Below are 57,083 nucleotides of genomic sequence, written 5' to 3'. Positions count from 1 at the left end.
GCCTGGCACTCACTGTTCATCCGGAACATGCTGCTGCGTCCGACCACCACGGATCTTGCCTCCTTCGCGCCGGACATGACCATCATCGACCTGCCGAGCTTCAAGGCCGATCCCGCCCGTCACGGCTGCCGCTCTGAAACGGTCATCGCCTGCGACCTGACCCGCAAGATCGTCCTGATCGGCGGCACGTCCTATGCCGGCGAAATGAAGAAGTCGGTCTTTACCTTCCTCAACTACCTGCTCCCGGCACAGGGCGTCATGTCCATGCACTGCTCGGCAAACGTTGGCGCTGAAGGCGATACCGCCGTGTTCTTCGGCCTGTCCGGCACCGGCAAGACGACCCTCTCCGCCGACCCGTCCCGCACCCTGATCGGTGACGACGAGCACGGCTGGGGCAAAAGCGGCGTTTTCAACTTCGAAGGCGGCTGCTACGCCAAGACCATCAAGCTGTCGGCAGAGGCCGAGCCGGAAATCTTCTCCACGACCCAGCGCTTCGGCACGGTTCTGGAGAACGTGGTGCTCGATGAAAACCGCGTCCCGGATTTCAACGACGGCTCGAAGACCGAAAACACCCGCGCTGCCTACCCGATCCACTTCATTTCGAATGCAAGCCCGACCGGCACTGCACCGAAGCCGAAGACGATCATCATGCTGACCGCCGATGCCTTCGGCGTCATGCCCCCGATCGCCAAGCTGACCCCGGCGCAGGCCATGTACCACTTCCTCTCCGGCTACACCGCCAAGGTTGCCGGCACGGAAAAGGGCGTGACCGAGCCGCAGGCCACCTTCTCCACCTGCTTCGGCGCTCCGTTCATTCCGCGTCACCCGTCAGAATACGGCAATCTGCTGCGTGACCTGATCGCCGAGCACAATGTCGATTGCTGGCTGGTGAACACCGGCTGGACCGGCGGCGCTTACGGCACCGGCTCGCGCATGCCGATCAAGGCAACCCGCGCCCTGCTTCACGCAGCGCTCGACGGCTCGCTGAAGGACGCCGAATTCCGCACCGACGCCAGCTTCGGCTTCGCGGTTCCAGTGGAAGTACCGGGCGTGGACACGACGATCCTGAACCCGCGCGAAACCTGGGCCGACAAGGCAGGCTACGACACCCAGGCCGCCAAGCTGGTACAGATGTTCGTGAACAACTTCGCGACCTTCGAGGAGCATGTGGATGGCAGCGTTCTGGCTGCTGCCCCGGTTCTGCGTGCCGCTGCCGAGTAACACCCGGCTTTAAGCAGACAAGATCATCAAGCGCCCCGGGAGACCGGGGCGCTTTTTTCTTGTCTTGCCGTCTTTGGCGCAAGCCGCCTGCGCTGAGACAGGTTTCACTTTCTCGCGCCTGCCACCTCTTTTCGTGGCATGCCGCTCCCTATATCTTCAAGGCAACATGAGGGAGACGTGACATGGCGGACGACAGGCTGGACATCCTGAGCATTTCGGAACGCTGGACGCGCGAAGGCCGCAAGGTGGCACTCGCGACCGTGATCGAGACCTGGGGATCCGCTCCGCGTCCCATCGGATCGCATCTGGTGATCGACGCAGAAGGCCGCTTCGAAGGCTCCGTTTCCGGCGGCTGTGTCGAAGGGGCCGTCGTCTCGGAAGCCATCGATGTGATCGAGACCGGAAAGCCGGTCACACTTGAATTCGGCGTGGCCGACGAGACAGCCTGGCGTGTCGGTCTCTCCTGCGGCGGGCGGATCGGCGTCTATGTGGAACCGGTCACGGCAAACGCTGCCTGACCCGACCCCATTCTTCTTCGGAGACCGTTTCCCATGGACCTATCAATTCTCAGCGCCCTCAATGAAGAGCGCCTTTCCCGCCGTGCCACCATTCTCGTCACCGACACCACGACCGGGCAACAGCGGCTGGTGCGCAAGGGGGATGACACCGCCACTGACCCGCTCGCCGACGAATTCAGCCGGCGGTTCCGGTCGGGAAAATCCGGCATGATCGAAGGACCGGACGGCGCGTCCCTGTTCCTGACGGTCAGCGTGCCGCCTCCGCGGCTGGTGATCATCGGCGCGGTTCACATTTCCCAGGCCCTCGTTCCCATGGCCGAGGCCACTGGTTTTGACGTGACGGTCATCGATCCGCGCACCGCCTTTGCGACAGAAGACAGGTTTCCGGCTGGAAAACTGCGCGCCGAATGGCCCGAGGATGTCCTGAAGGATCATCCACTCGATTCCTACACGGCTGTCGCTGCGGTTACCCATGATCCGAAGATCGATGACATGCCCCTGATCAGCGCGCTCACCTCCGGCTGCTTCTATGTTGGCGCGCTCGGAAGCCGGAAGACCCATGGCAAGCGCCTGGAGCGGTTCCGTGCCGAGGGCGTTAGCGATGCCCAGATCGCCCGGATCGATGCGCCCATCGGCCTCGACATAGGCGCCTCCTCTCCAGCCGAAATCGCCGTTTCCATTCTCGCCGGCATCATCAAGGCCCTGCGGAAGGAACCAGAGCCCGCAGCCGGAGTTGCATGATGGAGTTTGGTCCGGTTCCGACTGCCGATGCTGAAGGCTGCATTCTGGCGCATGCAACGCGGGCTGGAACGGCTGTCTTCAAGAAGGGCCGGAGACTGAGCAAGGAAGATATCGCCCAGCTTCAGAAGGGCGGCATCGAGAACCTGACGGTCGGACGTCTGTCCTCCGGCGACATCGGCGAAGACGCTGCCGCGGAGTTGATTGCCGAGGCAGCAAGGGGCGGCAATCTGGAGACAGATGCACCCTTTACAGGCCGGGTCAATCTCTATGCCTCAGCCTCAGGTGTCTTCACAGTCGACCGGCATGCCGTCGATGCCATGAACCGCATCGATCCGGGCATTACCATCGCAACCCTTGCCGCCTATGAGCAGGTGGAAGCGGGACGGATGGTGGCTACGGCGAAGATCATTCCCTTTGCCGTAGGCGGGAAACAGGCCCAGACGGCAGCCGAGGCGATCAGAAATGCCTTGGACGTCGCGCCTTTCCGGCCCCGAATGGTGGGTCTGGTCGCAACCTGTCTTCCGCATCTCAAGCCCTCGACCATGGACAAGACCCGCCGTGTGTTGAGTGCCAGGCTCGGCCCAAGCGGCAGCACGCTCATTGCCGAAGAACGAGTGGCGCACACAGAAACGGCCGTTTCAAAAGCCCTGACCCGCCTGCATCAGCTTGGCGCCGATTTCTTCATTCTCTTTGGAGCCTCGGCCGTTGTTGACGAGGACGATGTCCTGCCCGCGGGCATCCGTCTTGCAGGTGGCACGGTCGAGCATTTCGGCATGCCGGTGGATCCGGGCAACCTGCTTCTGACAGGCAGCTTCCAGGGTCATCCCGTGATCGGGGCCCCTGGTTGCGCCCGCAGCCCCAAGGAAAACGGCTTTGACTGGGTTCTGAGCCGGCTGCTTGCAGATATACCGGTTACCCGCCAGGACATTACCGGCATGGGCGTCGGAGGACTTCTCATGGAAATCAGCTCGCGGCCACAGCTTCGCACCCAGAGCCCGGCGCAGACCCGCAAGGATGCCCCCCACCAAGCCGATCCGAAGGTTGCCGCGATCATTCTGGCGGCCGGAAAGTCCAGCCGGATGGGCGGGCCGAACAAGCTCCTGGCGCATCTTCACGGCAAGAGCCTGATCCGGACTGCCGCAGACGCTGCAATTGCAAGCAGTGCCGGGAAGACCATCGTCGTCACCGGACATATGGCCGACCCCATCAAGGCCGAACTTGCCGGGACCGGCGTCCATATCGCGCATAATCCTGACTTTGCCGAAGGAATGGCGGGCTCGATCCTCGCAGGTCTGGAGCAAGCCGGGGAAGACTGCGACGCAGTCCTGATCATGCTTGGCGACATGCCGGCCATCGGCAAAGATGTGCTGAATGGAATGATCAGCCAGTTTGCCGCCTCCCCTGAAACGCCAATTATCGTCGCCACCGCGGATGGCAAGCGTGGCAATCCTGTACTGTGGGGCAAACAGTTCTTTTCCGACCTTCGCCGGCTGGAAGGCGACATTGGTGCCCGTCACATCATCGCCGCCAATCCGCAACTCGTCGGAGAATACGAAATCGGCAGTGCCGCACGTCTTGATCTGGACACGCCCGAAGCACTTGCAGCGGCAGGTGGTGCGTTTCCGGATGTAAAGGAATCGTAAACAAACGGTTCCAGCACAAGTAGTTTCTCTGTTCTCTTTCCGATCATCAGTAAAGATGACAGGAAACTCCGGTATGCAGGAAATGCATCGCTCCCATGCTCACCGAACTATTGCAAATTTATGACGGCGCGCATATTTGTCTCCTCGCGCACGTATGAACGCCCATTCTGGGGCGGACCTCCCGCTTGTTCTACGCGCAAATGACATCCGGCAATCGACTGAAACTGTTCGGATCCCATTCGGGATGCTCGAGCGTATTCGTTGTACGCCTTCGAAAGATAATAAGGATAAGTTCCATGGATACTCTGAGCCTCCCGCGTCCCGGTTGCTGCAAATGGGCAGAAGGCGATGCCGGTCAATACACGTTCCCCTGCTCCCGCCGCGTTGAAGCAGGCACGTCCTATTGCGATGAACACCGCTCCATCGTCTACATCCCGCCGGAAGAGCGCCGCCGGTCCCGTTCCTCGGGCGGCATGAGCGGCTCCTTCAAGCGCCTTGCGGCCTGAAGTCGGCAGGACATTGACGAAAAAAGCCCCCGGTCAGAAATGACCGGGGGCTTTTTATTTGGGATGGGTCCCGGTTGACGTCAGGCGGCCCGGACCTCGCCCAGGAAACTCTCGACCATCCGGCGCATATCCGTTGCCCGGTCCGTAAGCCGGGTCGCTGCATCAACCACAGTGGCGGCTGCCGTGTCGGTTTCAGCCGCAGCATCCGAAACCCGCGCAATGCTGGATGTCACATTGCTGGTGCCCTTGAAGGCCTGATCGACGTTCAGCGAGATCTCATTGGTGGCCATCGACTGCTCCTCGACAGTCGCCGCAATTGCGGAGGCCACCTGGTTCATCTCGTCAATGATACGGGAGATGGACTGAATGCCGCCCACGGCTTCGCGCGTCTCGTTTTGAATGGCAGCGATCTTGGCCGAAATTTCCTCCGTGGCCCGGCCTGTCTGGCTTGCCAGTTCCTTGACCTCAGCCGCAACCACGGCAAACCCGCGGCCAGCATCGCCCGCCCTTGCCGCTTCAATGGTGGCGTTGAGCGCCAGAAGGTTGGTCTGCTCTGCAATGCTGGAAATCAGCGCAATCACTTGGCCAATGTCCTCGGCAACCGCCGCCAATCCGCCAATCTGGTCATTCGTCCGCTTTGCCTCATCAGCAGCCTGCCGGGCAATTCCTGCAGAATGAGACACACTTGAACTGACTTCCTGCAGAGATGCGGACAATTCCTCCGTTGCGCTGGCAACGGTCTGAACATTCGACGTAGCCTGGGTCGAAGCGCTCGCCACCATAGTTGCCTGATGGCTAGTGTCCTGTGCATTGCCGGTCATTCGGGCTGCCGTCTGCTGCAGGCCAGAGGCTGCCTCTCCCACATCAGCCAGGATCTGCATCACCTCCCGGTCGAAGTGTTCGACTGCCAGTCCCACGCGTCCATTCCGCGCCTCGCGGGCAGCCCTGTCCTGCTCCTGCACGACCTCGAGCCGCTGGCGTTCCAAAACGCCGTCCCGGAAGCCTGCAATAGATCGGGCAACCGCACCGATTTCATCCTTGCGAACCACCTCTGCGAAAGCCGCTTCCGTGTTGCCAGCCGCGAGTTCACCTGCATCGCGCACCAGTCGCATCAAGGGACGGGTAATCGCCTTGGACAGGACCACAGCCAACACGAGTGCAAGCGTGAAGGCGATGGCGGCCACAGTGCCAACCTGCCAGATCGTTGCCCCCATCTGGCTCCGCATGGTTACGGACAGGTCTTCTGCCTGCTGGCCACTGCTATCCTTGAGCTGTCCCGCAGCAGCGCTGATCTTTTCTGCGGACTGCAGCAACGGGCCATCGCGAAGCGCGTTCAGGCTGGCGAGGATTTCCCGCAACCGGGCCGCCCCCTCAAAGAACCGTCCGGTCTGCGCGAGAGCTTCTTCACGCAGCTTGCCCAGATCCCCTTCCTTGGCCTTGGAGGATAGGCGCTTGAAGCGCGCCTCCATGGCATTCTGCTGCTTCTGCATCTCATCTATGTCTGCCGGATCATTCGATCTCAGATACTGGGACAAGGCGATGCGCGCAGAGAGAAACTTTTCGTTCGCCTGTGAGGCGATCGCAGCGACATCCGCGTTCTTGGCACGTGTGGCAGTCGTACTGAGAGCCGACAACTTGCCCGAAGCAACCGGCCCCACCAGAGACATCGTGTTCGAGACGAGATCGGTCCGTTCCGCATAGAGCTCAACAACGCTCTTCAGCGCTATATCAAAATCCGCCAATCCACTTTCGATTTCCCTTAGCGCTGCAACCTGTATCTGGCCGGTTTCAGCATCGAGAAGAGCGCTGATTGCAGCGATCTGGTCTTGCGTCGACTTAAGATCAGCAGCACTTTCTGTTCGCATATAGCGGTTCAGCGAAATCATGGTGCGTGACATGGCTGCATCCAGGCTCGATGCATTCAGGGCTGCCTGATTGCTGGCCTCCAGACGCTCGACGCGCGATCCAACCAAATCGAAATTGATTGCCGACCAGCTGCCCACCGCAGCGATCAGCAGTGCGACCAATGCAAATCCCATCAGGATCTTGCTACGGATACTCATGATGCCTCCCAACCCCAAATACAACCCTTGGAGGCGATCAGCATCCGCTCTGCTTCTTAATATAAGCTTTTCATTTGTTCGGATGGCGAACTTAAAAATATTTTCACGACCAACTTCTTCTTAATCAGAGTAATGAAAATATTTTCAACAACATCATCATCCAATTTTTTGTACGTAATCTTCCAATATTATTTCAACATACAGGATCGAAAGTTACGTTGAGAAACAATTCTTGAAATATCAGCAATTCTGTCCGGAAAGAGAAAAAGGCGCGGTCAAAGACCGCGCCTTTCGCATAAGATCTGCAACTTGGCTGGATCAGGCTGCCTTGAGCGCCTGTTCAACTTCAAGAAGCTGAGCGAGCGTTTCCTGAGCCTTGCGCTTGGCTTCCGGATCCTTTGCGTCAGACACATCTTCCTGTGCGTCCTTGATCTGCTGAGCCAGGACTTCCGGCTTCAGATCGGACACGGGAACTGCCTGTTCAGCAAGAACGGTCAGGCCGCCAACGGCAACGTCTGCGAAACCGCCACGCACAAAGAACTCAGTCACGGAACCATCGGCCTTGTGGACCTTCAGGATCCCCGGCTTGATGGTGGACATGAACGGGCTGTGGTTCTTCAGAACGCCGAATTCACCTTCGGTGCCCGGTACGACAACCTGGGTGACTTCTTCGGACAGGAGCAGGCGCTCAGGGGAGACCAACTCGAACTGAAATACTTCGGCCATCTGGCTTGTCCCTTGTGAAACTTGCGCGGACCGCGCGCCCCCTGGGCGGCAATCCGGAAAATCAGGTCCGGGCGCCTGGTCTATCAGGCGCCCGGAATATTGGATCAGGCAGCTTCTGCAGCCAGACGCTGAGCCTTTTCGATCGCTTCGTCGATGGAGCCAACCATGTAGAAAGCCGCTTCCGGCAGATGGTCGTACTCGCCGTCGACGAGGCCCTTGAAGCCCTTGATGGTGTCTTCGAGAGCAACGAGCTTGCCCGGAGAACCGGTGAAGACTTCTGCCACGAAGAACGGCTGGGACAGGAAGCGTTCGATCTTACGAGCGCGGGCCACGGTCAGCTTGTCTTCTTCAGACAGTTCGTCCATGCCCAGGATCGCGATGATGTCCTGGAGAGCCTTGTAACGCTGCAGGGTGCCCTGAACGGCACGTGCGGTGTTGTAGTGCTCATCGCCAATGATGCGGGCGCTCAGCATGCGGGACGTGGAGTCCAGCGGATCCACTGCCGGGTAGATGCCCTTTTCAGCGATCGAACGGTTGAGAACCGTCGTTGCGTCGAGGTGGGCGAAGGTCGAAGCCGGCGCCGGGTCGGTCAAGTCATCGGCAGGAACGTAAACGGCCTGCACCGAGGTGATCGAACCCTTGGTGGTGGTGGTGATGCGTTCCTGCATCGCGCCCATGTCGGTCGCCAGCGTCGGCTGGTAACCCACTGCGGACGGGATACGGCCCAGCAGAGCGGACACTTCGGAACCGGCCTGGGTAAAGCGGAAGATGTTGTCCACGAAGAACAGCACGTCCTGACCCTGGTCACGGAAGTGTTCTGCAACGGTCAGACCGGTCAGAGCAACACGTGCACGGGCTCCCGGGGGCTCGTTCATCTGGCCGTAAACAAGCGCAGCCTTGGAGCCTTCTCCGCCGCCTTCCTTGTTAACGCCGGACTCGATCATTTCCCAGTAAAGGTCGTTGCCTTCACGGGTACGCTCACCGACGCCTGCGAACACGGAGTAACCGCCGTGCGCCTTAGCGACGTTGTTGATCAGTTCCATGATGAGAACGGTCTTGCCGACGCCTGCGCCGCCGAACAGACCGATCTTGCCGCCCTTTGCGTACGGAGCCAGAAGGTCAACGACCTTGATGCCCGTCACGAGGATTTCAGCTTCGGTGGACTGCTCGATGAATTCCGGAGCTTCCTGGTGGATCGCACGCTTTGCATCGTGAGCGATCGGGCCAGCTTCGTCCACCGGCTCGCCGATCACGTTCATGATGCGGCCCAGGGTGCCATCGCCGACCGGAACCGAGATAGCGGTACCGGTGTCAGTTACTTCCTGACCGCGGACCAGACCCTCGGTGGAGTCCATTGCGATGGTACGTACAGTGTTTTCGCCCAGGTGCTGAGCAACTTCGAGCACAAGACGGGTGCCCTGGTTCTCAGTTTCAAGAGCGTTCAGGATCAGCGGCAGGTGGTCATCGAACTTGACGTCGACAACGGCGCCGATGACCTGGGTGATCCGTCCGACTTTTTTGTCAGCCATATCCCTAATCCTCGATCCGGCTAGATCAACCTGCTTGTCTGCGTGGGTCACAGAGAAACAGACCTGTTGATCGTTGGTACTTGTTCCAAGCATCCAGCCCGCGCCCCGTGGGACGCAGGATGCTCTTAGAGCGCTTCAGCGCCCGAGATAATTTCAATCAGTTCTGTCGTGATCTGCGCCTGACGCTGGCGGTTATAGCTGATCGTCAGTTTATCGATCATGTCACCGGCGTTGCGGGTCGCGTTGTCCATTGCGGACATACGAGCACCCTGCTCGGACGCAGAGTTTTCCAGGAGAGCCCGGAAAATCTGGACAGAAATGTTGCGCGGCAGCAGGTCCTCGAGGATCTCCGCTTCATCGGGCTCGTATTCGTATACGGCCGATGCTCCGGCATCCGCTGCAGCATCCTTCTTCGGCAGAACTGCCGGGATCAGCTGAAGCGCGGTCGGGATCTGAGCGATGACCGACTGGAATTCGGAGTAGAACAGCGTACAGACATCGAATTCGCCGGCCTCGTACATCGACAGGACAGTGCCTGCGATCTCGTGGGCATCGGAGAAACCAACGTTCTTCACGCTGCGAAGATCCACAACCTTGATCACAAGGCTGCCGAACTCGCGCTTGATAGCGTCGTAGCCCTTCTTGCCCACGCAGATGATCTTCACCTGCTTACCCTGGGCAATGAGGCTGCGCGCCTTGTCACGCGCGAGCTTCGCAATGTTGGTGTTGAAGCCGCCGCAGAGGCCGCGTTCGGCAGTCGCAACGACCAGGAGATGAACCTGATCGTTGCCCGTGCCGGACATCAGCTTGGGGGCGTCATCGCGGCCTTCAAAGGCTACCGCGAGATTAGCCAGCACTTCGCCCATGCGTTCAGCATAGGGCCGCGCGGCCTCCGCAGCTTCCTGAGCACGACGCAGCTTCGCCGCGGCCACCATCTGCATGGCCTTGGTGATCTTCTGCGTCGCCTTCACGGAAGCGATGCGGTTTCGTAAGTCCTTCAGGCTCGGCATGGCCGCCCCTGCTCCTTATCCCGACTGCGTTCTCAGGCGAAGTTCTTGGCGAATGCGTCCAGCACAGCCTTGAGCTTGGCTGTGAGATCAGCATCCAATGCCTTCTTTTCCCAGATCGCGTCCAGGAGTTCCTTGTGCTCACCGCGCAAGTTCAGCAGAAGACCTTCTTCGAAGTCGCGAACGCGGTTTACCGGGAACTTGTCGAGGTAGCCGTTCACGCCAGCGTAGATCACCGCAACCTGTTCTTCCGTCTTGAGCGGGGAGAACTGCGGCTGCTTCAGCAGCTCGGTCAGGCGCGCGCCACGGTTCAGCAAACGCTGGGTGGTGGCATCGAGGTCGGAACCGAACTGGGCGAAGGCGGCCATTTCACGATACTGGGCGAGTTCACCCTTAATCGGACCTGCAACCTGCTTCATCGCCTTGATCTGAGCGGACGAGCCCACGCGGGACACCGACAGACCGACGTTCACGGCCGGACGGATACCCTGGTAGAACAGGTCCGTTTCAAGGAAGATCTGACCGTCGGTGATCGAGATCACGTTGGTCGGAATGAACGCGGACACGTCGTTACCCTGGGTTTCGATGACCGGAAGTGCGGTCAGGGAGCCCTTGCCGTTGTCGTCGTTCAGCTTCGCTGCACGTTCCAGAAGACGGGAGTGCAGGTAGAAAACGTCGCCCGGGAAAGCTTCACGTCCCGGCGGACGGCGGAGCAGCAGGGACATCTGACGGTAAGCAACAGCCTGCTTGGTCAGATCGTCATAGCCGATCACGGCGTGCATGGAGTTGTCGCGGAAGAACTCACCCATGGCGCAGCCGGCAAACGGAGCCAGGAACTGCAGGGGAGCTGCGTCGGAAGCGGTCGCTGCAACGACGATGGAGTATTCCAGCGCGCCGGCATCTTCCAGGGTCTTCACGAACTGAGCAACGGTGGAGCGCTTCTGACCGATAGCAACGTAGATGCAGTACAGCTTTGCATCTTCATCGGAACCCGCATGGAGCGGCTTCTGGTTCAGGAACGTGTCCAGGATGATTGCGGTCTTGCCGGTCTGGCGGTCACCGATGACCAGCTCGCGCTGACCACGGCCAACCGGGATCAGGGCGTCAATGGCCTTGAGGCCGGTGGACATCGGCTCGTGCACGGACTTGCGCGGCAGAATGCCCGGAGCCTTGACGTCCACGCGACGCTTTTCGGTGAACTCGATCGGGCCCTTGCCGTCCAGCGGATTGCCGAGCGGATCGACAACGCGGCCGAGCAGACCCTTGCCAACCGGAACTTCAACGATGGCGCCGGTCCGCTTGACGGTGTCGCCTTCCTTGATTTCACGGTCGGAACCGAAAATAACGACACCAACGTTGTCGCTTTCCAGGTTCAGAGCCATACCCCGGATACCGCCCGGGAATTCAACCATTTCACCAGCCTGAACCTTGTCCAGACCGTACACACGAGCAATACCGTCACCGACGGACAGCACCTGACCGACTTCGGAAACTTCGGCTTCCTGGCCGAAGCTCTTGATCTGGTCCTTGAGGATAGCGGAAATTTCCGCGGCCCGAATATCCATCAGCCGACCTCTTTCATCGCGAACTTGAGTGAGTTGAGTTTGGTACGCAGCGAGGTGTCGATCATGCGGGAACCGATCTTGACCACGAGGCCGCCGATCAGAGCAGGATCCACCTTTGCCGAAATGTTTACGGACTTGCCAGAAGAGGCAGAAAGAGCCTGCTTCAGGGCAGCGACCTGATCGTCGGACAGCGGAGCTGCCGAAGTGACTTCAGCCGTTGCCTCGCCACGCTTGTCAGCGAGCAGGGCACGGAAGGCCTTGATCATGTCGGGAAGAACGAAGAGGCGGCGGTTGCGCGCAGCCAGCTTCACGAAATTTGCAGCAAGTCCAGCGATCTTTGCCTTGGCCAGCACAGCAGAAAGGGCAGCAAGCTGCTCCTCAGCACTGAAGGCCGGGCTCTTCACAAGACGGACGAGATCAGCGCTTTCATCGAGGAGAGCCTCGAAAGCTGCAAGATCGCGTTCCACGTCTGCGGTCACGCCCGTTTCCTCGGCAGAATCGAGGAGAGCGGAGGCATAACGCTTGGCCACGCCGGATACGAGAGATACGTTGTCAGTCACCAGGTCCGAGCTCTCTGACGCATTTCAAAGACCCGCAAAACTGTCGCCAGAAGCAAGCCATTGAAATATTGAGTGAATTCTGGATCAGAAGGTAAGACGGCAGAACCGTTCCCCCAAAGCCGCGCCTCAATTAGCACAGGGTTTCATGGTGTGCAACTTCACCGAAAGGCGGTAAAGCGCCATTTCTTGCTGTTTTTTGCGTGACTGTCATAAAAATTGCTGCGGGTCGATGTCGATCTGAACCCGTAAACCCTTGATAGGCTTGGGCGCATGGGCAAGCCAGTGGCGCAGATAGCCCTGAAGATCAGTTTGTCTCGGTGCCATCAACAACAGACGATATCTGTACCGTCCGCGCACCATGGCCAGGGCGGCTTCCGCCGGCCCCAGCACGGTAATCGTGCTTTCCGGCGGCGCTGAACGGGCAATGGCCCTTGCGAATCCCTCCGCCATCATCTTGTCCGGCCCGGAAATGACCAGCGCCGCCAGCCGTCCGAAGGGAGGCAGTCCGGCGGCACGGCGGTTCGCAATTTCCGCCTGATAGAACGCATCCCTGTCCTGGGACAAAAGGGCCTTCATCACGGGCTGATCGGGAGAATAGGTCTGCAGGAACCCCTTGCCTCCGCCTGTGACACGGCCGGCACGGCCCGTCACCTGCGCCAAAAGCTGGAATGTCTTCTCCGCGGCGCGAGGATCTCCATGGGCGAGCCCCAGATCCGCATCCACGACACCGACCAGACGCATCTTGGGGAAGTTGTGACCCTTGGCGACAAGCTGCGTACCGATCACAATGTCGGCACCGCCCTCCTCCACGATCTTCATTTCCCGCCGCAGACGGTCCGGCCCGCCCGGCAGATCCGATGACAGAATCAGGGTGCGCGCCTGCGGGAAGAGATTTTCGACCTCTTCCGCGATTCTTTCCACACCGGGTCCACAGGGCACCAGCGACCCGGTGGACGTGCAGGAGGGACAGTTCTGGGGAATGCTCTCGTTGTGGCCGCAATGGTGACAGACCAGCTTGTTCTGGAACCGGTGCTCTACGAGCCAGGAGCTGCAATGGGGACACTGGAACCGGTGACCGCAGGTCCGGCACAGGGTCAAAGGCGCATAGCCGCGCCGGTTCAGAAACAGCAGGGACTGAGCCCCATCGGCAAAGGCCTCACCAATCGCACCGATCAGTTCCGGGGCGATCCAACGGCCCCGTTCCGGGCCTTCCGTGCGCATATCGATCGCCTTGAGGTCCGGCATGGCCGCGCCACTGGCACGCTCGGGCAGCACAAAGCGGTTGTAGCGCCCCAAATCCGCATTGACGCGGCTTTCGACCGAGGGCGTCGCAGAGGCCAGAATCACCGGAAACCTGGACAAGTGTCCGCGCACGACCGCCATGTCGCGCGCACTATAGGGCACGCGGTCATCCTGCTTGAACGCACCATCATGCTCTTCGTCGACGATTATCAGACCGAGATTCTCGAAAGGCAGGAACAGCGCCGACCGCGCGCCGATGACCACGCGGACAGAACCGTCCGCCACTCCGCGCCATGTCCGCGCCCGGGCTTTCGGGGTTATCTCCGAATGCCACTCTGCAGGATAAACCCCGAACCGCTTTTCAAAACGGCGCAGGAACTGCTCTGTCAGGGCGATTTCCGGCAGCAGCACCAGGGTCTGGCGGCCCCGGCGCAGGGCCTCGGCAATCGCCTCGAAATAGACCTCCGTCTTGCCTGAGCCAGTTACACCGTCAATCAGGGAAACAGCCGTCCCCTTCGAAAAGCTCTCGACAAGTCCTTCCGCTGCCGCCTGCTGCGCGGGTGTGAGTGTCGGCGGCGCAAAGTCGATCTCCGGCAAGGGCGGCGGGGGAGCAGCAGGCAGATCCACCGTTTCCAGCACTTCCTGCTGCAATAGCCCATCAATCACCGAGACCGAAACACCGGCAGCATGAGACAGACCGCTGCGGGTCCATGCCCGGCCGTCTGCCAGCGTCTCAAGAACCTTCTGGCGTGCAGATGTCATGCGGTCCGGTTCGGCCCCCGCAATCAGCCTGACGCCCGGCACAGGAGGCTCCTCCTCCAGTGCCTCTTCGGATCTCAGAACCATGCGCAGCACCATCCCGGGAGCTGCCAGGGTCCAGTTGGCCACCCATTCGACGAATTTGCGCAACTCCGCATCCAGAGGCCGCGCATTCTCATACACGTGGGAAATTGCTTTCAGCTTCTTCGGATTGATCGCAGCATCCGGTTCGCCGTCCCAGACAGCGCCGAGCACTTCGCGGGGACCAAGCGGCACACGAACAATCATCCCCGGCTGCACATGCACACCAGGAGGCACCCGGTACGTATAGGGTCCCGGTACAGCCACCGGCACCATCACGCTGGCGATGGTCTCTGTTTCTTCTGGATCGTCGAACAGCACGGCGCCTGTCTTCCCTGGCAATGGCAATCCACTACCGAGTATTTCTGAGGTACGTACCCCAATATTCGGAGCCAAAGCCGAATCAGGGTTTCATCTTGACCTCATCCTACGGTAAAGAAGGCGCGGCCAAAGATTCAATCGGTTCGGTTCCAGCACCCGGGGGAACCGGATCAGCCTTTACGGGTGCACACCAGGGAGCACAAGCCCATGAAGTTTTTCGTCGACACCGCAGAGACTGCCGAAATCCAGGAACTGGCTGCCACCGGCCTTCTCGACGGCGTCACCACCAACCCGTCCCTGATCGCCAAGTCCGGCCGTGACTTCAAGGAAGTCATCGCAGAGATCTGCAAGATCACCGAAGGCGATGTGTCTGCCGAAGTCGCAGCGACCGACTACGAAGGCATGATGAAGGAAGCGCTCGAGCTGGTGAAGATCGCCGACAATGTCGTGATCAAGCTGCCGCTGACGCTCGATGGCCTGAAGGCTTGCAAGGCACTCACCGAAAAGGGCCACAAGACCAACGTTACGCTCTGCTTCTCTGCCAACCAGGCCCTCCTGGCTGCCAAGGCAGGCGCAACCTACGTGTCTCCGTTCATCGGCCGCCTCGATGACATCAACGTCGACGGCATGGAACTGATCCGCGAAATCCGCGTGATCTTCGACAACTACGGCTTCGACACCCAGATCCTGGCAGCCTCGATCCGCACGCCGAACCACGTCAAGGATTGCGCCCTCGTCGGTGCAGATGTTGCGACGATCCCGCCAGCAACCCTCAAGGCGCTGGTCAAGCACCCGCTGACCGACAAGGGCCTCGAGTCCTTCCTCGCCGACTGGGCAAAGACCGGCCAGAAGATCGTCTGATCCACCAGCCGATCAAAAGTCTGACTGAATGAAAACGGCCCGGGAAACCGGGCCGTTTTTGTTTTGGCTCAAAGGCCTGATGTCTCGCCCTGCTTTGGGTCGGCACTGGAGGAACGGTGTCCCAGTTGCCGGATACCGGACGCCAGCATCTTGGTCCATTCGGTGAAGGGAAACAGGCACAGTTTGACGACGTCGTTCTCAGGAACCCCTTGCGCACCCAAACGGCCGACAACCGGGCCTGGCACCCTGTAGGTTCCAAACAGAACATCAAAGAAGGGAAATATGTTCGCGAGGTTCTTGCCATAAGCAGCCGGAACGTCTGCGTGATGCCATCGATGGAAGCGCGGGGAAGCAATCAGGTACCGGAAGGGGCCATGCCCCCAATCCAGGTCCAGATGGACATAGACGCTATGGAGCGCGATCACCACAGCTCCCAGCCCCATTGCATCCGCAGGAAAGCCCAGCCAGCTCAAAAGAAGCACATAGGACGCAGCCATGATGAAGGCTTCCAGGAAATGGATCCTGTAGCCGGTCAGACCGTTCACATCCGGATCGGAGTGGTGGATGGCATGAACCGGCCAAAGCCAGCCCTTATGCATCAGCCTGTGGTTCCAGTAGTTGGCGAAGTCATGAAAGAAGATTGCAAGGAACGCCAGAAACCAGGCGGGCAAAGGTGTCCATTTGTCCGGGTTCAGCGTCGGCACGCCCAGGGTGTCATAAGCGGATTGAACCACACCGGTCAGGACAAAGACGATTGGCGCGAAAATCGTATTTAGAAAGAGAAACGAGATATTCGCACCGACACTTTTCATCAAACGGTGTGGCCAATTGAGGCTGTAGCCGGATCTGTGCCAGAGAATGAGAAACACAAGGGCGACGAACGAGAAGGAAGCCCACACGGTCGGCTCACCAATCGTGCCCATAAGCAGATTGGCAAGCGAATCCTTCAATCGCGCGAGGGTTTCAACCATCTGGATACATCCCGTTGCTCAAACACCCGCCTTTCCTACGGCATCTCGTTTAAGAGCAGGTAAAGCAGGGTTCTTGCTCAATCCCGCGTCTCCCGTCATAGTGGCGCAATGGCCCGCCGGCAGGGCCTCCGGTCCGCGGAAAGGCGTTCCATGCCGGTTCAATTGTGCCCCTGGGCATAACGACATCTGACTTCCCGCTCGATCCGGAGAGGCGGACGCTGGACGAAGACCGAGCCAGGAGGTCATCATGTCTGACGAACCGCGCGATGACGCGCCGTCCCTTCCGCTTGTGAGTGCAAGCGACCTTTCCCTCAATCTCGACCGCCAGCGGCTTGCGGCCAAAAAGCTCCGCAATGATATCCGTGCGCAACTGCCTGAAGCCCTTCTCCGGCTTTCCAGTCATCATCCGCGCGGCAAGCACCTTGCTCCGGAAGAGATCAAACTGTCCGATGCCCAGCTTGTTGTCGCAAGGGAGGCAGGGCTTTCAAGCTGGCCGGCACTGAAGAAGCATGTCGAGGACATGGAAACGGTCCGAAAAGACATCGAACTTGGAGCAGCCGCTCCGGACGCGTCCTTGCCGACCCTTCACATCCGATGCGGCAATGACATCGAACAAGCCTTGAAGCTGGCGGGCTTCACCGGAGACTTTCTTCAATATGCCGATCCGATATGTCAGGGGCCACTTGTCGACAGCCCGCACGCCCTTCAGCAGCGGGCAGAGTTCATTGCCTCCGAGTACCCCGGGGAAGCGGTCGAACCAACCCTGGCGAAGCTGCAAGCTGCAGAAGACAGGTTGAATGCAGCCCGAAGCTATGGCCGCATCGTGCTCTGGTTCGAGCATGATCCCTACGACCAGATCCTGCTCGTGAAGCTTTTGAATCAATTCAGAAAGGCCGGACTTACCGGCAAGCGAATCGAACTCGTCAGCCTCGAGCGCTTTCCGGGTATCAGCAAGTTCATCGGCATAGGTCAACTCTCCCCGACCGCCCTGCGGCTCATGTTCAGCCGTCGGCAAACCGTACCCGAAAGCGCCTTCGCGCTGGCAGAGAAGACCTGGTCCGCCCTGACAGGGGACGATCCCGGAAAGCTTGTCGAAACTGCCCAAAGCCCCTCACCCGCCCTGCCCTTCCTGAGACGTGCCTTGTCTCGCTATCTTTCCGAAATGCCAGGAACAGCAAATGGCCTATCCTTCACCGAGCAGGCCATTTTGACATGCCTGCGCGAGGGGCCTTTGCCCTGGGGAAAGGTCTTTGCGAGGTTCATGCAGACCATTGACCCTCTGCCCTTCCATGGCGACCTGATGTTTCTGGGCACAATGGTCCGGCTGCGGGATGCAGGGCGCCCGGCCGTTTCCTGCCCGGAAACGTCCTTTCACGGCGGCACCTGGGGTCAGGCCGTGTTTTCGCTGACGCCGGTGGGCCATGCCCTGCTGGCAGGAGAAATTGACTGGAAAGACTGCGCACCACGCCTTCGCCAGCAAGGCGGCATATCCTTCTTTGATGACGCCGACTGGCGTTTTGACAGGGAAAGGCAGGAAGCCCTCAAAACCGGTGTTCCAGTCAATCAACGTTAAGTCTTTTCTAGAAGCTCCGGGCATAGACTCCGGTTCATGTCCGGAGCTTCAAAGACACAGGCATCCGATGCGGATGCGCTTCTCGTTACAGCCCTGCCCGAACTCAACGCACGGGTCGGCGACTGGCTCGACCATCTGTCTGATGAGCGGCGCCTGTCCGACAAGACCCTTGTAGCCTATGAGCGGGACCTGCGTCAGTTTCTGCGCTTCCTGACCGACCACTTAGGCGGCGCGCCGGGACTTGCCGAAATCGCCGATCTCAAACCTGCTGATTTCCGCGCCTTCATGGCCCGGCGGCGGAAACAGGGCGTGGAAAGCCGTTCCCTGGCCCGGGGTCTTGCCGGTATCCGCTCGTTCCTGCGGTTTCTGGAAAGGCGCGGCGAGGTCAATGCGGCCGCCTCATCCGCTGTACGTCCGCCGCGTCAGCCACGTTCACTGCCCAAGCCGGTATCGGCGCGCGATGCGCTGGAAGTGACCGGCGGCGAGCACGGCATGGAAAGCGCACCCTGGGTGGAGGCCCGCAATGCTGCCGTTCTGACCCTCCTCTATGGCTGCGGCCTCCGCTTGGCAGAGGCCCTGTCCCTGACCGCAAGCACCGCCCCACGCAGAGGCACGAAGACCCTGCGCATCACCGGCAAGGGCGGAAAGCAGCGCGAGGTTCCCGTGCTTCCGGCCGTAGGAGAGGCAATCGAGGCCTATCTGAAACTCTGTCCTCACGCGATCTCCGGCAATGGCCCGCTCTTTGTCGGTGTGCGCGGAGGCCCGCTCAATCCGAGACTGGTCCAGTTGGCGATGGCCAGGATGCGGGGAGCGCTCGGCCTGCCCGACACGGCAACACCCCATGCGTTGCGGCATTCCTTTGCCACGCACCTGCTGGCGGGCGGCGGCGACCTCAGAACCATTCAGGAACTTCTCGGCCACGCGAGCCTTTCCAGCACGCAGATCTACACCCAAATCGACAGCGCCAGACTGCTTCAGGCCTATGATCAGGCCCATCCGCGCCGAAGAACTGGCTGAAATCTGCGAAATTTGCTGAGAACTTGGCATTTTCTGCGCTGCAGGGGGTGCATTATTTGAAAAACTTGGTAGGTTTGCGGCTCCTGCGCTTTCCCCACTTGGGAAACCTGGCTCCTAACCCTATGCAAGCTGCATCGGTTCATTCCGCAGGTAACTGTTTGCGGAGCCATATGGCCTATTGGCCAGCCATCATCGAACTGTAAAGGAGTTCCCTTGCAAGTCCTCGTACGAGATAACAATGTCGATCAAGCTCTCCGTGTCCTGAAGAAAAAGCTGCAGCGCGAAGGTGTTTTCCGGGAAATGAAAGCCCGCCGCGCTTATGAAAAGCCCTCTGAAAAGCGTGCCCGCGAGAAGGGTGAAGCTGTCCGCCGCGCCCGCAAGGCTGCGCGCAAGCTCGCTCAGCGCGAAGGCATCGTGCCGGGTGCACGCGCCCGCAAGCGCTGATTGCCAGCCCTTGCCATAGGGCTGCCGGGGCAGGCCGGGTTCCGTACGTGATCTTGTGCGGAACCGGCCTCCGGAACCGGCTTTAAGACTTTTCTAACCATTCCGGCAGACGCTTTCTCCTCAGGAGAAATTCAATGCGCATTGCCGTTCTTCTGTGCCTGGCAGCCGTTTTAGCCGCGCTTCTCCTCATGAAGCCTGCGGAAGCGCAAACGCGCGTCTATTGTCCGCTGCCGGAACATGGAACCTGGATCAATCCAAAGGCTGCGCCCAAGGAACTGACCCGCCTGGAAATCGTGACCAAATGCGTCGACAACACGGTTCAGGTCCGCGTCCGCGCCTTCACCAAATGCATCCCGAGAGACTGCAAATGGGGCTGGACCGAGGGACAAGCCTGGCCTGACGGCGGCATCCGCGTGGTTCTCGTCGGCTTTTTCGGCAGCAAACAATTCGACCTGAGAGCCGTAGGCGACCGCATGGACGCCTATGTGACCAACGCCTTCCACGATCCGGTTGAGCAGGACACCGTCAAAAGCTACATCCTGCGGCGCAAGTGATCCGGGGGCCATATCCGCTCCTGGCCATACCGTTCCGCACTGACAATTTCACTCATCCCTGCTAGGCTCAAATCTCCAGAGACTGGAGGTTTCGCGTGTCCACCTATTCCATTGGCGACCTGGCCCGGAAAACCGGGGTGAAGATCCCCACCATTCGCTACTATGAGAAGGAAAGCCTTCTTGCAGAGCCGGTGCGCACGGAAGGCAATCAGCGGCGCTATAGTCCGCAGGATCTTGAACGGCTCACCTTCATCAAGCATTCCCGCGATCTCGGTCTGTCCATGGCCGCCATCCGCGACCTGATCGACCTTGCAGCACATCCGCACGCCCCCTGCGACTGCGCCAACCGGATTGCCGAAGAACAGCTTTCCGCCGTACGCAGCCGGATTGCCCAATTGAGACGGCTGGAGACCGAACTGGAGCGCATCGCCTCCAGCTGCGACGGCGACCACATCGTGGCCGACTGCAACGTCATGAAAGCCTTCGCCGACCACCGCTTCTGCGACGGGGAGCATTGAGCTGAAAGGCTGCCAGCTGTTTGCTGCCGTGTTTGAATTCGTCATCGGCTGGTCAGCTATGGTAAACTCCTGCAAGAAAGCGAGGCGTTCGAATGTCTGCAGCAGAAAAACTCACTATAACGGTGCCGTCGGACCTGGCTGAAGCGTTGCGTCAGACAGTAGCCGACGGAAACTATGCCTCTGCAAGCGAAGTTATCCAGGAAGCGCTGTTGGAGTGGTCCCGGAACCGGGAAGCAGGTCAACGCAATCAGCAATTATTGCAGGCAGCAATCCAGGCTGGGCTTGAAAGCGGGAAAGGGTTTGCCGCTGAAGAAGTGTTTTCCGAGCTTCGCACACGCTATTGCGAAAAGAGCTGATTTTGAGGCGCCTGATCATTCTCCCTGCAGCACGGGATGATCTGGCAGACATCGCTGATTTTATTGCACAAGACAATCCAACCCGAGCGCTGTCCTTTCTGGAAGAAATTGAGCTCAGGCTCCGTTCTACGACAGAGCGCCCCGAAAGTTTTCCCGCTCGAAATAATCTTGCAACCGGGCTGCGATGCGCGCGCCACGGGAAATATCTGATCTTCTTTCTCCATACGGATGAAGAGGTCAGGATAGTCCGGATACTACATGGCTTGCGGGATTTGGCCGCGGAGCTCTGACTCGAAAGTTACCGTTTCTCAGAACAACAAAAAGCCGGGACGTTGCCACCCCGGCTGAGGTTGATGACAAAGTAGCCAAGTTTGTTGGTCATCCCGGTTTGGTGCCCCGCACCAAGACCGGGATCCAGTATCCCGTAGAGTGAGGCCTTGAAAAAGATAGTTATCTCAGGTGGTTACTGGATCCCTGCCTTCGCAGGGATGACACCCAACTCTACGCGTTTTGACGCAGCCAAGGGCAATTGGGTCTTTGTCAGCAGTCTGAGCCGGGGCGTCACCGCCCCGGCTTTCTCAATCTTGCATGCTGTAGCAGATCAGGCGTGGATCGGCTTGAAGAAGGTCGACAGGGCTGCTTCCTTCACGGCTTCCGACATGGTCGGATGCGCATGGCAGGTGCGGCCAAGGTCTTCGGAAGAGCCGCCGAATTCCATCAGAACGGCTGCTTCGTGGATCATCTCGCCAGCGCCGAAGCCAACGATGTGAACGCCGAGAACCCGGTCGGTTTCGGCATCCGCCAGAACCTTGACGAAACCGTCTGTGTGGTTCATCGCGCGGGCGCGGCCGTTGGCGGCAAAGGCGAACTTGCCGGCCTTGTAGGTGACGCCAGCAGCCTTCAACTCTTCCTCGGTCTTGCCGACGGAAGCGACTTCCGGCTGGGTGTAGACCACGCCCGGAATGACGTCGTAATTCACGTGACCTGCCTGGCCAGCCAGCATCTCGGCAAGGGCAACACCCTCGTCTTCTGCCTTGTGGGCCAGCATCGGGCCGACGATCACGTCGCCAATGGCGTAGATGCCCGGAACGTTGGTTGCGTAGTGACCGTTGGTCTCGATCCGGCCGCGGGAATCCAGGGCAACGCCCGCTTCCTGCAGACCCAGGCCTTTAGTGTAGGGACGGCGGCCGATGGCGACCAGAACCACATCCGCTTCGAGTACCTGCGCTTCACCGCCCTTGGCCGGTTCCACGGTGACTTCCAGGCCCTTGCCCTTCTTGGCAACACCTGTGACCTTGGAGGAGAGCTTGAACTCCATGCCCTGCTTCTTCAGCATGCGCTGGAAGTTCTTGGAGACGTCGCCGTCCATCGGGCCAAGGATCTTGTCCATGAACTCGACCACGGTGACTTCGGCGCCAAGACGGCCCCAGACAGAGCCCAGCTCCAGGCCGATGACGCCGCCGCCAACCACGACCAGCTTGCCCGGAACCTTGTCCAGTTCCAGCGCGCCCGTGGAGGAGACAACCTGCTTTTCGTCGATTTCGACGCCCGGCAGCGGCATGACTTCCGAACCGGTTGCAATGACGATGTTCTTCGTTTCCAGAACGGTCTTGGAACCGTCTTCAGCGGTCACTTCCACCTTGCCGGAAGAGAGGATCTTGCCGAGGCCATGGAAGGGCTCGATCTTGTTCTTCTTCAGCAGGAAAGCCACGCCATTCACATTGGCGTCGATCACATCCTGCTTGTGCTTCATCATCACCGGCAGGTCGAGCTTCGGCTTGGAAACCTTGATGCCGAGCGTTTCCAGGCCATGATTGGCCTCTTCGAACATTTCGGAAGCGTGCAGCAGGGCCTTGGAGGGAATGCAGCCAACATTGAGGCACGTGCCGCCATGGGTCGCACGCTTCTCGACCACGGCCACCTTCAGGCCGAGCTGAGCGGCCTTGATGGCGCAAACATAACCACCCGGGCCGGTGCCGATGACGACAAGATCATATTGGGACATTTCGGTCGCCTTTTGCTCTTTTGCTTTCAGTCCGGAACTGGACTTAAGGGAGAATGGAGCGCCCACCCGAGACATCGAGAATGGCGCCAGTTGTGTAGCTGGCTTCGTCCGACAGCAGCCATTTGATTGCCTTGGCCACTTCGCCGGCGGTGCCTGCGCGTTTCATGGGAAGAGAAGCCTCGATCATGGCCACCCGTTCCGGCTGGCCACCCGAAGCATGGATTTCCGTGTCGATGATGCCCGGCCGGATCCCGTTGACCCGGATGCCCTCATCCGCAACCTCGCGGGCAAGACCGACCGTGAATGTGTCGATTGCCCCCTTGGAGGCTGCATAGTCGACATATTGAGCCGCAGCACCGAGCTTTGCGGCCGCGCTGCTCAGGTTGACGATCGCCCCTCCCTTGCCACCATGACGGGTGGACATGCGGCGCACCGCCTCACGGGCGCACAGGAAGGAGCCTGTGAGGTTGATTTCGAACATGCGGGACAGACGCTCTACGGTCATTTCGTCGACCCGGCAGGGCATATCGACCACACCGGCATTGTTGACGAGACCCGCCAGCGTGCCGCGATCATCGCATGCCTTGAACAGAGCCAGGATATCCGCCTCTGAGCGCACATCGCCCTGAACGGCAAAGGCCTTGCCGCCGGCAGCCTCGATGTCAGCAACGACCTGATCGGCCGCTGCCTTGTTCGAAGCATAGTTGACCAGGATCGTGTGACCGAGTTCCGCAGCACTCTGACAGGCTGCAGCTCCGATCCCGCGGCTACCGCCCGTGACGATTACGATGCTCTCCGGCATGCTCAGTCTCTCCGTCAGCGGCTCGTGAGGGCCAGCTTCAGGCCGAAGCCTGCAAAGGCGGCCGCAACGGAGCGGCGCATCCAGTTCATGGCCCTTTCACTGCTGAGAACCCTGCCGCCGATGAGAGAGGCAAAGCAGCCATAAAGGACAAAGATCACGAAGGTCATCGCCATGAACACGCCGCCCATGGCAAGCATGGTCAAGGCAGCCTGCGGGTCAGCAGGTGAAACGAATTGCGGCAGGAAGGCCAGGAAGAAGATGGTCAGCTTGGGATTCAGGATGTTGATCAACCATCCCGTCACTGCCGTGCGCAAGGCGCTGGTCCGGCTGGCCTGTCCGGCCATCAGGTCCATGGGTCCGGACGCGCGAAGCGTCTGGACCGCAAGGTAGAGAAGATAAGCCGCACCGGCAAACTTGAGGCCCTGGAAAGCCAGGGCGCCCATGTGCAGAAGGGCAGATAATCCGAGAACAGAGGCGAGGACGGCCGGAAGAATTCCGAGAGTGCATCCGAAGGCAGCAGCAATGCTTTGCCACCGCCCGCGGGTCAATCCCACCGCCACCGTGTAGACGACACCGGTTCCTGGAACCAGAACGACAACCAACGCGGTGATCAGAAATTCAAGGCTCATGCCTCGCGCTCCTTTGTTCTCCCTTAGAGATCCAGAACCAGACGCTGCGGATCTTCCAGGCTTTCCTTGACGCGCACCAGGAACGTCACGGCTTCCTTGCCGTCAACGATACGGTGATCGTAGGACAGTGCCAGATACATCATCGGACGGATGACGACCTGACCGTTCACGGCCATCGGGCGATCCTGGATCTTGTGCATGCCCAGGATGCCGGACTGCGGTGCGTTCAGGATCGGCGAGGACATGAGCGAGCCATAGACACCACCGTTGGAGATGGTGAAGGTGCCGCCGGTCATGTCGGCCATGCCGAGCTTGCCGTCACGGGCCTTTTTGCCCAGGTTGCCGATTTCCTGCTCGATTTCCGCGATCGACATCTGGTCGGCATCGCGGACAACCGGAACCACGAGGCCCTTGTCCGTGCCGACGGCCACGCCGATGTGGCAGAAGTTCTTGAAGATCACGTCCGTGCCGTCGATCTCGGCGTTCACAGCCGGGATTTCCTTCAGAGCGTGGCAGACAGCCTTGGTGAAGAAGCCCATGAAGCCCAGCTTCACGCCGTGCTTCTTTTCGAACAGGTCCTTGTACTGCTTGCGCAATTCCATGACCGGGCCCATGTCCACTTCGTTGTAAGTGGTCAGCATGGCAGCCGTGTTCTGAGCATCCTTCAGGCGGCGCGCGATGGTCTGGCGCAGCTTGGTCATGCGGACGCGCTCTTCACGGACTTCGTCCTGAGCTGCGACCGGAGCACGCGGAGCGGCGACCGGAGCAGAAGCCGCCGCGGCAGCGCCGGAAGCAACGGCAGCGATCACGTCACCCTTCAGCACCTGGCCGCGCTTGCCGGAACCGGCAACCTGGTCAGCGCTGAGGTTGTTTTCAGCCAGCATCTTGGAGGCAGCCGGTGCCGGCGGCATCGAAGAGCCAGCGGCGGCCGGTGCGGCAGCCGGAGCCGGGGCAGCAGCTGCAGCCGGAGCGGCGGCAACGGCAGAACCGGAGGCATCGATCTGGCACAGCAGGGTGCCCGGGGTCACGGTGTCACCGGTTGCAGAAACGATCTTGACGACCGTGCCAGCAACGGGAGACGGGATTTCCTGAGCGGCCTTGTCGGTTTCCAGCTCGACGAGTACGTCGTCGGCCTTGACCACATCGCCAACCTTCACGCTCCACTCGCCGACTTCGGCTTCGGTCACGGATTCGCCAGCGCTCGGGGCCACGACATCTATGACGTTGCCTGCAGACTTGGCTGCCGGTGCAGCTTCAGCCTTCTTTTCTGCAGGAGCAGGAGCAGCAGCTGCGGCGCCAGCGCCGGCAGCGATCTGACCCAGCAGCGCACCAACCTCAACAGTCTCGCCTTCCTTGACGGAAATGCTTTCGAGCGTGCCAGAAGCCGGAGCCGGAACTTCGACGGTCACCTTGTCGGTTTCCAGTTCCACAAGCGGTTCGTCAGCGGTTACGGCATCGCCCGGCTTCTTGAACCATTGTGCGATCGTTGCTTCAGATACGGATTCACCCAGCGTGGGCACTCGGATTTCGGTTGCCATGGTCGCCTTCTCTTAAATTTTCCTGGCCATGTCCTGTCGGAATGGGGGCCTGTCCGGCCCCCGGCCCATTATTTCGCGAATGCTTCGTCGAGGAACGTCTGAAGCTGGTCCAGATGCCTGGACATCAAACCGGTTGCGGTCGATGCCATCGCGGGACGTCCGGCGTAAACCGGGCGCTTTACGCGAGCGTCGATCTGGCCGAGAACCCACTCGATGAACGGCTCGACAAAGAACCAGCCACCCATGTTCTTGGGCTCTTCCTGACACCAGAACATGTCGGCGTTCTTGAAGCGGTTGAGTTCCATCGCGAGCGCCTTCTTCGGGAACGGATAGAGCTGTTCCACGCGCAGAAGGTAGACGTCATCGATGCCGCGCTTTTCACGTTCTTCGAGCAGATCGTAATAGACCTTGCCCGAGCACATGACGACGCGGCGGATCTTGTCGTCGGACACCAGCTTGGTTTCGGACTGACCGTATTCGGCATCGTCCCACAGCAGACGGTGGAAAGAGGAATCGGCACCCAGCTCGCTCAGCTTCGACACTGCCCGCTTGTGGCGCAGCAGCGACTTCGGCGTCATCAGGATCAAGGGCTTGCGGATATCGCGTTTGATCTGACGGCGCAGAATGTGGAAGTAGTTCGCCGGGGTGGTGCAGTTCGCGACCTGCATGTTGTCTTCGGCGCAGAGCTGGAGGAAACGCTCCAGGCGGGCCGAGGAATGCTCCGGACCCTGACCTTCATAGCCATGCGGCAGAAGGCAGACGAGACCGGACATGCGGAGCCACTTGCGCTCACCGGAAGAGATGAACTGGTCGAAGACGACCTGAGCGCCGTTGGCAAAGTCACCGAACTGGGCTTCCCAGAGGGTCAGCGCGTTCGGTTCAGCCAGCGAGTAGCCGTATTCGAAGCCGAGAACAGCCTCTTCCGAGAGCATCGAGTTGATGACCTCGTAGCGCGCCTGGTCCTTGCTCAGGTTGTTGAGCGGGATGAACCGGCCTTCGTCTTCCTGATCGTAAAGAACAGAATGACGCTGGGAGAAGGTGCCGCGTTCGCAATCCTGACCGGACAGACGAATTGCATGGCCTTCCTTGAGCAGGGAGCCGAAAGCAAGCGCTTCAGCCGTTGCCCAGTCCAGACCTTCACCGGTTTCCACCATCTGCTCGCGGTTCTTAAGGAAACGCGAAATGGTGCGGTGAACGTTGAAGCTGTCCGGAACGGTGGTCAGACCTTTGCCGATCGCATGCAGTTCGTCTTCGGCCACGCCGGTTGCACCGCGGCGCGGATCTTCTTCATCGTCGGCACGCTTCATGCCGGACCACTTGCCGTCCAGCCAGTCGGCCTTGTTCGGCTTGAAGGCCTGGCCTGCGTCGAATTCCTTGTCGAGATGGGAGCGCCATTCGCCCTTCATCTTTTCAACTTCATCCGGAGACACGACGCCTTCCTCGGCCAGACGCTCAGCGTAGATCTGGAGCGTGGTCGAGTGCTTGCGGATCTTGCGGTACATGATCGGCTGGGTGAATGCCGGCTCGTCGCCTTCGTTGTGGCCGAAGCGGCGGTAGCAGATCATGTCGATCACGACCGGGCGGCCGAAGGTCTGACGGAACTCGATCGCGATCTTGGCTGCGAAGGTCACAGCTTCCGGATCATCGCCGTTCACGTGGAAGATCGGAGCCTCGATCACCTTGGCCATATCGGACGGATACGGCGAAGAACGCGAGAAACGCGGGTTCGTCGTGAAGCCGATCTGGTTGTTGATGATGACGTGGAGCGAGCCGCCGGTGCGGTGACCGCGCAGGGCGGACAGACCGAAGCATTCAGCCACGACGCCCTGGCCGGCAAAGGCCGCATCGCCGTGCAGCAGCAGCGGCAGAACCTTGGAGCGGTCAACTTCCGTGGTGTCGACCCAGTGGCCATCAACGGCGGACAGCTGATCCTGCTTGGCGCGGGACTTGCCGAGAACGACCGGGTTGACGATTTCAAGGTGCGATGGGTTCGCGGTCAGCGACAGGTGAACGTCGTTGCCATCGAACGAACGGTCAGACGAAGCACCGAGGTGATACTTCACGTCGCCGGAGCCTTCCACGTCGTCCGGCGCATAGGAGCCGCCCTTGAACTCGTGGAAAATGGCGCGGTGCGGCTTGCCCATGACCTGGGAAAGAACGTTCAGGCGGCCGCGGTGGGCCATGCCGAAGACGATTTCCTTGAGGCCCATCTGGCCGCCGCGCTTGATGATCTGCTCCAGCGCCGGGATCAGCGCTTCGCCGCCATCAAGGCCGAAGCGCTTGGTGCCGGTGTATTTCACATCAAGGAACTTCTCGAAGCCTTCGGCCTCGACCAGCTTGTTCAGGATTGCCTTCTTGCCTTCCTTGGTGAAGGCAACATGCTTGTCCGGACCTTCAATGCGCTCCTGGATCCAGGCCTTGGCAGCCGGATCGGAGATGTGCATGAACTCGACACCGAGGGTGGAGCAATAGGTCCGCTTCAGAATGTCCAGCATCTCGCGGATGGTGGCATATTCCAGGCCGAGCACGTGATCGATGAAGATCTTGCGGTCCCAGTCAGCTTCGGTGAAGCCGTAAGAGGACGGGTGCAATTCTTCGTGATCGCCCGGAGGAGACAGGCGCAGCGGATCGAGATCTGCATGCAGATGGCCGCGCATACGGTATGCACGGATCATCATCAGCGCGCGAACACTGTCGCGGGTCGCCTGCAGGACTTCGACATCGGACAGATTGCTGCCCTTGGCTTCAGCCTTCTTCTTCAGCTTGTCGCCGAGCTTCTGCTCGATGGGAGCCCAATTTCCGTCAAAGGCATTGACGAGATCGCCATCGGCGGCAAGCGGCCAGTCCTTACGCTTCCAGGTCGCACCGCGAGCTTCCTTCAGAACGACTTCTTTTTCGTCCTGGAAAGCTGCGAAGAAGTCCTGCCAGTCGGCGTCAACCGAACGGGGATCTTCCTTGTACTGAGCGTAGAGGTCTTCGATATAGGCTGCGTTGGCGCCGTAAAGCAACGACGTCAGTGCGAATACGTTGTTCGCTTCCTGCCGTGCCATGTCCATCCAGCGGAGCGTCGCTCCGCCCTTGTTCTTGCAGGCGGCCTCGAAAAAGGCCTGGCCTGGTGGTCAGATAAAGACTGGTGCCAAGCACCAGCCGCCTCGAAATTCGGTCGGGACGCAGAACGCCCCGACCGGTTGTGCATCATGCCTTCCCGAACGTAAACACTTTCCGTTCGGCTGGCGACATTTTTAACTCTTAGCCCTTCAGGACTTCGAGCAGGGTCTCGCCCAGCTTTGCCGGAGACGGAGACACCTTGATGCCTGCCGCTTCCATGGCTGCGATCTTGTCTTCCGCGCCGCCCTTGCCGCCGGAGATAACCGCGCCGGCGTGGCCCATGGTGCGGCCCTTCGGAGCCGTCCGGCCCGCGATGAAACCGGCCATCGGCTTCTTGCGGCCCTTCTTGGCTTCGTCGATCAGGAACTGGGCTGCTTCTTCTTCAGCCGCGCCACCGATCTCGCCGATCATGATGATCGACTGGGTCTCGTCGTCCGCCAGGAACATTTCCAGGACGTCGATGAACTCGGTGCCCTTGACCGGGTCGCCGCCGATACCGACAGCCGTGGTCTGGCCGAGGCCGGCGTTGGAGGTCTGGAACACTGCTTCGTAGGTAAGCGTGCCAGAGCGCGAGACAACCCCGACGGAGCCCTTCTTGAAGATGGAGCCCGGCATGATGCCGATCTTGCATTCTTCAGGGGTCAAGATACCCGGGCAGTTCGGGCCGAGCAGGCGGGACTTGGACTTTTCAAGCTTCGCCTTGACCTTCACCATGTCGGCAACCGGAATACCTTCCGTGATGCAGACGATGAACGGCACTTCTGCGTCGATCGCTTCGATGATCGCTGCGCCCGCGCCTGCCGGCGGAACGTAGATCACGGATGCATCGGCACCGGTTGCTTCCTTGGCTTCACCAACGGTGGCGAAGATCGGCAGAGAGGCAGAGGCATCCACGCCAGAAGTCCAGCTTTCGCCGCCCTTCTTCGGGTGCACACCGGCCACCATCTGGGTGCCGTAGTACTGCAGAGCCTGTTCCGTGTGGAACGTACCGGTCTTGCCGGTCAGGCCCTGAACGATGATCTTCGTGTCTTTATTGACAAGGATAGACATCAGGCGGCTCCCTTCACGGCAGCAACGATTTTCTGGGCGGCGTCGTCGAGGTCGTCAGCAGCGATCACGTTCAGACCGCTTTCGGCGATGATCTTCTTGCCGAGTTCGACGTTGGTACCTTCGAGGCGAACCACAAGCGGAACCTTGAGGCCGACTTCGGTCACGGCGGCGAGAACGCCTTCCGCGATGACGTCGCACTTCATGATGCCGCCGAAGATGTTGACGAGGATGCCCTCGACCTTCGGGTCAGCCGTGATGATCTTGAAGGCTGCAGCAACCTTCTCCTTGCCAGCACCACCACCGACGTCACAGAAGTTCGCCGGCTCCTTGCCGTAGAGCTTGATGATGTCCATGGTTGCCATGGCAAGGCCAGCGCCGTTGACCATGCAGCCGATGTTGCCATCGAGGGCGACGTAGGCGAGGTCCCACTTGGACGCTTCGATTTCCTTGGCGTCTTCTTCGGTCTCGTCGCGCAGGGCAACGATTTCCGGATGACGGAACAGGGCGTTGCCGTCGAAAGACACCTTGGCGTCGAGAACGCGCACGCGGCCGTCCTTCATGACGATCAGCGGGTTGATCTCCAGAAGGCTCATGTCTTTTTCCATGAATGCCTTGTAGAGGATCGGGAACAGCTTCATCGCGTCAGCGCGGGCTTCGCCTTCGAGCTTCAGCGCGTCGCAGAGATTGCCGGCATCCGCTTCGGTCACACCGGTTTCCGGATCGATCGGCAAGGTGACGATCTTTTCCGGGGTGTGTTCGGCAACAGCTTCGATGTCCATGCCGCCTTCGGTGGACACCACGAAAGCCGGACGGCCGACGGAGCGGTCAACCAGGATGGAGAGATAGAGTTCGCGCTCGATGTCGGCGCCGTCTTCGATGTAGAGACGGTTCACGACCTTGCCGGCATCGCCCGTCTGGGCGGTGACAAGGGTGTTGCCGAGCATTTCCTTGGCGTTCTTGATCACGTCTTCCAGAGAGAAGGCGAGACGGACACCGCCCTTGGCATCAGCCGGCAGTTCCTTGAACTTGCCCTTGCCGCGGCCACCAGCGTGGATCTGGGACTTCACGACCCAGAGCGGACCCGGAAGGCTCTTTGCAGCGGCTTCTGCTTCGTCAGCAGAGAAGATCGCGACGCCTTCAGCGACCGGCGCGCCATATTCTTTCAGTACCGCTTTGGCCTGATATTCATGGATGTTCATCGGTTTCCCCCGTTTTCGGAGGACCGCCACTGAGGATCAGCGGCGGTCATCTTTCAGGTCAGCAATCAGCTCAGGCGAGCGACGGCTGGATCTTCTTGCAGGCCTCAACCAGACCGTCGACGGATGCGACGGACTTGTCGAACATGGCCTTCTCGTCTGCGCTCATGTCGATTTCGATCACGCGCTCGACGCCATCGGCACCGATGACGACCGGAACACCGACATAGGTGTCCTTGAGGCCGTACTGACCGTCGAGAGCGGCTGCGCAAGGCAGAACGCGCTTCTTGTCGCGCAGGTAGCTCTCAGCCATTGCGATGGCGGAGGATGCCGGAGCGTAGAAGGCAGAGCCGGTCTTCAGCAGGCCGACGATTTCTGCGCCGCCGTCACGGGTGCGCTGGACGATTTCTTCCAGACGCTCGGCCGTGCACCAGCCCATCTTGACCAGGTCGGTCAGCGGAATGCCGGCAACGGTGGAGTAGCGGGTCAGCGGCACCATGGTGTCGCCGTGGCCGCCCAGAACGAAAGCCGTGACGTCTTCAACGGAAACGTTGAACTCGTCTGCCAGGAAGTAGCGGAAGCGGGCGCTGTCGAGCACGCCGGCCATGCCGACAACCTTGTTCTTCGGCAGACCGGAGAACTTCTGCAGAGCCCAGACCATCGCGTCGAGCGGGTTGGTGATGCAGATGACGAATGCATTCGGAGCGTACTTGGCGATGCCAGCACCGACCTGCTCCATGACCTTCAGGTTGATTTCAAGAAGGTCGTCGCGGCTCATGCCCGGCTTGCGCGGCACGCCTGCGGTCACGATGACAACATCGGAGCCTTCGATGGCGGCATAGTCGTTCGCGCCAGCGAACTTGGCATCGAAGCCATCCACCGGGGACGATTCGGCGATATCGAGCGCCTTACCCTGCGGGGTGCCTTCCGCGATGTCGAAGAGAACGATGTCTCCCAGTTCCTTCAGGCCTGCAAGATGAGCGAGCGTTCCGCCAATCTGACCAGAGCCGATCAAAGCAATCTTGTTCCGCGCCATATCCGAAAGTTTCCCTTTACGTAAGATGGAACTTGATGCCATCTGCCGATGACTGGCGATGGCACTACTCCCTTTGCCTGCCTCGCGCAACCTAATCTATAGACTATTGGTGCCGAAACAGCGCAAATCCTGACCCCCTCACGCCCTACTAGTTGACGTATAGGGAATGTATACCTATGCGCGTGCGCGCGTATTTTCTCCCGCCAGATAAGCCTCTGAGCGCATTTCGATCAACCGGGAAGTGGTCCGGTCGAACTCAAAAGCTTCCGTACCGTCAACAGCCTGATAAAGCTTGTCCGGTTCCGCATCCGCAGAGATGACCAGCCGGACTCCATTGTCATAAAGCGTGTCGATGAGATTGATGAAGCGCTTCGCCTCATTGCGGCGCGCCTTGGACATGACCGGAACGTTTTCCAGAAACACCGTGCCAAACCCATGGGCGATGCGCAGATAATCCGCGGCACCCAGCGGCTGCATGCAGAGTTCGTCAAAGGTGAAACGCGCTGCACCGGAGGCAACCATCCGGACCGGGATCACCCTGCCCTTGTTTTCAAGCTGCGTGGAATGCGGGGTCACCCCGTGGGTGAGCTTCTTCCAGAGACCCTCAATCCGCTCAGCCGCTTCACTGCCAAGCGGAGAGACATAGACATCCGCTCCGCCCAGCTTTTCAAGACGGTAGTCGGTCGGACTGTCGAGCATCACCACATCGACATTTTGGGACAGAAGCTTGATGAAGGGCAGGAACAGCTGCCGGTTCAGGCCATCGCGATAGAGATCCTGCGGATCCACATTCGAGGTTGCAACGACCACCACTCCCAACGCGAAAAGCTGCGTGAAGAGGCGCCCCAGGATCATCGCATCTGCAATGTCCGTGACCGAGAATTCATCGAAACAAAGAAGACGGGTTTCTTCGGCAATCTTTTCAGCGACTGGGGGAATCGGGTCATCACCCTTCACTTCCCCGCGCTTCAGGGCCTGCCGGTAGGCAAAGATCCGCTCATGGGTCTCCGCCATGAATTCATGAAAGTGCACGCGGCGCTTGCGCCGGACCACAGCCACTTCCATGAAAAGGTCCATGAGCATGGTCTTGCCACGCCCCACACCACCCCAGACATAGAGCCCCCGGATGCTGGTCTCCGGCTTGCGGTTCCGGCCGAAAAGCCAGCCCAAAGAGCTTTTTTTGGAAGCAAGGCGCAGCTGAGACAGCTCGGTGTTGAGGTCGTCCAGGCGTCGAACGATATCAAGCTGGATTGGGTCTTCGGTGATCTCACCCAAAGAAACCAATGCCTCATACCGTTGCTGAAGAGCCCGGTTGGCGGGCAAATCGACTTTCAACTTCGGTTCTCCGTTTGCCCGTTTCTTCAGGTCTGAAGGACGGGCACGCTAGAATGCGCACAAGCGCATACAATCTGCGCCCATTGCGATAAGGAGATTGGCGGGGCCGCGCAAGTGCAATCGGCCCCATAGCCGTATTTTTTGATCCGACCGGTACCATTCATAAAAAAAAGGCCGGCGCAAGGCCGGCCAGACAGGAGACTGAGCTGCAGCGTCGCCTCACAAATGAAGAATTCGGACATCCACGCCGTTTTGCCGGAGCTGCTGGGACAGTAGGGTTGCAACCAGCTTGCGCTCGCCCGACCGCTCCAGAGCAGCCCGGCGGCCACGCCCATCAGTCAGGAGCCAGGCATTGCCCGGTTTGACAAAATCGAACTCGATCGGCGTATCCACGGGCAAGCCAAGAGCCTGAAGGATATCGCCCGAGAAGCCACCTTCCGGCGGATAGCCGTTAATTTCCAGGCGCAAGGCGCGATAGAACGGCTGAATGGCCTCCACAGGCACCAGAACACAGCGCAGAGAACCGGAAGCAAGCCAGAAAATCCGGGCAACACCTGCAGTTGACGGCAGGGCCTCGGAGGAACAGGGAACCTTGTGCACCTCTCCCAGGGCAGTCCATTCCACCCGCAAGGTTACGGTCACTGGCTGTCTGTGGTTTGCGGACAGTTTGGCGAGCTCGCGCTCCTGCGCGCTCTGCGAGGATGCCTCACGCGCCTGCGCGGATCGGCCATTCTGAGCAAGGGCCGTTCCGCCGATCCTGAGCCGGCGGAACACAACCATGTCTCTTGAAAGATCCGCCCGCTCGACCCGCCAGCCGGCATCCAGCCAGGCATTCTGGTGAACAAGGCTGCCGCCGGAATTCGCCCACCAGGTCCGGTGCTCTCTGGCACTCCGGGGCAGATTCGACCCCAGAACCCCTTCAACATCATCAAGCTTTGCCGCCCAGACGACGTCTTCCAGACGCGCCAGATGTTCACGCAGGGGATCGTATTTAGACATGACAGCCGCCTCCTTGACTTCCTGTCAAGTTTTACAGCTATTCCGTGCTTCGTCTATAAAAAAATAAACCCTGAGTTGCTTTATCTGAACAGGGACACCGGCGCACCGGTTGACGTCTTGCCGCTGAACTGCTGCGCGGAGGTTGCATAGAGCTGGGCAACGACGGCACCGGAGCTATCCTTCAGCTCAACCTGCTTGCCCGAGAGGTTCCACGCAGCGATGCTGGACAGGGCCGGGCTCGTGCAACCACGGGTGTTGGCGCGGTACCCGCCGGACCATGTGGTCAGCGCCATGAAAGCCATGCAGCTTTCGCCGCCGGACGAGAGTTTCCAGCCACCGGCCATGTCGGAACGACCGATTTCCATTGCGCCGGAGGGTTCGGCGACAGGATTTGCAGCAAGATCGGTCCCGGCAGTCTGTGCGTCCTGCACTGTGCCCGGTGCCGGAGCCATCGGATCAAGCGGCTGAAGGGAGCCCTGGCCCACCGGTGTCGTCGGCGTTGCCGGCAGCGGAGCCACATAATCGCGAGATCCCGAGAACCTCTGGCAGCCAGATACCGCCACCGCCAGGCCCAGCATCAATGCAATCGACACAGTTTTTTTCATCTCGAATCAATCCTTGTTCCGCCGCGAACATTTTGCCTTGTCTTACCCACCTTGAACCCGAAAGGCAAAAATCGACTTAAATCCTGTTCATTTGTTCATTGAAAAACCGCATTTGCGGCTGATATATGGTGTCAGTGCTTTGGAGGAGCGCCCGGGAGGTCCTGAAACAGATAACAGGTCTCTCGAGAAGAGCGTTCCATGCAGAATTCCAAGGTCTCACATCAGCTTCAAGTCTATCTGACCTATGCGCGCAATGCGGCAACGCCTGCGCTGCAAAAGTTGTGGGTCCTTGTGACCAGGCATGCCTCCCCTAGATTTCAGAGCAAGATCCAATCCGCCGCCTTCCCCGTGGTCCCCTTTGGCTCCGGTGAAATCCGTGTCCTGACCGAGACCGGCAAGGCCATGTTCCAGGATCACCTGATGCGGCTTGACCCGGAAACCCGCCGCAGCCGGTTTGCCATGCACGCAACAGATACGTTTCTGCAGGGCTATGTAGAAACGTCCTTCACCTTGAACACCCTGATCTTCGCTTATTTTGAAGACGGGTTAGTGCGCGCAACCGCGGAGCTCCGGTCCCTGGACGATCTGGAGCTGGCGGAAGCTGCATTTTGTGTAGAGAAAGACTGGCGCCGCTCCGGACTGGCGACAGCTCTGATGACCTCGGTGCTGAAGGCGGCCCGCGGCCGCGGCGTGCGGCACATCTATATCAACTGCCTGGCGACCAACAGGCACATGCAGGCGCTGGCCCGCAAGTTCTCCGCGGAAATGACCTTTGAAGCAGGCGATGTGATTGGCCGGCTTGTCCCATTGCACGAAGAACGCCCCTCCTGGCTCAGCCAGCTCACGGAGCGCTTGCGCCCTCAGGGCGCAGCCACATCGAGCTGATCCTCGCTGGCACCACCTTCGCGCCATCACGTCCATATTCAAGAAAAATGCCTTGTCCGACATGCCGCCGGACAAGGCATTTTCAGTTTCGCATCCGCAATCGCACACTTTCCGCCTGAATGTCAGGCGACCTCAGCCCGGCTGGTGGGGCCGACGAGCGGCTCACCAAGCAGAACCCGGTCTGCGGCCAGCCTGATCCGCCTGAAATATTCAGCCGCATAGGAAAAACTGGAGGGAAAGGGCGAGGGCCCCGCGACCTGCCAATTCTCGACAGACACGGCCTTGTCCCAGCCGGTCGGCAAGTTCACGGGCGGCATGTCCGCAAGATAGATCACCTGATCGGGAAACGGCGCATGGGGCATCAGGAAGATATCCATGCTCTTCGGCTGCAGGCCCTCGATCGGAACTTCATGAGCAGACAGCAGCTTGGAGACCGCAGGATGCAGCATTTGCGCAGGCTTCGTTCCTGCAGAAAACGCCCTCACCAGACCGCGTCCACGCGTGTTCATATAGGCTTCTGCCAAGGGCCCCAGCAGTGAATTATCGGGGCACACGAACAGGATAGTCGCTTCTGGCACGTCACGTCTCCATCTCGCCGCACAGGAATTGATTCCAAATTTCGGCATCCTTCTAGCGCGATCATCAGATGGGATTATGACAAGACGCGGCAAGGTCGAGAGATCCGTGGATAGCCAGCCCCTGGATCGCTCGACTTTCAAAAAAGCCAGCCTTTACCTCGTATTTTTACCGATATTCCGTGAGAATATTTTTTTGACGGGCCTCTATTCCTCTCCTTCGCGGGCAAAGGCATCGAAGGCAGACAAAGCTTCTGCGCCATAGATCAAAGATGGGCCACCGCCCATGTAGACCGCGACGCCGATCGTTTCCATGACCTCCTCCCGGGTCGCTCCGTATTTGGCCGCCGCCTTGGAATGATAGGCAAGGCAACCATCGCAACGAGCAGCAATACCGATCGCCAGAGCCATCAGCTCCTTCGTCTTGGCGTCCAATGCCCCGGCCTTGATGGCCGAACGGGCCACCTCGTGAAACCCCTTTGCCACGCCGGGAATGCCCCCGCGCAGTTCTGCAATGCGGCCATCTGTTTGCAAAATGAAGTCCTGCCAATCTGAAACGGACATCTGGTCCTCCTTTGATGCAAGATTGAAATCCAATAGTTTCACTTTATCGAAACTAAACGGTCATTCCTTGATCTTGCTCAATCGCATCAGAAGCAGCTACTTCTCCTGAAGCAGGCCTGTTTCGGGTCTATCCATCGAGGAGTTCATCCATGCCCATTGCCGTCTGGTGCATTCTCATTGCCGCTATCCTGCCGCTTCTCTCGGTATTTCCTGCCAAGATGAACAAGGAATTCGACAATGCCCGCCCGCGTGACCCGGAATACTGGAAAGACGGCTTCAGGGCGCGTGCGCAGGGCGCACAGGCCAACGGCTTCGAGGCTTTTCCGCTGTTCGCCGTCGCCGTCATTGTGGGTCTCGGACAGGGAGGAGACCCGGTCTGGATCGACCGGCTGGCAGAACTCTTCATCGGTCTCAGAGTGATCTACATTCTCTGCTACTGGACGGACAGGGCAACTCCCCGCTCCCTTGCCTGGACCGCCGGCTTTTTTGCCACCATCGCCATCTTCACCAGCCCGGTCTGGAGCTGAAGACAGGGCCGGGACCTTGAGCTGTGCAGTCCCCAGCTCTTGGCCTCGGCCTGATTGCCCGGAAGCTGCGAATAAGAGACAGTGCGGCAACCAGGGAATCAGCCAAGCATGCCAGCGTCACAGCCGCAAACATCCGGCACACAGACTTCCATTGCCTCCACAGACCCGCGGGACATCCTGCGAGACGTCTTTGGCTATCCGGATTTCCGCGGCCGGCAGGCAGAAGTCGTCGAAATGCTGGTCAGCGGCAAGGACGCAGTCGTTCTTTTCCCGACCGGAGCAGGCAAGTCTCTCTGCTTCCAGATCCCGGCTCTTTGCCGTCCTGGCGTGGGCATTGTCATTTCACCGCTGATTGCCTTGATGAAGGATCAGGTCGGGGCTCTGGAAGCCGCCGGCGTCACCGCTGCAGCGCTCAATTCCTCCCTGTCCCCGGAAGAACAGGACGCGGTGCGGACCAAGGCCCGGACCGGGGCGCTCAAGCTTCTCTATGTGACACCGGAACGGCTTGCAACCGAGGGGTTCCGCCGGTTTCTCGACACGCTTCAGATCGCCCTCTTTGCAATAGACGAGGCGCATTGCGTCAGCCAGTGGGGCCATGATTTCCGTCCGGAATATCTTTCCCTGACGACCCTTGCAGAACGCTATCCCGGCGTTCCCCGCGTCGCGCTGACCGCAACCGCCGACCCGCACACCCGCGAAGATCTGATCACCCGTCTGAAGCTGGAGAATGCCGAAGTCTTCTCCACCAGTTTCGACCGGCCCAACATCCGCTATGAGATCGTCGAGCGCACCAATCAGCGCCAGCAGCTGCTCGACTTCCTGACCCGCCACAAGGACGAGAGCGGCATCGTTTATTGCCTCTCCCGCGCCAAGGTAGAGGAGATTGCCGAATGGCTCTGCTCCAAGGGCATTCGAGCGCTGCCCTATCATGCAGGCCTTACACCGGACGTGCGCGGCGCAAATCAGGACGCCTTCCTGCTCGAAGAAGGCCTCTGCCTGGTCGCAACCGTGGCCTTCGGCATGGGCATCGACAAGCCGGACGTCAGGTTTGTCGCCCATCTGGACCTGCCCTCCTCCGTTGAGGCCTATTATCAGGAGACCGGGCGAGCGGGCCGTGACGGTGCCCCTTCCGAAGCCTGGATGGCCTATGGCATGGCCGACATGGTCCAGCGCCGCCGCATGATCGCGGAAGGCGATGCGCCCGACGAGATCAAACGTGCGGAAAACGCCAAGTTGAACGCGCTTCTGGGCATCTGCGAGACGTCCGGCTGCCGGCGTCAGGCGCTACTGGCCCATTTCGGCGAAACCTATCCCAAGCCTTGCGGCAACTGCGACACCTGCCTTTCCCCGGTCGAGACCTGGGATGGCACCCAGGCCGCCCAGAAATTCCTCTCCGCCGTCTACCGGACGGAGCAGCGCTTCGGCACGGGCCACATCATCGATGTCCTCCTGGGCAAGGAAACCGAGAAAACCGCCCGTTTCGGCCATACCGCGCTCTCGGTCTATGGTATCGGCCAGGAACATTCTCCCAAGGTCTGGCAATCGGTCGCCCGGCAGCTGGTGGCCGCAGGACTGATGGATGTCGATCACGCGAATTTCGGCGCCCTTGTCCTGACCGAGGACACAAGGGCAGTCTTCCGCGGCGAACGGCAGGTGCTTTTGCGCAAGGACCGCGCGGCGTCCAGCCTCAAAAAGACCCGCGGCGAGCGCTCAGCCTCTCTTGCCGATGACCTGGACCACGAGGACCGGCAACTCTTTGAGCAGCTCCGCCGCCTTCGCACGCGGATCGCCAGGGAGAACGAAGTTCCCCCCTATGTGGTGTTTCCCGATGCCACCCTGGCCGGGATTGCCAAGGCACGGCCCGGAACCTACACCGCCCTTCTTGCAGTCTCCGGCGTCGGCCAATCCAAGCTGGAGCGCTACGGCAAGGAATTCATTGAGGCCATCGAGGCCTTTGAAGGCTCGCTTTAAGCCCAGCCAACTCAATCCGGGCATCTCAATCCGGCCAGACCGTCGCGTTTTCAGCAAAATCTGGACGCTGGGGATTCACCACACAAAACCGGTGCCCGCTTGGGGCCTGCATCACGACCCAGGTCTTGCAGGCGCCAACCTCTTGCGCACCAAGCTTCTTTAGCCGGGCGACCTCGGCCGGGACATTGTCCGTCTCGATATCCAGATGAACCCGCGGCTCGTGGTCGACCGACTGCAGCAAAACGCGCAGTTCCGAAGCCGGCCCCTTCAGGTCCCGGTACTTCGGGTCCTTCACGCCCTCTTCCCGGCCACGCCCTAGCGCTGACGCCCAGAAGGTCTCATGACGCTCCAGATCAGCGTCCTTGCAATCAATGACCAGACAGGCCAACCGGCTCTTGTGCATGTCGAACTCCTATTCCGGCAGATGGCAGACGGCTTCGATATTGTGACCGTCCGGATCAAGCACGAAGGCGCCATAGTAATTCTCGTGGTAGTGCGGACGAAGCCCCGGGGCCCCGTTGTCCTTTCCTCCGGCCGCGATTGCAGCTGCATAAAAGGCGTCCACGATAGACCGGTTCGGTGCAGCGAAGGCAACATGGACAGCCCTGTTCAAGGCAGTCTGCCCGCCGATCCAGAACTCAGGCCGTTCAACACCATATCCGCAATAGAAGATGTTGCCGGTCTGCTCAGGGCCCACTTCCATCACAACCTTGATGCCAAGCGGTGCAAGCGCCTTGTCATAAAAAGCCCTTGCTGCGGAATAGTCCGAAACCTCGAACCCGACATGATCAAAAATCGACATGGTAATTCCCTCTTGACGAAGCAGGAACAAATAAAGAACAAATATCTGGACTGCGCAAGCAAAAGATGCAATTTTCGCTCTTGAGCAACTTTTCTCATATTCCTTTCGCGCTTGAAACGCGCGAGCGACGGACCATGTAGTCAGACAGATTTTCTCTTCTCACGGGTCTGATCCGCAGTGCCCGCCTTCAAATCCCACCAGGAGACACGCGATGACTTCGCAAGTTTCGCTCAAGTTCGCCGATGGTCGACTCATCCCCCAGGTTGGCCTCGGCGTCTGGCAAACGCCCAACGAAACAGCAGATGTTGCCGTAAGAACCGCTCTGGAAGTTGGTTACCGGCATATCGATACCGCCGCGATCTATGGAAACGAGGAAGGTGTCGGCAAGGGCATCCAGTCTTCCGGTGTCGCGCGCGGCGACATCTTCCTGACCACCAAGCTCTGGAATGACGAACAGGGCTATGAGACCACCCTGAAGGCCTTTGATGACAGCCTGAAGCGCCTCGGCACAGACTATGTCGACCTCTATCTGATCCACTGGCCGAGCCCGCACCGTGAGCTCTATCTCGACACCTGGAAGGCATTCATCAAGCTGAAGGAAGAAGGCCGGGCCAGATCAATCGGCGTTTCCAATTTCTGCCCGGAGCATCTGGAAAAAATCATTGCGGAGACCGGCGAGACACCGGTCATCAATCAGGTCGAACTGCACCCCGACTTCCAGCAGACCGAACTGCGCGCCTTCCATGACAAGCACGGTATCATCACCCAGAGCTGGAGCCCGCTTGGCCGGGGCAAGTTGCTCGAGCACAGCGACATCGCCGCAGTCGCCCGCAAGCATGGCCGCACCGCCGCCCAGGTCGTCATCCGCTGGCACATGGATCAGGGACTTGTCGTGATTCCGAAGTCCGCCAATCCAGACCGGATCAAGCAGAACTTCCAGGTCTTCGATTTCACACTCGATGCTGACGATATGGCGGTCTTGGCAAAACTCGACAATGGCGGAAACCGCATGGGACCTGACCCGATGACGGCGGATTTCTGAGGGAACAGGAAGACGGGAGAGGGCTTTTCGGCTTGTTCCCGGCGCTTTCCGCAGTCCCTGACGGAGAAACGCGGAAGTTCTGGATCTCAATCCGGTTTTTAGGGCTAAACGGTAGGTCCCGGCTCAAGGCCGGGACAGCTCGGGGTAGTTGACCGCTTTAAGGCAAAAAGCCGCTGACAAACCAGCCTCTGCGTCGTCATCCTCGGCCTCGTGCCGAGGATCTATAGGAGACAATGACTGACAGACGGTCGGAACAAGCCCGACCATGACGACCGAAAAAACTACTTCGCCATCAAAAAAGGCCACCCAATGGGCGGCCTTTTCGTTATTTGCATTTGTTCCGAAAAAATCAGACGCGGCGTTCGACCATCATCTTCTTGATCTCGGCAATGGCCTTGGCCGGGTTCAGACCCTTCGGGCAAGCCTGCGAGCAGTTCATGATGGTGTGGCAGCGGTACAGGCGGAACGGATCTTCCAGATTGTCCAGGCGCTCGCCGGTTGCCTCGTCGCGGCTGTCGATCAGCCAACGGTAGGCCTGCAGCAGGATGGCCGGGCCGAGGTAACGGTCGCCGTTCCACCAGTAGCTCGGGCAGGACGTGGAGCAGCAGGCGCACAGGATGCACTCGTAAAGGCCGTCCAGCTTGGCGCGGTCTTCATGCGACTGGCGCCATTCCTTCTCCGGAGCCGGGGAAACGGTCTTCAGCCACGGCTCGATCGAACGGTGCTGCGCGTAGAAGCGGGTGAGATCCGGCACCAGATCCTTGACCACCGGCATATGCGGCAGCGGGTAGATCTTGACCACGTCGCCGGCAACCTCTTCCGCGCCCTTGGTGCAGGCGAGGGTGTTGGTGCCGTCGATGTTCATCGCGCAGGACCCGCAAATGCCTTCACGGCAGGACCGGCGGAAGGTCAGCGTCGGGTCGATCTTGTTCTTGATATAGATGAGCCCGTCGAGAACCATCGGCCCGCAATCGTCCATATCGACGAAATAGGTATCAACCCGCGGGTTGCGGCCATCATCCGGGTTCCAGCGGTAGATCCGGTATTCACGCAGGTTGGTCGCGCCGGCAGGCTTTTCCCAAACCTTGCCGTCCGTCACCTGGGAGTTCCGGGGAAGCGTCAGCTGAACCATGTTTCTCGCTCCGCGTTGGGGCCCTTGTTTCGCGTCCGGGCCACATTCTTCCAGTGTTCAGGCAGCCAGCTCGAACACGGTGTTGTCTTCTGTTCCGCCGGCGGCGCGGTAACCGAGGTCTTCAAGCACCTTGGTGCAGTCCTCGGCCCAATGAGGCCGGCAATTTGTTTCAAGCATCACGACCCGGGGCCACATGTGCCTTTCTGCTGTGCGCAGAAACGGCAGAACCACGCGGTCCTCAAAGCCTTCGACGTCGATCTTCAGCACATCCACCCGGCTGAGGCCTGCCTCGCGCACCACATCGGCAAGCGGACGGACAGGCACTTCCCTCGGGCTCCAGTTGCCGGCCCATTCCCCCGTCGTCAGTTCCGGCACCAGCGTGGCGAAACCGCAATTGGAAGGTTCGGACCAGAGCTGAAGCGAGCCTTCGGCATCGCCCACGGCAACCTCGGCAACGCGGATTTCATTCTCAAGGCCATTGGCCCTCAGGTTGAACCCCAACTTGGCTGCAGTGTCCGGATTGGCCTCGACGGCCAAAACCCGGGCACCGCGGGAAGCGGCAAACAGGCTGTAGCTGCCGATATTCGCGCCCACATCCAGAAAGACCGTTCCGGCTTTCAGATAGGGGTGCAGCAGCTTGTGCTCAGCCCGTTCAGGCAGGCGGCCCTTGGCCAGGATCTTGCGGTCATCATAATTCTGACCGGGATAGATCCGGAACTTCAGGCCGTCGGCTTCCGTGTCATAGGGGCCGGAAAACGCCCAGGCGACCAGAGACCTTATGCGCTTGCGCAGAGAGGCGGACAGATCGTGACGATCCGCCAGCTTCCAGGCAGCGCGGACCAGTCCCTCGGCCTTGTAGGTACCGAAGGGACTGACCGTATCCGTCAGGGCCGCATGTGCGCTCACCAGCCTGCCGCTCCTTAGTAGACGCGCGCTTTCGGCGCGATCTTCTTCGGGTCGATGCCGCCGTCTTCGTGCTTGGTCAGCGGGTCAAGCACCACCGGACGGTAGTCCAGCTTCACTTCGCCGCTTTCGCTCACCCAGGACAGGGTGTGCTTGCGCCAATCGTCGTCGTTCCGGCCACCGAGCGGACCATCCTTGTAGTCCTCGCGGGCGTGGGCGCCACGGCTTTCCTTGCGCGCTTCCGCGCCATAGACCGTGGTGATGGCGTTGGCCATCAGGTTTTCCAGCTCCAGCGTTTCCACCAGGTCGGAGTTCCAGATCATCGACCGGTCGGAGACCTTGAGATCCTTCATCTCGCCCCAGATGGAGCTCATACGCTTGCAGCCCTGCTCCAGGCTTTCCTGGGTCCGGAACACGGCGGCATCTTCCTGCATGGTGCGCTGCATCTTGTCGCGCAGATCCGCGGTCGCGATCGAGCCGTTTGCATGACGCAGACGGTCGAAGCGGTCCATGATCTTTTCGCAGGAGGCCTCATTAGGGGCCGGAACCGGCGTCTTGGGATCGACGACTTCCGCAGCGCGGATGGCAGCTGCGCGGCCGAAGACCACAAGGTCAATGAGCGAGTTGGAGCCAAGACGGTTGGCGCCGTGAACCGACGCGCAGCCTGCCTCGCCAACAGCCATCAGGCCCGGCTGGATGCGGTTCGGGTTTGCCCCGTCTGCGTTCAGCACTTCGCCCCAGTAGTTGGTCGGAATGCCGCCCATGTTGTAATGCACGGTCGGAAGAACCGGGATCGGCTCCTTGGTCACATCCACGCCCGCGAAGATCTTCGCGGATTCAGAAATACCCGGGAGACGCTCTGCCAGCATGGCCGGATCCAGGTGATCCAGATGCAGGAAGATGTGGTCCTTGTTCTTGCCAACGCCGCGGCCTTCACGGATTTCCATGGTCATGCAGCGGGACACGACGTCACGCGATGCCAGGTCCTTGGCGGAAGGCGCATAGCGCTCCATGAAGCGCTCGCCTTCGGAGTTGACGAGATAACCGCCTTCCCCGCGCGCACCTTCGGTGATCAGACAGCCCGAGCCGTAGATGCCGGTCGGGTGGAACTGAACGAATTCCATGTCCTGCAGCGGCAGGCCCGCACGGGCCACCATGCCGCCGCCGTCACCGGTACAGGTGTGGGCGGAGGTTGCCGAGAAATAGGCACGGCCGTAACCGCCGGTGGCCAGAACGACCATCTTGGCGGTGAAGCGGTGAATGGTGCCGTCGTCCAGGTTCCATGCGATCACGCCCTGACAGACGCCGTCTTCTGACATGATCAGGTCGAGCGCGAAGTACTCGATGTAGAACTCGGCGTTGTTGCGCAGGGACTGGCCATAAAGCGTGTGCAGGATGGCGTGGCCGGTACGGTCAGCCGCGGCGCAGGTGCGCTGCACGGGGGGGCCGTCACCGTAGTTCTGCATGTGGCCGCCGAACGGGCGCTGATAGATGCGGCCGTCTTCGGTCCGCGAGAACGGCACACCGTAGTGTTCCAGCTCATACACGGCCTTCGGCGCTTCACGGGCCAGATACTCCATGGCGTCGGTGTCGCCGAGCCAGTCGGAGCCCTTTACCGTGTCGTACATGTGCCATTCCCAGCAGTCCGGCGTCATGTTCTTCAGGGATGCGGCGATACCGCCCTGAGCTGCCACCGTATGAGAGCGGGTCGGGAACACCTTGGTGATACAGGCCGTGCGCAGGCCCTGCTCGGCCATGCCGAGCGTTGCGCGCAAGCCGGCACCGCCAGCGCCGACCACCACCACGTCATGGGTGTGTTCGACGAATTCATAGGTCTTGGCCATTTAAATCAGCCTCCAAAGCCGAGCTTGAGAACGGCGAAAGCCGAGCCAAAGCCGATCAGGGCACAGAAGAAGGTGTTGCCCATCAGGGCCAGAACCTTGGTGCCTTCGGAATGAACGTAATCCTCGATGATCACCTGCATGCCGAGCTTCATGTGATAGATGCCGGAGACGATCATCAGGAGCATCAAGGTCGCGATCAGCGGGTTGCCGAGGCAAGCCCGGACCTCTTCATAGGTCGAGCCCTGCAGCGAGATCACGAGAATGACGAAGAAGGAGATCAGGAACACATTGGCAAAGGCGGTGACGCGCTGGTGCCAGAAGTGAGTGGTCCCTTCCTTGGCGGATCCAAGGCCTCGGACCTTGTTCAGAGGGGTGCGCATATCAGTCATGTCAGTCTCCCTCAGCGGACCGCGTAGCCGATGATCCAGAGGATCAGGGTCAGGCTGACAGAACCGATGATGGTTGCACGGGCCAGCCATTCACGGGCTTCGCGTCCAAAGCCGGCACCCATATCCCAGATGAAGTGGCGCAGACCGCCCAGCATGTGGTGAACAAGCGCCCAGGTGTATCCGAACAGAATGAGACGGCCGATGATGGAACCGAAAATCCCGTTCACGAAGTCGAAGTAAGCCGGGCCAGCCGCTGCCGCGATCAGCCACCAGGCCAGCAGCAGGGTCCCGAAATACAAAGCGGCGCCGGTGATACGGTGCACAATCGACATGACCATCGTCAGGATCAGCTTATAGATCTGAAGATGGGGCGACAGCGGGCGGTTACCCCGCAGGTCGGCATTCGACATGGAATATCTCTCCCTACGACGCCCAGCTTACGTTTACGTAAGCGTAAGCAATTTCAAGGCGTTGTCTAGAAGCGTTCTAGCGCCAACGTCCACGTTCGTCAAAGCATCCTATGGAAGAATGTTAAATGACTTTCTCGGCAAATAGGCGAAAAAGTTCTCAACCACTGCTTAATAGACGGGCGCATAACGGTCTTTTTGCTGTTTTGCCAGCAAAAATAACAGGGACACAAGCACGCCTTCCGTATACGTAATGCGGCACTCAGACGAGCCCGGCGGCATTCATCCGAAGATTGACCAGCCGGTTTTGCGGGCAAAGACCTCCATGGCCTCGGTTCCCAGCTTGGAATTGCCATAGCCATTGAGACCGGGAGACCACACGGCCACCGAGCCACGCCCGGGCGCGATCACGAGGATGCCGCCCCCGACGCCGCTCTTGCCGGGCAGGCCGACACGGAAGGCGAAATCGCCCGATCCGTCATAATGGCCACAGGTCATCATCAGGGCATTGATCCGGCGCTTGCGCACAGGAGAAACAAGCGATGGCGCGTCGCTCGTGTCCAGCAGAAACCGGCCGGCAAGGGCCAGTTGCTCGCAGGTCATCTCGATGGCGCATTGATGGCAATAGGTGCCAAGAACAAGATCCGGGCTGTTCTGAAGATTGCCATAGGAGCGCATGTAATGGGCCAGCGCGAAATTCCGGTGCGCGGTCTCCAGCTCTGATCGGGCAACAGCATCATTGATATGGATGTCTTCCTGATCTGAAGCCGCACGGATGAAGCGAATCAGGGCACCCAGCGCCTCGCGCGGGCTGGCAGAACCGAGGAACGTATCCGTCGTCACCAGTGCGCCAGCGTTGATGAAAGGATTTCGGGGGATCCCCTTTTCCCGCTCCAGCAACAGGATCGAGTCGAAGGCCTGACCGGACGGCTCCCGTCCAACCCGCTTCCACAGCGCTTCGCCGACCTGACCAAGCGCGAGGGCCAGCACAAAGACCTTGGAAATGGACTGGATCGAAAAGGGTGTCTGGGCGTTGCCGGCCGAAAACAGCTCACCATCGGCCGTCGCGACACTGATACCCAACTGGTTCGGATCGACCTTGGCAAGCTCCGGGATATAGTCTGCTACCTTGCCCCGGTCCTCTGCACCAAGAGCCCGTGCTGCGATGTCTTCCAGCAGATCCTGCATGCCTTGTCCTCCCCCTCGTCCTGCGAGGTTCGCAGGCTCTAACAAGCAGGCAGGGACAGTGTCACGTCTTTTCGCGCTGTCAGGTCAGCCGGCGTGCCTGAATCCGCTTGAACAGGTGCATCATGAAGATGGTGGCAAAGATCGGCGTGATCAGATTGAGGATCGGCACAGCCAGCAAGGCGGCGATCACCAGACCGCCGATAAACACCGTTGATCCATGGGCCTTGCGCAAACGCCGAGCCTCTTGCGGCGGCATGAAGCGGTTGGCCGCAAACTCGAAGAATTCCCGGCCCAGCAGATAGCCGTTCACCAGGAAGAACGCGACGAGATTGATCCCCGGCACCAGCAGCAGCATCAAGGCGAAGAGATTGCCCAGAATGACGACGCCGGTGAACTTCAGCGCCAGAATGATGGATGGCAGGACCGGCATGGCCTTGCCCGGCAGATCCATCGGATAGTCGGTTCGCTCGACGATATCTGCAATGTCATCCTGAAACAGCCCCGCAAAGAGCGCCGATACCGGTGCTACCAGGAAGCCGAGACCGATAAAGGCGCCGATACCGGTGAGGATGGACAACACCGTATTCAGCCAGGGATAGGGCAGATCGACAAAGCCGGCGACCAGCCCCTGCAGCAGGATCCAGATCACCAGCAGCACCGCCAGCGTAAATCCGAGCAGCTTCCAGAAAATCGACCGGAATTGCGGTTCGAACACCTGGGACATGGCACGGGAAGCGGCTTGGAACATCTGCAAAATCCGGATTGGTTCGGGGCCTTCAGGAAATAGGGCTCGGAAGGTGCCCGCACAAGAGGCCTCTTCGTATTCCTGCAATCTATAGGTTGTGCAAAATTTCCATGCTATCCTTGCTAGGCAGTGCAGGAGGAGCACAGGCATGGATCCGGAACAGAATGCCGCGGATATCTTCCGCTTTGAATGGGGCATCTATCAGAAGATCGTCAGCGCAGATCTCTTTGGCCACTCCCACGTGGCCAGTCTGCTCGAGCAAGACCTTGACCTTCGCTTTCCCGGGCCGATCCGGTTTCTGGAGCTTGCTTGCGGAAACGCGCATCTGGCAAGCTCCCTGCTCCGCAGACGTCCGACCCGTGCCTATCACGGCATAGACCTGTCACCGATGGCTCTGGACCTGGCCAGAAAGACCATGTCGGGCGCACCGTTTGAGGCGACGTTCGAGGAGACCGACATGATCTCGGCCTTGGAGGACCTGCAGCAACAGGTGGACGTCATCTGGTGCGGCCTGTCGCTGCATCATCTCAGCTTCCAAGACAAGCAGACGCTCTTCTCCGCAGCCAGATGCGCCTTGCGTCCCGGTGGAACCCTCGGACTTTACGAACCCGTCTTGCCGGACAGCTCTGACCGATCAACCTTCATGGAAGAGATCCTGCCGCATCTGCGGAACGCCTGGAGCGTTCTGAACCCCGGTGAGTTTGACCACATGTGGGACCATATCCGGCAGTTCGACTTTCCGGAAACACTGGCCGGGTGGAAGTCGCTTGGCCTTTCGGCAGGATTTTCAACCGCGCGCGAGCTCTATCGGCTCAATGGGCCAATGCCTTGCGTGCAGATTATCTTTGACACCGCTCACCCAAGCTGAGGGGCCGACGGACCGGTCGAAAGAGGTCTAGAACCGGGTACGGGCCCTGAGCGCCTGAGTCAGGGTGCCTTCATCGAGATAATCCAGCTCACCGCCAACCGGCACACCATGGGCAAGCCGGGTCACGTTGACCGCCAACCCAGTCAACTGGTCCATGATGTAATGGGCAGTTGTCTGCCCCTCGACCGTGGCATTAATGGCCAGGATCACTTCGCTGATGCCCCCACCTTGGCAGCGCTCGATCAGGGAGGCGATGTTGAGATCTTCCGGCCCGACGCCGTCGAGTGGTGACAGCGTTCCACCCAGCACATGATACCGCGCGTTGATGGCAGCGGCCCGTTCCAGCGCCCAGAGGTCCGCCACATCCTCCACAACGACCAGCACGCTTTGATCCCTCTTGGCATCGCAGCAGATCGCGCAAGGATCGGACGTGTCGACCGTTCCGCAGGAGGAACAGACGCCGATTTTCTCCACGGCGATGCCCATGGCTTCGGCGAGAGGAACCAGAAGCTGGTCCTTCTTCTTGATCAGATGCAGGGCAGCACGACGGGCTGAGCGGGGCCCGAGGCCCGGCAGCTTGCTCAGGAGCTGGATCAACCGCTCGATTTCCGGACCGGCAACCTTGTTCTGCGCCATCGTCTCACATCTTCACATTCGGGAACCCGCCCTCACCCGGACCTGGCGGTCCGACCTCTCCCCCGCCGGGGAGACGTTGATTGGCGCAAGCCTTGCGGTCGGCTCCCCTTCGCCCCTTCAAGGGGGGAAGGTGCCCCAAAGGGGCGGATGAGGGGTGTTATTCAAACCTCAGAACGGCAGCTTCATGCCGGAGGGCAGGCCCATGCCGCCCATGAGTTCCTGGGTCTTTTCCTGCATCAGGGTCTCGGCCTTGATCCGCGCTTCGTTGTGAGCCGCGATGATCAGGTCTTCCAGGATCTCGACATCGTCTTCCTTGAACAGGGACGGATCGATCTTGAGGCTGCGGATTTCGCCCTTGCCGGCGATTGTGATCTTGACCAGACCGCCACCGGACGTGCCTTCGGTCTCGATGTTGGCAAAGGCCTCCTGCAGGGAGCCCATTTTCTCCTGCATCTGCTTGGCCTGCTTCATCATCTTGAGGAAATCCATGATCTCCGCTCCTGTCATGTCTTTGAGTTGAAGGATCCGCAGTGGGCTCCGCACGCCTGATATAGGCGGCAGGCAGCCGAATGCGAATCAGAATTCGTCCGGATCGTCCTCGCCCAGCGCCTCGACCAGAAGGGGATCGGCCATGACCGTCTCCTCTTCCTCGCTGACCTGAACGCGCACGTCCACGATCTTTGCGCCGGGAAACTGGCTGAGCAGTGCCGCCACCGTTGGATGCGAGCGCGCATCCGACAGGATCTGCTCCTGATTGGCTTCCCGTTCTTCATGGATCGTCGGGCGACCATGGGTGCGGCTGACGCTGACGATCCAGCGCATGCCGGTCCAGTCGGTCAGCTTGCGGCCGAAATCGCCAGCCAAATCCGCAGGCGCATCTTCGGTCGGCTGGATCTCGATCCGGCCCGGCTCGAACTTGACCAGACGCATCTGCCGCTCGATCGCGACTTTCATCGGAATGTCGCGCTTCTCAGAGGCGAGCGCCGCACAGTCCTGCAAGTTGGCGAGTGCCACCGCCGGACGAGCCTGCTGTGCGGGTTGCGGCGCCGGGCGGGCAACGGCCTGTGTCGCCACGGCGGCGCCGCCACCCGAAATTGCCTGAAGCCGTGGGCGCCCGTCTCCCGAGGGTCCATGTGCCGAAGGTCCGCCGCCGCCAGAGCCGCCCTGACCTGAAGGTGCGCCGCCGCCCGCAGGAGCGAACGTGCCGTTGCGCAGCATGGCCAGCGCCTCGCCCGGATCAGGAAGATCCGCCGAATAGGCGAGCCGCACCAGAACCATGTCAGCCGCCGCCAATGGCTTGGGCGCCGCCTGAACCTCCTGAATGCCCTTCAGAAGGATCTGCCAGGCCCGCGAGAGCAGCCGCATGGACAGCTTTCCGGCAAATTCAGCGCCGCGCACCCGCTCGGTTTCTGTCACGGACACATCGTCGCCCGCCTTCGGCACGACCTTCATGCGCGTCACCAGATGGGTGAAATCCGCAAGATCTGTCAGCACGACAGCAGGGTCTGCGCCAACCGCATATTGCTGCGCCAGTTCCTCCATGGCTTCTGCAATCCGTCCGGCCATGACATGACCGAAAAGGTCGATCACCCGCGCCCGATCGGCCAGACCCAGCATCTGGCGCACATCCGTTGCCTCGATAGCGCCGGCACCATGAGCCATGGCCTGATCCAGAAGCGACAGGGAATCTCGGGCAGAGCCTTCGCCAGCCCGGGCAATCAGCGTCAGCGCCTCATCGGAAATGGTGATCTGCTCCGCATCGGAAATGCGGCGCAAAAGGCCGATCAGCTTGGGCTGCTCGATCCGGCGCAGGTCGAACCGCTGGCAACGGGACAGAACCGTGACCGGCACCTTGCGGATTTCAGTGGTCGCGAAAATGAACTTCACATGCTCCGGCGGCTCTTCCAAGGTCTTCAAGAGACCGTTGAAGGCAGCGTTCGAAAGCATGTGCACTTCGTCGATGATGTAGACCTTGTAGCGGGCCGTCGCCGGACGGTAGCGGGCCGCATCGGTGATCTCGCGGATATCGTTGATGCCCGTATGGGAGGCCGCATCCATCTCGATCACATCGACATGACGGCCTTCCATGATCGCCCGGCAATGGGTGCCTTCCTGGGTCAGACGCACTGTCGGCCTGTCTGCCTCGCCCGGCACCTCATAGTTCAGGCCGCGCGCCAGAATGCGGGCGGTGGTGGTCTTGCCCACACCGCGCACACCGGTCAGCATCCAGGCCTGAGCAATACGGCCGGTATCGAAGGCGTTTTCCAGGGTTTGCACCATGGGTTCCTGCCCAACCAGATCCTCGAAGGTCTGGGGCCGGTACTTGCGGGCGAGAACCCGATAGGCGCTGTTCTGCGGAGCGGCGGCAGGCGCCGTGTCTCCCGCAGTCGGAAAGGCGATATCATCCATGGCGCGCACCTTACCGTTTTTTGCAAAGCCCTGTCGCGGGGCGAGTGGATTTTTTTCTCCCTCTGACAGCGGTTTATCCAAAGCGCAGCGATAGGCGGATGCCGGACAGCCGGAGACCCGCATACAGAAGGTTTCGCAATGTAAGGGAGAAGGTGGGAGGCTGGACGGTGACCCGCGCCAAAATCTCGTTAGGGCTGCTTCCTTCCGGACCTGACCCGGTTGGCGAGTGGTACGTCCACGCCAACCTCCCGAGCGCCTTATATCAGGACAGGCAGGGGTCTTGGCAAGAGGGAGGACCACATTTCGTCGCCAAAGCTTTACTAGGCCAGGAAATCCGCAAAAATCCTAGGGGTTTGCATTGATATTTTCTCTCAAGCCCGGCCTTGCGCCCAGGCGAAGGCAGTCCGGGAGCCACTGCAGGCACCTGGCAATCCTGCTAGAAGCGAGAAGTGGTCTCGCATTTCCCGCATGTCCTGTTGTACCTTCTGCGCGACGTTTCTTATTGGTGGGTTTTCCCATGAAGGCTTTCGATATCAATCCGCGGCTTGAGGGCGACAGCCTTTTCGTTGCCGACCTTCCCTTGTGCGCCGTGCGCCTGATGAAGGATGCGAACTATCCCTGGCTGATGCTGATCCCGCGCCGCGGCGACCTGATCGAGATCATCGATCTGCCGGAGGAAGACCAGCAGCAGCTGATGCGGGAGATTGCCCTTGCAAGCAGGATCCTGAAGGCCGCGACCGATTGCGAGAAGATCAATGTGGGCGCGATCGGCAACATGGTCTCCCAGCTTCACGTGCATGTGGTGGCCCGTTTCCGCGAGGATGCTGCCTGGCCTGCCCCTGTCTGGGGTGCAGTGCCCGCAACTGCCTATGAAAGCGGCAAGGCCGAACGGCTGATCGCCACATTGCAAGACGCCTTCACCGCCTGAGATTTCAAGCCAGATCCATTCATTCAGGATATCCAGCCATGACCGCAGGACAGGACGGGCTGCACCGTTCGCCCCATATCATGAGTTTCATCGACAACACTCTGGAGCGTCAGTCGGCCTTGCGCACCGACGCCGAATGGCTTCGCGGCCGCTTTACCCGGCCGGACGCCGGTGTGGTTCTGCTGACACCGACCCAGATCGTGCTCAACGGCGATGACACGCCCTCTATCCGCCACCGGCCGGAAAAGGCGCTGGCTCTCGGCGCCAAGCGCGAGGAGATGGTGTTTCTCGGCGAGGAAGCCGATGGCACCCGGCCACTGTTTGCCGCAGCCCTGACAAAGAGCGAAGAGGAAGTTGAAGCTCTTCCCAATCTGACGGGTATCGACCTTCGCACCCTGGCGCTTCAGGGCCTTTTGCCGAGCGAAGACATCAGCGCCCTCGCCCAGGCCCGGGCCATGGTCCACTGGCATCAGTCGCACAAGTTCTGCTCCCGCTGCGGTCATCCTTCCAACATGGCGGAAGGCGGCTACCGCCGCGACTGCCCTTCCTGCGGCAGCCAGCATTTCCCGCGCACCGATCCGGTCGTGATCATGCTGATCACCCACGAAGACAAGGCGCTGCTTGGCCGCCCGCCGCGCCTCGCACCCGGCATCTTCACCACGCTGGCAGGCTTCATGGAACCGGGCGAGACCATCGAACAGGCCGTCCGGCGCGAAACGATGGAAGAGGCAGGCATTTCCGTCGGCGATGTGAAGATCGTCGCCAACCAGCCCTGGCCATTCCCGGCCAATCTCATGCTCGGCTGCACGGGAGAGGCGACCTCGACCGAAATCTCCATGGATGACAATGAACTGGAAGCTTGCCGCTGGTGCTCGCGCGCAGAAGTCCAGCAGATGCTTGACGGCACACACCCGGCAGGCGACCGCGTTCCGCCGCCGATCTCCATTGCCTATCAGCTGATTTCCGGCTGGATCAGCGGGCGGTACTGAACCCCGTTTTCTTTCGCCCTCCTCGGACCGGAGACCTTCATGAGCCTATGCGTCTACCTCACCCATCCGCAGGTGGTGATTGATCCTGAGGTCCCGGTGCCGGATTGGCGCCTGACCGAGCTGGGCCGCAAACGTGCGGCCCTCGCCCTGCTTCAACCCTGGGCTGGAGCGATCCATCTCGTGATTTCCAGCGAGGAGCGAAAGGCCATCGAAACGGCGGAAATCTTTGCGAGCGGCCATAACCTGGCCGTCACCATTGAAGAGGGTCTGCACGAAAACGACCGCTCGGCGACCGGCTTCCTGCCGCCCCAGGAATTCGAACAGGTCGCCGATCAGTTCTTCGCCCATCCGGCAGAAAGCATTCGCGGCTGGGAAACCGCGGAAGACGCGCAAAAGCGGATTGTCTCGCGGGTGATCGAGTGCCTGGAAGGGATCCCGCGTGAGTTGCCGGTCCTGTTCACCGGACATGGCGGCGTAGGTACCTTGCTGAAATGCCATCTGATGAACGTGCCGATTTCCCGCAGCCACGATCAAACCGGAGGCGGCGGCGGATGCTGGTATTCCTTCTCCCGCGATGCCCTGTGGCAGCGCAATTCGGGACAGCTGGACTGGAGCCCGCTCTAGAATTCGGTCCGATATATCTGGTGTGATAGGCTGCGGCGGAATCACTTCACCGGAGCCTTCCATGCCAAGCCGTCTTGCAGCCCAGTTTCAGGTCCTTTTTCTGGCGCTGATCGCCATGCTGCCTGCTGGCACTGCGATGGCAGGGCCCCATGATGCGACCTTCAAGAGCTTTCTGGAAGACACGGTCACCCCGGCAGCGCGCAAGGCAGGTGTCTCCGGCGCGACATTGCAACGGGAGCTGAAGGGGCTGTCTCCGGACACAAGCCTGCCGGGCCTCGTCGGCCCCGGCGGCAAGGGCGCGCCGCCCAAGATCAACTTTCAGGCCGAATTCCGTGCACCTGCCAATTATTTCAAGGAAAGCGCCTTCAATGCGCTGGCCGCGTCCGGCCGCAGGCTGATCCAGAAGCATGAGCGCACTTTGGCTGCGCTGGAAAAACAATACGGCGTTCCGGGCAGGATCGTTGTGGCCATCTGGGCACGGGAATCGGGCTATGGCGGCGCGAAGATCCCTCACGACGCAATCCGGGTCCTGGCGACACGCGCCTTCATGGGCGAACGGCCAGACTATTTCCTCGGGGAACTGGTGGCCGCGCTCCAGATCCTTGAACGTGGTGACATCAGCCGCTCCGGCATGAAAAGCTCCTGGGGCGGAGCCCTGGGCCAGCCCCAGTTCATGCCTTCAAGCTTCCTGAAATATGCCGTTGATTTCGATGGCGACGGCCACCGGAACATCTGGGGCTCGGAGGCCGACACGCTCGCCTCCATCGCCCATTACCTTTCCGCCCATGGCTGGGTGCGTGGCAGGGACTGGGGTTACGAAGCCGTCATTCCGGATAATGTTTCCTGCACAAGGGAAGGCCCGGACATGCGGCAGCCGGTGGCCAAATGGGTCGCGGAAGGCGTGACCCGCGCCAATGGCAAGACCTTTCCTGATTTCGAACTCTCCCGTCCCGGCAACATCCTGATGCCTGCGGGCCGCTATGGGCCTGCCTTCATCGCGACGGAAAATTTCTACGTCATCAAGGAATACAACGAGAGCGACGTCTACGCGCTCTTCATCGGACATCTGGCCGACCGATATGGCTCCAATGCCGGGTTCCTCGCACCCTGGAAGCCCACCCGCGATACCACACGCGGTGCCGTCCGCACCCTGCAGCAGGCACTGGAGGCCAAGGGCTACGACGTCGGCGGCACGGACGGCCTGATCGGCTACAAAACCCGCCGTTCCATCGGCAAGGACCAGGAAGCCGGCGGCTACTTCGCCACCTGCTGGGTGGGGTGAGGCTTCAGACGTTCACGACGCCTTCCTTCTCCGCCGTTTCCAGGCGGAAGGCAGCTGCCATGAGGGCCTTGGTGTAGTCGGTCTTCGGTGTGTCGAAGATCTCTTCAGCGCGACCAGACTCAACAACCTTGCCGTTGCGCATCACGACCACATCATTGGCCAATGCCCGCACGACCTTGAGATCGTGGGAGATGAACAGATAGGCGAGGCCATGCTTTTTCTGCAGGTCCCGCAGCAGATCCACCACCTGGGCCTGAACGCTCATGTCCAGCGCCGAAGTCGGCTCGTCGAGCATGACGAATTTTGGTTCCAGCACCATCGCCCGGGCAATGGAAATGCGCTGACGCTGACCGCCTGAGAACTCGTGCGGGTAGCGGAAACGGGTCGAGGAATCGAGCCCGACCTCTTCCAGTGCCTTGGCAACCTTTGCATCACGCTCGTCCACGCTGAGCTTCGGGAAATGCACCTGCAGTCCTTCGCCAACGATATCCGACACGGACATGCGGGGGCTGAGAGCGCCGAAAGGATCCTGGAAGACAATCTGCATGTCGCTGCGCAGTGGACGCATGTCCTTCCAGCTGCGGGACTGGATTTCCTCCCCCTTGAAGGCGATGCGGCCGGTGGACGAAATCATGCGCAGGATCGCAAGGCCAAGCGTCGTCTTGCCCGACCCGCTTTCCCCCACGATGCCAAGCGTCTGGCCTTCGCGAACCTTGATGTCGATGCCGTCGACAGCCTTCACGTGGTCCACCGTCTTGCGCATGAAGCCGCGCTTGATGGGGAACCAGACCTTCAGGTCATCCGCTTCGACCACAACCGGCTTGCTGTCATCATGGGCAGGCGGGTTGCCCTTGGGCTCAGCGGCAAGCAGATGCTGGGTATAGGGATGCTGCGGATTGTCGAAGATCTCGGCAACTGGACCGTGCTCGACGATCTTGCCGTTGGTCATCACACAGACTCGATCGGCAAAGCGGCGCACGATCCCAAGGTCATGGGTGATGAACAGCATCGCCATGCCATTGGCGTCCTTGAGCTCCTTCAGGAGCTTGAGGATCTGAGCTTGAACGGTAACATCCAGCGCCGTTGTCGGCTCGTCTGCAATCAGCATGTCCGGCTCATTCGCCAGAGCCATTGCGATCATCACGCGCTGGCGCTGACCGCCCGAAAGCTGATGCGGATAGGAGGAAAGGCGCGTTTCGGGATCGCGGATGCCGACCTGCGTCAGCAGTTCGATCACCCTGGCGCGAGCCTGGGTGTCGCCCATGCCCCGGTGCACCTTAAGGACTTCCGCAAT

At 60.2% G+C, this 57,083-nt stretch carries 56 protein-coding genes and 1 other RNA gene (2 of these 57 running past the window's edge); 22 read left to right on the top strand and 35 right to left on the bottom strand.

Annotated elements, in window-relative coordinates; genetic code table 11:
- The 5 genes from BUA94_RS01010 to BUA94_RS00995 form a co-directional block, all read left to right on the top strand.
- A protein-coding gene (locus BUA94_RS01010; RefSeq protein ID WP_073007652.1) for a phosphoenolpyruvate carboxykinase crosses the window boundary here: on the top strand, positions 1-1,221 show its 3' portion. 390 nt of this gene lie to the left of the window's left edge; 1,221 of the gene's 1,611 nt are visible here — the last part of the coding sequence; the start codon falls outside the window, past its left edge; it ends in the stop codon at positions 1,219-1,221.
- A gap of 182 nt (positions 1,222-1,403) precedes the next feature.
- Positions 1,404-1,739: an XdhC family protein gene (locus tag BUA94_RS23480; protein ID WP_175557970.1), complete on the top strand. Its 336-nt coding sequence runs from the start codon at positions 1,404-1,406 to the stop codon at positions 1,737-1,739.
- A 33-nt stretch (positions 1,740-1,772) separates the two neighbouring features.
- On the top strand, positions 1,773-2,480 hold the full coding sequence (locus tag BUA94_RS01005; protein WP_175557969.1) for an XdhC family protein: 708 nt from the start codon (positions 1,773-1,775) through the stop codon (positions 2,478-2,480).
- Positions 2,477-4,123 carry a molybdopterin-binding/glycosyltransferase family 2 protein gene (locus tag BUA94_RS01000; protein WP_328586266.1) on the top strand — a complete coding sequence of 549 codons (1,647 nt, stop codon included), beginning with the start codon at positions 2,477-2,479 and terminating at the stop codon, positions 4,121-4,123. The genes BUA94_RS01005 and BUA94_RS01000 overlap by 4 nt, the downstream gene beginning before the upstream one ends.
- A gap of 296 nt (positions 4,124-4,419) precedes the next feature.
- A complete protein-coding gene (locus tag BUA94_RS00995; RefSeq protein ID WP_073007646.1) occupies positions 4,420-4,629 on the top strand; it encodes a hypothetical protein in 210 nt (69 codons plus the stop codon).
- Positions 4,630-4,709: 80 nt separating this feature from the next.
- On the opposite strand, the gene BUA94_RS00990 is transcribed toward BUA94_RS00995, so the two are convergent.
- From BUA94_RS00990 to BUA94_RS00960, 7 genes are all read right to left on the bottom strand, one after another.
- Positions 4,710-6,692, bottom strand: coding sequence for a methyl-accepting chemotaxis protein (locus tag BUA94_RS00990; protein ID WP_139250974.1), 1,983 nt, complete (start codon positions 6,690-6,692; stop codon positions 4,710-4,712).
- Positions 6,693-7,010: 318 nt separating this feature from the next.
- On the bottom strand, positions 7,011-7,418 hold the full coding sequence (locus BUA94_RS00985; protein ID WP_073007643.1) for a F0F1 ATP synthase subunit epsilon: 408 nt from the start codon (positions 7,416-7,418) through the stop codon (positions 7,011-7,013).
- Positions 7,419-7,522: 104 nt separating this feature from the next.
- A complete protein-coding gene (gene atpD / locus BUA94_RS00980) occupies positions 7,523-8,947 on the bottom strand; it encodes a F0F1 ATP synthase subunit beta (RefSeq protein WP_073007640.1) in 1,425 nt (474 codons plus the stop codon).
- A gap of 125 nt (positions 8,948-9,072) precedes the next feature.
- Entirely contained in the window at positions 9,073-9,957 is an 885-nt protein-coding gene (locus BUA94_RS00975; RefSeq protein WP_073007637.1) for a F0F1 ATP synthase subunit gamma, read from the bottom strand.
- Positions 9,958-9,989: 32 nt separating this feature from the next.
- Positions 9,990-11,519, bottom strand: coding sequence for a F0F1 ATP synthase subunit alpha (gene atpA / locus BUA94_RS00970; RefSeq protein ID WP_073007634.1), 1,530 nt, complete (start codon positions 11,517-11,519; stop codon positions 9,990-9,992).
- A complete protein-coding gene (locus BUA94_RS00965) occupies positions 11,519-12,079 on the bottom strand; it encodes a F0F1 ATP synthase subunit delta (protein WP_073007631.1) in 561 nt (186 codons plus the stop codon). The genes atpA and BUA94_RS00965 overlap by 1 nt, the downstream gene beginning before the upstream one ends.
- A gap of 207 nt (positions 12,080-12,286) precedes the next feature.
- The gene (locus BUA94_RS00960; protein WP_073007628.1) at positions 12,287-14,482 is read right to left on the bottom strand and encodes a primosomal protein N'; all 2,196 of its coding nucleotides are present in this window, start codon (positions 14,480-14,482) and stop codon (positions 12,287-12,289) included.
- 207 nt (positions 14,483-14,689) lie between these two features.
- Here BUA94_RS00960 and fsa point away from each other — a divergent pair, with 207 nt between their 5' ends.
- A complete protein-coding gene (gene fsa, locus BUA94_RS00955; RefSeq protein WP_073007625.1) occupies positions 14,690-15,343 on the top strand; it encodes a fructose-6-phosphate aldolase in 654 nt (217 codons plus the stop codon).
- 68 nt (positions 15,344-15,411) lie between these two features.
- On the opposite strand, the gene BUA94_RS00950 is transcribed toward fsa, so the two are convergent.
- Complete coding sequence (locus BUA94_RS00950; protein ID WP_084081643.1) at positions 15,412-16,314, bottom strand: sterol desaturase family protein; 903 nt, start codon at positions 16,312-16,314, stop codon at positions 15,412-15,414.
- A gap of 247 nt (positions 16,315-16,561) precedes the next feature.
- On the opposite strand from BUA94_RS00950, the gene BUA94_RS00945 reads away from it, so the two are divergent.
- The 7 genes from BUA94_RS00945 (at position 16,562) to BUA94_RS00915 (ending at position 21,066) form a co-directional block, all read left to right on the top strand.
- Positions 16,562-17,887, top strand: a complete 1,326-nt coding sequence (locus BUA94_RS00945; RefSeq protein ID WP_073007619.1) for a DUF1835 domain-containing protein — start codon at positions 16,562-16,564, stop codon at positions 17,885-17,887.
- Positions 17,888-17,923: 36 nt separating this feature from the next.
- Positions 17,924-18,904 (top strand): tyrosine recombinase XerC, encoded by a 981-nt coding sequence (locus BUA94_RS00940; protein ID WP_073007616.1) that lies wholly within the window; start codon positions 17,924-17,926, stop codon positions 18,902-18,904.
- Between the two features lie 213 nt (positions 18,905-19,117).
- Positions 19,118-19,348, top strand: a complete 231-nt coding sequence (gene rpsU, locus BUA94_RS00935; RefSeq protein WP_073007613.1) for a 30S ribosomal protein S21 — start codon at positions 19,118-19,120, stop codon at positions 19,346-19,348.
- A 134-nt stretch (positions 19,349-19,482) separates the two neighbouring features.
- Complete coding sequence (locus BUA94_RS00930; protein WP_208979934.1) at positions 19,483-19,902, top strand: hypothetical protein; 420 nt, start codon at positions 19,483-19,485, stop codon at positions 19,900-19,902.
- 95 nt (positions 19,903-19,997) lie between these two features.
- Complete coding sequence (locus BUA94_RS00925) at positions 19,998-20,420, top strand: MerR family transcriptional regulator (RefSeq protein ID WP_073007610.1); 423 nt, start codon at positions 19,998-20,000, stop codon at positions 20,418-20,420.
- Between the two features lie 92 nt (positions 20,421-20,512).
- The gene (locus BUA94_RS00920) at positions 20,513-20,776 is read left to right on the top strand and encodes a ribbon-helix-helix domain-containing protein (RefSeq protein ID WP_073007605.1); all 264 of its coding nucleotides are present in this window, start codon (positions 20,513-20,515) and stop codon (positions 20,774-20,776) included.
- A complete protein-coding gene (locus BUA94_RS00915; protein ID WP_328586265.1) occupies positions 20,761-21,066 on the top strand; it encodes a type II toxin-antitoxin system RelE/ParE family toxin in 306 nt (101 codons plus the stop codon). Before BUA94_RS00920 ends, BUA94_RS00915 begins: the two co-directional genes overlap by 16 nt.
- Before the next feature lie 311 nt (positions 21,067-21,377).
- Here the strand turns inward: BUA94_RS00915 and lpdA are convergent, their stop codons facing one another.
- The 11 genes from lpdA to BUA94_RS00860 all read right to left on the bottom strand — a co-directional run bounded on the left by lpdA (position 21,378) and on the right by BUA94_RS00860 (position 35,079).
- A complete protein-coding gene (gene lpdA / locus BUA94_RS00910) occupies positions 21,378-22,856 on the bottom strand; it encodes a dihydrolipoyl dehydrogenase (RefSeq protein WP_328586264.1) in 1,479 nt (492 codons plus the stop codon).
- Positions 22,825-23,583: an SDR family oxidoreductase gene (locus BUA94_RS00905; RefSeq protein WP_139250973.1), complete on the bottom strand. Its 759-nt coding sequence runs from the start codon at positions 23,581-23,583 to the stop codon at positions 22,825-22,827. Before BUA94_RS00905 ends, lpdA begins: the two co-directional genes overlap by 32 nt.
- A 14-nt stretch (positions 23,584-23,597) precedes the next feature.
- Positions 23,598-24,212 (bottom strand): LysE family translocator, encoded by a 615-nt coding sequence (locus BUA94_RS00900; protein WP_073007595.1) that lies wholly within the window; start codon positions 24,210-24,212, stop codon positions 23,598-23,600.
- Positions 24,213-24,235: 23 nt separating this feature from the next.
- Positions 24,236-25,750: a 2-oxoglutarate dehydrogenase complex dihydrolipoyllysine-residue succinyltransferase gene (gene odhB, locus BUA94_RS00895; protein ID WP_073007591.1), complete on the bottom strand. Its 1,515-nt coding sequence runs from the start codon at positions 25,748-25,750 to the stop codon at positions 24,236-24,238.
- Between the two features lie 68 nt (positions 25,751-25,818).
- Positions 25,819-28,800, bottom strand: coding sequence for a 2-oxoglutarate dehydrogenase E1 component (locus BUA94_RS00890; protein ID WP_073010602.1), 2,982 nt, complete (start codon positions 28,798-28,800; stop codon positions 25,819-25,821).
- A 199-nt stretch (positions 28,801-28,999) separates the two neighbouring features.
- Positions 29,000-29,908, bottom strand: a complete 909-nt coding sequence (gene sucD, locus BUA94_RS00885; protein WP_073007588.1) for a succinate--CoA ligase subunit alpha — start codon at positions 29,906-29,908, stop codon at positions 29,000-29,002.
- Positions 29,908-31,107 carry an ADP-forming succinate--CoA ligase subunit beta gene (gene sucC, locus BUA94_RS00880; RefSeq protein WP_073007585.1) on the bottom strand — a complete coding sequence of 400 codons (1,200 nt, stop codon included), beginning with the start codon at positions 31,105-31,107 and terminating at the stop codon, positions 29,908-29,910. Before sucC ends, sucD begins: the two co-directional genes overlap by 1 nt.
- Before the next feature lie 70 nt (positions 31,108-31,177).
- Positions 31,178-32,140, bottom strand: a complete 963-nt coding sequence (mdh, locus tag BUA94_RS00875; protein WP_073007580.1) for a malate dehydrogenase — start codon at positions 32,138-32,140, stop codon at positions 31,178-31,180.
- 174 nt (positions 32,141-32,314) lie between these two features.
- Positions 32,315-33,475 (bottom strand): cell division protein ZapE, encoded by a 1,161-nt coding sequence (gene zapE / locus BUA94_RS00870; RefSeq protein WP_073007578.1) that lies wholly within the window; start codon positions 33,473-33,475, stop codon positions 32,315-32,317.
- Positions 33,476-33,694: 219 nt separating this feature from the next.
- Entirely contained in the window at positions 33,695-34,474 is a 780-nt protein-coding gene (locus BUA94_RS00865) for a DUF7662 domain-containing protein (RefSeq protein WP_073007575.1), read from the bottom strand.
- A gap of 80 nt (positions 34,475-34,554) precedes the next feature.
- Positions 34,555-35,079 carry an AprI/Inh family metalloprotease inhibitor gene (locus BUA94_RS00860; RefSeq protein ID WP_073007572.1) on the bottom strand — a complete coding sequence of 175 codons (525 nt, stop codon included), beginning with the start codon at positions 35,077-35,079 and terminating at the stop codon, positions 34,555-34,557.
- A gap of 198 nt (positions 35,080-35,277) precedes the next feature.
- Between BUA94_RS00860 and BUA94_RS00855 the strand changes: the two genes are divergently transcribed.
- Entirely contained in the window at positions 35,278-35,964 is a 687-nt protein-coding gene (locus BUA94_RS00855; RefSeq protein WP_208979933.1) for a GNAT family N-acetyltransferase, read from the top strand.
- A 122-nt stretch (positions 35,965-36,086) separates the two neighbouring features.
- Here BUA94_RS00855 and BUA94_RS00850 read toward each other — a convergent pair whose 3' ends face one another.
- Both BUA94_RS00850 and BUA94_RS00845 read right to left on the bottom strand, forming a co-directional pair.
- Positions 36,087-36,542, bottom strand: coding sequence for an arsenate-mycothiol transferase ArsC (locus tag BUA94_RS00850; protein ID WP_208979932.1), 456 nt, complete (start codon positions 36,540-36,542; stop codon positions 36,087-36,089).
- Positions 36,543-36,746: 204 nt separating this feature from the next.
- Complete coding sequence (locus BUA94_RS00845; protein ID WP_073010597.1) at positions 36,747-37,103, bottom strand: carboxymuconolactone decarboxylase family protein; 357 nt, start codon at positions 37,101-37,103, stop codon at positions 36,747-36,749.
- A gap of 149 nt (positions 37,104-37,252) precedes the next feature.
- On the opposite strand from BUA94_RS00845, the gene BUA94_RS00840 reads away from it, so the two are divergent.
- Entirely contained in the window at positions 37,253-37,630 is a 378-nt protein-coding gene (locus tag BUA94_RS00840) for an MAPEG family protein (protein ID WP_073007566.1), read from the top strand.
- Positions 37,631-37,738: 108 nt separating this feature from the next.
- Complete coding sequence (recQ, locus tag BUA94_RS00835) at positions 37,739-39,601, top strand: DNA helicase RecQ (protein ID WP_073007562.1); 1,863 nt, start codon at positions 37,739-37,741, stop codon at positions 39,599-39,601.
- Positions 39,602-39,626: 25 nt separating this feature from the next.
- Here recQ and BUA94_RS00830 read toward each other — a convergent pair whose 3' ends face one another.
- Complete coding sequence (locus tag BUA94_RS00830; RefSeq protein ID WP_073007559.1) at positions 39,627-40,004, bottom strand: VOC family protein; 378 nt, start codon at positions 40,002-40,004, stop codon at positions 39,627-39,629.
- Between the two features lie 9 nt (positions 40,005-40,013).
- On the bottom strand, positions 40,014-40,397 hold the full coding sequence (locus BUA94_RS00825) for a VOC family protein (protein WP_073010594.1): 384 nt from the start codon (positions 40,395-40,397) through the stop codon (positions 40,014-40,016).
- Between the two features lie 217 nt (positions 40,398-40,614).
- Between BUA94_RS00825 and BUA94_RS00820 the strand changes: the two genes are divergently transcribed.
- Entirely contained in the window at positions 40,615-41,445 is an 831-nt protein-coding gene (locus tag BUA94_RS00820; RefSeq protein ID WP_073007556.1) for an aldo/keto reductase, read from the top strand.
- A 349-nt stretch (positions 41,446-41,794) separates the two neighbouring features.
- Here the strand turns inward: BUA94_RS00820 and BUA94_RS00815 are convergent, their stop codons facing one another.
- The 7 genes from BUA94_RS00815 to BUA94_RS00785 all read right to left on the bottom strand — a co-directional run bounded on the left by BUA94_RS00815 (position 41,795) and on the right by BUA94_RS00785 (position 48,056).
- Positions 41,795-42,577, bottom strand: coding sequence for a succinate dehydrogenase iron-sulfur subunit (locus BUA94_RS00815; RefSeq protein ID WP_073007553.1), 783 nt, complete (start codon positions 42,575-42,577; stop codon positions 41,795-41,797).
- Positions 42,578-42,634: 57 nt separating this feature from the next.
- Positions 42,635-43,483: an FkbM family methyltransferase gene (locus BUA94_RS00810; protein ID WP_208979931.1), complete on the bottom strand. Its 849-nt coding sequence runs from the start codon at positions 43,481-43,483 to the stop codon at positions 42,635-42,637.
- Between the two features lie 14 nt (positions 43,484-43,497).
- The gene (gene sdhA / locus BUA94_RS00805; protein WP_073007550.1) at positions 43,498-45,324 is read right to left on the bottom strand and encodes a succinate dehydrogenase flavoprotein subunit; all 1,827 of its coding nucleotides are present in this window, start codon (positions 45,322-45,324) and stop codon (positions 43,498-43,500) included.
- 5 nt (positions 45,325-45,329) lie between these two features.
- Complete coding sequence (gene sdhD, locus BUA94_RS00800; RefSeq protein ID WP_073007547.1) at positions 45,330-45,713, bottom strand: succinate dehydrogenase, hydrophobic membrane anchor protein; 384 nt, start codon at positions 45,711-45,713, stop codon at positions 45,330-45,332.
- Between the two features lie 11 nt (positions 45,714-45,724).
- A complete protein-coding gene (gene sdhC, locus BUA94_RS00795; RefSeq protein WP_073007541.1) occupies positions 45,725-46,123 on the bottom strand; it encodes a succinate dehydrogenase, cytochrome b556 subunit in 399 nt (132 codons plus the stop codon).
- Positions 46,124-46,402: 279 nt separating this feature from the next.
- Positions 46,403-47,308, bottom strand: coding sequence for a glutaminase (locus BUA94_RS00790; RefSeq protein WP_073007539.1), 906 nt, complete (start codon positions 47,306-47,308; stop codon positions 46,403-46,405).
- Positions 47,309-47,387: 79 nt separating this feature from the next.
- Positions 47,388-48,056, bottom strand: coding sequence for a sulfate transporter family protein (locus BUA94_RS00785; protein WP_073007536.1), 669 nt, complete (start codon positions 48,054-48,056; stop codon positions 47,388-47,390).
- Positions 48,057-48,201: 145 nt separating this feature from the next.
- On the opposite strand from BUA94_RS00785, the gene BUA94_RS00780 reads away from it, so the two are divergent.
- Positions 48,202-48,921, top strand: coding sequence for a class I SAM-dependent methyltransferase (locus BUA94_RS00780; RefSeq protein WP_073007533.1), 720 nt, complete (start codon positions 48,202-48,204; stop codon positions 48,919-48,921).
- Between the two features lie 27 nt (positions 48,922-48,948).
- On the opposite strand, the gene recR is transcribed toward BUA94_RS00780, so the two are convergent.
- The 4 genes from recR to ffs all read right to left on the bottom strand — a co-directional run bounded on the left by recR (position 48,949) and on the right by ffs (position 52,216).
- The gene (recR, locus tag BUA94_RS00775) at positions 48,949-49,557 is read right to left on the bottom strand and encodes a recombination mediator RecR (protein ID WP_073007530.1); all 609 of its coding nucleotides are present in this window, start codon (positions 49,555-49,557) and stop codon (positions 48,949-48,951) included.
- A 168-nt stretch (positions 49,558-49,725) separates the two neighbouring features.
- On the bottom strand, positions 49,726-50,046 hold the full coding sequence (locus BUA94_RS00770; protein WP_073010588.1) for a YbaB/EbfC family nucleoid-associated protein: 321 nt from the start codon (positions 50,044-50,046) through the stop codon (positions 49,726-49,728).
- A gap of 87 nt (positions 50,047-50,133) precedes the next feature.
- Positions 50,134-51,966 carry a DNA polymerase III subunit gamma/tau gene (locus BUA94_RS00765; RefSeq protein ID WP_073007528.1) on the bottom strand — a complete coding sequence of 611 codons (1,833 nt, stop codon included), beginning with the start codon at positions 51,964-51,966 and terminating at the stop codon, positions 50,134-50,136.
- 151 nt (positions 51,967-52,117) lie between these two features.
- An RNA gene (ffs, locus tag BUA94_RS00760) (signal recognition particle sRNA small type) lies at positions 52,118-52,216 on the bottom strand.
- Between the two features lie 267 nt (positions 52,217-52,483).
- On the opposite strand from ffs, the gene BUA94_RS00755 reads away from it, so the two are divergent.
- From BUA94_RS00755 to BUA94_RS00740, 4 genes are all read left to right on the top strand, one after another.
- Positions 52,484-52,894: an HIT domain-containing protein gene (locus tag BUA94_RS00755; RefSeq protein WP_073007525.1), complete on the top strand. Its 411-nt coding sequence runs from the start codon at positions 52,484-52,486 to the stop codon at positions 52,892-52,894.
- A 38-nt stretch (positions 52,895-52,932) separates the two neighbouring features.
- Positions 52,933-53,883: an NAD(+) diphosphatase gene (nudC, locus tag BUA94_RS00750; protein ID WP_073007522.1), complete on the top strand. Its 951-nt coding sequence runs from the start codon at positions 52,933-52,935 to the stop codon at positions 53,881-53,883.
- Positions 53,884-53,922: 39 nt separating this feature from the next.
- Complete coding sequence (locus BUA94_RS00745; protein ID WP_073007520.1) at positions 53,923-54,507, top strand: histidine phosphatase family protein; 585 nt, start codon at positions 53,923-53,925, stop codon at positions 54,505-54,507.
- A gap of 61 nt (positions 54,508-54,568) precedes the next feature.
- Entirely contained in the window at positions 54,569-55,789 is a 1,221-nt protein-coding gene (locus BUA94_RS00740) for a lytic murein transglycosylase (protein WP_073007518.1), read from the top strand.
- A 4-nt stretch (positions 55,790-55,793) separates the two neighbouring features.
- On the opposite strand, the gene BUA94_RS00735 is transcribed toward BUA94_RS00740, so the two are convergent.
- A protein-coding gene (locus BUA94_RS00735) for an ABC transporter ATP-binding protein (RefSeq protein WP_073007514.1) crosses the window boundary here: on the bottom strand, positions 55,794-57,083 show its 3' portion. The gene runs 345 nt beyond the window's last position; the window shows 1,290 of its 1,635 coding nt (coding positions 346-1,635); its start codon lies beyond the right edge, outside the window — the gene reads right to left on this strand; its stop codon occupies positions 55,794-55,796.

The sequence above is a fragment of the Roseibium suaedae genome, from assembly GCF_900142725.1.
Taxonomy (GTDB): Bacteria; Pseudomonadota; Alphaproteobacteria; order Rhizobiales; family Stappiaceae; genus Roseibium; species Roseibium suaedae.
Note: the sequence above shows the minus strand (reverse complement) of the source record. Positions and strands in the feature narration are given on the sequence as shown.

Coding starts and splice junctions, on each gene's coding strand:
- BUA94_RS23480 (WP_175557970.1), top strand. CDS start 1,404: ATGGCGGACGACAGGCTGGACATCCTGAGCATTTCGGAACGCTGGACG.
- BUA94_RS01005 (WP_175557969.1), top strand. CDS start 1,773: ATGGACCTATCAATTCTCAGCGCCCTCAATGAAGAGCGCCTTTCCCGC.
- BUA94_RS01000 (WP_328586266.1), top strand. CDS start 2,477: ATGATGGAGTTTGGTCCGGTTCCGACTGCCGATGCTGAAGGCTGCATT.
- BUA94_RS00995 (WP_073007646.1), top strand. CDS start 4,420: ATGGATACTCTGAGCCTCCCGCGTCCCGGTTGCTGCAAATGGGCAGAA.
- BUA94_RS00990 (WP_139250974.1), bottom strand. CDS start 6,692: ATGAGTATCCGTAGCAAGATCCTGATGGGATTTGCATTGGTCGCACTG.
- BUA94_RS00985 (WP_073007643.1), bottom strand. CDS start 7,418: ATGGCCGAAGTATTTCAGTTCGAGTTGGTCTCCCCTGAGCGCCTGCTC.
- atpD (WP_073007640.1), bottom strand. CDS start 8,947: ATGGCTGACAAAAAAGTCGGACGGATCACCCAGGTCATCGGCGCCGTT.
- BUA94_RS00975 (WP_073007637.1), bottom strand. CDS start 9,957: ATGCCGAGCCTGAAGGACTTACGAAACCGCATCGCTTCCGTGAAGGCG.
- atpA (WP_073007634.1), bottom strand. CDS start 11,519: ATGGATATTCGGGCCGCGGAAATTTCCGCTATCCTCAAGGACCAGATC.
- fsa (WP_073007625.1), top strand. CDS start 14,690: ATGAAGTTTTTCGTCGACACCGCAGAGACTGCCGAAATCCAGGAACTG.
- BUA94_RS00950 (WP_084081643.1), bottom strand. CDS start 16,314: ATGGTTGAAACCCTCGCGCGATTGAAGGATTCGCTTGCCAATCTGCTT.
- BUA94_RS00945 (WP_073007619.1), top strand. CDS start 16,562: ATGTCTGACGAACCGCGCGATGACGCGCCGTCCCTTCCGCTTGTGAGT.
- BUA94_RS00940 (WP_073007616.1), top strand. CDS start 17,924: ATGTCCGGAGCTTCAAAGACACAGGCATCCGATGCGGATGCGCTTCTC.
- BUA94_RS00930 (WP_208979934.1), top strand. CDS start 19,483: ATGCGCATTGCCGTTCTTCTGTGCCTGGCAGCCGTTTTAGCCGCGCTT.
- BUA94_RS00920 (WP_073007605.1), top strand. CDS start 20,513: ATGTCTGCAGCAGAAAAACTCACTATAACGGTGCCGTCGGACCTGGCT.
- lpdA (WP_328586264.1), bottom strand. CDS start 22,856: ATGTCTCGGGTGGGCGCTCCATTCTCCCTTAAGTCCAGTTCCGGACTG.
- BUA94_RS00905 (WP_139250973.1), bottom strand. CDS start 23,583: ATGCCGGAGAGCATCGTAATCGTCACGGGCGGTAGCCGCGGGATCGGA.
- BUA94_RS00900 (WP_073007595.1), bottom strand. CDS start 24,212: ATGAGCCTTGAATTTCTGATCACCGCGTTGGTTGTCGTTCTGGTTCCA.
- odhB (WP_073007591.1), bottom strand. CDS start 25,750: ATGGCAACCGAAATCCGAGTGCCCACGCTGGGTGAATCCGTATCTGAA.
- BUA94_RS00890 (WP_073010602.1), bottom strand. CDS start 28,800: ATGGCACGGCAGGAAGCGAACAACGTATTCGCACTGACGTCGTTGCTT.
- sucD (WP_073007588.1), bottom strand. CDS start 29,908: ATGTCTATCCTTGTCAATAAAGACACGAAGATCATCGTTCAGGGCCTG.
- sucC (WP_073007585.1), bottom strand. CDS start 31,107: ATGAACATCCATGAATATCAGGCCAAAGCGGTACTGAAAGAATATGGC.
- mdh (WP_073007580.1), bottom strand. CDS start 32,140: ATGGCGCGGAACAAGATTGCTTTGATCGGCTCTGGTCAGATTGGCGGA.
- BUA94_RS00865 (WP_073007575.1), bottom strand. CDS start 34,474: ATGTCTAAATACGATCCCCTGCGTGAACATCTGGCGCGTCTGGAAGAC.
- BUA94_RS00860 (WP_073007572.1), bottom strand. CDS start 35,079: ATGAAAAAAACTGTGTCGATTGCATTGATGCTGGGCCTGGCGGTGGCG.
- BUA94_RS00855 (WP_208979933.1), top strand. CDS start 35,278: ATGCAGAATTCCAAGGTCTCACATCAGCTTCAAGTCTATCTGACCTAT.
- BUA94_RS00845 (WP_073010597.1), bottom strand. CDS start 37,103: ATGTCCGTTTCAGATTGGCAGGACTTCATTTTGCAAACAGATGGCCGC.
- BUA94_RS00840 (WP_073007566.1), top strand. CDS start 37,253: ATGCCCATTGCCGTCTGGTGCATTCTCATTGCCGCTATCCTGCCGCTT.
- recQ (WP_073007562.1), top strand. CDS start 37,739: ATGCCAGCGTCACAGCCGCAAACATCCGGCACACAGACTTCCATTGCC.
- BUA94_RS00830 (WP_073007559.1), bottom strand. CDS start 40,004: ATGCACAAGAGCCGGTTGGCCTGTCTGGTCATTGATTGCAAGGACGCT.
- BUA94_RS00820 (WP_073007556.1), top strand. CDS start 40,615: ATGACTTCGCAAGTTTCGCTCAAGTTCGCCGATGGTCGACTCATCCCC.
- BUA94_RS00815 (WP_073007553.1), bottom strand. CDS start 42,577: ATGGTTCAGCTGACGCTTCCCCGGAACTCCCAGGTGACGGACGGCAAG.
- sdhA (WP_073007550.1), bottom strand. CDS start 45,324: ATGGCCAAGACCTATGAATTCGTCGAACACACCCATGACGTGGTGGTG.
- sdhD (WP_073007547.1), bottom strand. CDS start 45,713: ATGACTGATATGCGCACCCCTCTGAACAAGGTCCGAGGCCTTGGATCC.
- sdhC (WP_073007541.1), bottom strand. CDS start 46,123: ATGTCGAATGCCGACCTGCGGGGTAACCGCCCGCTGTCGCCCCATCTT.
- BUA94_RS00790 (WP_073007539.1), bottom strand. CDS start 47,308: ATGCAGGATCTGCTGGAAGACATCGCAGCACGGGCTCTTGGTGCAGAG.
- BUA94_RS00785 (WP_073007536.1), bottom strand. CDS start 48,056: ATGTTCCAAGCCGCTTCCCGTGCCATGTCCCAGGTGTTCGAACCGCAA.
- BUA94_RS00780 (WP_073007533.1), top strand. CDS start 48,202: ATGGATCCGGAACAGAATGCCGCGGATATCTTCCGCTTTGAATGGGGC.
- recR (WP_073007530.1), bottom strand. CDS start 49,557: ATGGCGCAGAACAAGGTTGCCGGTCCGGAAATCGAGCGGTTGATCCAG.
- BUA94_RS00770 (WP_073010588.1), bottom strand. CDS start 50,046: ATGGATTTCCTCAAGATGATGAAGCAGGCCAAGCAGATGCAGGAGAAA.
- BUA94_RS00765 (WP_073007528.1), bottom strand. CDS start 51,966: ATGGATGATATCGCCTTTCCGACTGCGGGAGACACGGCGCCTGCCGCC.
- BUA94_RS00755 (WP_073007525.1), top strand. CDS start 52,484: ATGAAGGCTTTCGATATCAATCCGCGGCTTGAGGGCGACAGCCTTTTC.
- nudC (WP_073007522.1), top strand. CDS start 52,933: ATGACCGCAGGACAGGACGGGCTGCACCGTTCGCCCCATATCATGAGT.
- BUA94_RS00745 (WP_073007520.1), top strand. CDS start 53,923: ATGAGCCTATGCGTCTACCTCACCCATCCGCAGGTGGTGATTGATCCT.
- BUA94_RS00740 (WP_073007518.1), top strand. CDS start 54,569: ATGCCAAGCCGTCTTGCAGCCCAGTTTCAGGTCCTTTTTCTGGCGCTG.